Here is a 57,671-nt window from a genome sequence, read left to right on the forward strand (position 1 = left end):
GTATTAGGCACGCCGCCAGCGTTCATCCTGAGCCAGGATCAAACTCTCCAATAAAGTTAGTTTGTCTAGCATCTAAAATAAAAATTGACGTTTCACGTTGTTTGTTTCGTTCAGTTTTCAAAGAACTTGTCCATCGCTTCAGAAGCGACTTCATCATATTAACATCTTCATTTTTCGATGTCAACTAAGTTTTAAAATTTCTTTTTTGTCGTTTTCTGCGTTTCCGCATCAGCGACGTTTATTAATATACCATCATGGTTTTTAAATAACAAGTGTTTTTTTATAAAAAACAAAAAAATTATCTATCCTACTTTCTTCTATAGTAAGACCTTTTATTCTCTCTACTGAAAATAAGTATTTTGATTGTATACCAATACACTCTAATTAACCAAACTGCCTTTCATAATCCCTCCCACCTTTTCATTCTCTTCTACATTAAAGTCCACATTTAAAAAGAAAATAGCTTCGCCACTTCCTAATAATGCGAACATGTTGATTTGTTGGCAGATAGCCCCACACCCACCGAATTCGAGGTGAGAATTTTATCGTCCGACCAACGGCGGGATAGATAACGAAATTCCAACGAAACATCAACTTAAGATTATTGTTAGAATTTTTTTACATTTAATTAATGAAAAATATCCATTTTTTGTTATATAGTAAGAAAGGACGTACTCAACTACAAATAACCCAATGGAGGAATTACTTTATGGATAGGTTAACGAAGTTTTCATTAAAAAACCGCGCCGCTGTTATCATCATGGTTTTTCTCATTTCCATACTCGGTGTTTATTCCGGCTCTAAATTACCTATGGAATTTTTACCCAGCATCGATAATCCCGCAGTCACCGTTACAACCTTATCTCCAGGACTCGACGCCGAAGCAATGACAAAAGAAGTAACCGCTCCCCTTGAAAAACAATTTCGCAACTTAGAACACATTGACAATATCACCTCTTCTACTCACGAAGGATTATCACGCATCGATATCGCGTATACATCCAAAGCAAATATGAAAGATGCCACACGTGAAGTTGAGAAGGCCCTTACTACAATTAAATTACCTAAAGATGCAACGAAACCGATAGTTAGCCAATTAAATACTTCTATGATTCCACTCGCTCAAATTGCAATCCAAAAGCAAAACGGATTTTCAAAAGCAGATGAAAAACAAATCGAAAAAGAAATCGTACCACAACTCGAAAGCATTGATGGTGTTGCCAACGTTATGTTTTTCGGAAAATCAACTTCTGAATTATCTATTATACTAGATCCAAACCAATTAAAAGATAAAAACGTAACACCGGAACAAATATTAAAAGTTTTACAAGGAAAAGAAACTTCCACTCCAGCTGGAGCTGTTACCGTTAATAAAGAAGAATATAACCTTCGTGTCATCGGGGATATAAAAAATGTAGATGACATTAAAAACATCACCGTTGCACCTCAAGTAAAATTGCAAGATGTTGCTCAAATTGAACTTAAACAACACTACGATACAATCTCACATATAAATGGCGAAGAAGGCACTGGATTAATCATCATGAAAGAGCCAAGTAAAAATGCAGTTGCAATTGGAAAAGAAATCGATAAAAAAATTAAAGATATAAGTAAACAATATAAAGATCAATTTTCTATTAAACTTTTAGCGTCAACTCATGAACAAGTTGAAAATGCTGTTACTAGCATGGGAAAAGAAGTAATCCTTGGAGCAATTGCTGCAACTCTAATTATCTTAATCTTTTTACGTAACTTCCGAACGACACTCATTGCTGTTGTCAGTATTCCATTATCTATTTTATTAACACTCTTTTTACTACACCAATCTAACATCACACTTAATACTCTAACACTTGGTGGTTTAGCTGTTGCAGTTGGACGTCTCGTCGATGATAGCATCGTTGTCATTGAGAATATTTTCCGACGTTTACAAAAAGAATCTTTCTCTAAAGATATTATTCTCGATGCAACGAAAGAGGTCGCCGTCGCAATTACTTCTTCTACTTTAACAACGGTCGCTGTTTTTTTACCTATCGGCCTCGTATCAGGAGTAATCGGAAAATTAATGTTGCCTATGGTATTAGCAGTCGTATATTCTATACTATCATCCTTAATCGTTGCACTAACAGTTGTTCCACTTATGGCTTTTTTACTACTCAAAAAAACAAAACACAAAAAGCCAAGTTCTTCACCACGATATGTCGCTACATTAAAGTGGGCTCTTTCGCATAAATTCATTATTCTACTTACTTCTTTTTTATTATTCGCAGGATCGATCGCCGCCTATGTATTACTACCGAAAGCGAATATAAAATCTGAAGACGACACAATGTTATCTATTAATATGACTTTTCCGGCTGATTACGCTCCTGAAACACAAAAACAAAAAGCTTTTGATTTCGAAAAGAAGCTACTTTCTAATTCAGATGTAACGGATGTTATTTTACGAATGGGATCTAGCGCAGAAGATGCACAATGGGGGCAAACGACGAAAAATAATCTCGCAAGTATATTGGTAGTCTTTAAAAAAGGTTCTGATATTGATCAGTATATTAAAGAGTTAAAGAAAGAACATAAAACTTTTGAGCCCGCGGAACTTGATTATATAAAAATGAGTTATTCAAGCTCTGGCAGCGGCAATAATTTGCAATTCAACGTAACAGCCACTAACGAAACGAATTTAAAAGAGGCTGCTACTATCGTCGAAACAAAACTAAAAGATATGGATGATCTTTCTAAAGTAAAAACGAATTTAGAAGACTCTAAGAAAGAATGGCAAATCCATGTTGATCAAACAAAGGCCGAACAACTAGGATTAACACCAGAATTAGCAGCTCAACAAGTAGCATTCCTTATGAAGAAATCACCTATTGGTGAAGTTTCAATCAATAACGAAAAAACTACTATTATGATAGAACATAAAAAAGAAAGTATTACTAAACAAGAAGACATTTTAAACACAAACATACTATCACCTATTAATGGACCAATTCCTTTAAAAGACATTGCAACTATTTCAGAAAAGCAACTTCAAACAGAAATTTTCCATAAAGATGGAAAAGAAACGATTCAAATTACCGCAGAAGCTTCAAATGAAGATTTAAGCAAGGTAAGCACTGAAGTGAACAAAGCGATAGCCGACCTAGATTTACCTAGCGGAGCAAAAGTAAATATCGCAGGCGCCACTGAATCTATGCAAGAGAACTTCACAGATTTATTCAAGATTATGGGGATTGCAATCGGGATTGTATATTTAATTATGGTTATTACCTTCGGGCAGGCGCGTGCTCCTTTTGCAATCTTGTTCTCCTTGCCATTAGCTGCTGTCGGCGGTATTTTAGGATTAATCATTTCAGGAACACCAGTCGATGTAAATTCCTTAATCGGTGCATTAATGTTAATCGGGATTGTCGTTACAAACGCTATCGTATTAATAGAAAGAGTACAACAAAACCGGGAACATGGTATGGAAACGAGAGAAGCCTTACTCGAAGCAGGTTCCACTAGACTACGTCCAATTATTATGACAGCTATTACAACAATTGTTGCTATGCTCCCACTCCTATTTAGCCAATCACAAGCAGGAAGTATGGTATCAAAAAGCCTAGCCGTTGTTGTTATCGGTGGTTTGGCAGTCTCAACTGTTCTTACATTAGTAGTCGTTCCAGTTATGTATGAACTATTAGATAAAATCGGGAGAAAAAGGCGCTCTCGTAGAAAAATAAACACTTCTACAGAAACAACTGATATTTAAAAGAAAAAGCGTTATCTTCATTCCTGAAGATAATGCTTTTTCTCTACCTACTTATATAATTCATCATTTTTCCCGCATACCGCTCTAGAGCTTCACTAGAATCCACAATAATATATTCACTATTTAAAGGTCTTTTACTACCATTTAACCACTTTTTAAAAGCTACTTCCGACTCTACCTTTTCAATTTGACTGACCATACGCTTACGTGTTTGCAACCTATTATTAATCTCTTCCATATCATTCATATAACACTCAATATATTTATATTTCACACCATGTTTATTAGACAGTTTCATGCCCTTTTCAACCATCCCTTCATATAGACATGGACTATCCAATATCACACTATGCCCTTGTTCTAAATAAGAATCAATCAATGCCCATTCAACATCGTATGATACTCCTCCAACAATCGTCGATTCAATCCCTTTTATCTCTAATGATTGTAATAACGCTGATTTCAAAACGTCATGATCTACAATTACAGCACCTGTTAACTTCGCAATATACTTAGAAACTGTCGATTTTCCCGATCCTGGAAAACCTGACATTTGCAGAAAAAACAAATTAAACCCACTCCCTCATTTTCATCTTCTTATTCTAATATTCGCGAGCAGCAAGACCCCACTAATTAAAGTTTCACTTTATTTATATAACGAATTACAAATTCAACAATCGCTATACCTTTTCCTTCTATATTAAAACGCAAAAAGAACCCCCTACTTATAAGTAGAGAGTTCCCCTTTACAGCTTATGCAGCTTTTACCTTCTTCGTCGTTTTACTTTTTCTTTTCGCTCCTGTAAAACGTTTGTGCAATATAGATGCTACTAATCGTGAAATAACATTGAATAGTAATACCATAATAATTAATACAGCTGCAGATTTTGTCGCAATTAACTTCGCATCTGGGATAATCCCTTCAGAATTTAACTTCCAAATGTGAACCGCTAACGTTTCAGCTGGTCTAAATGGATTTAAAGGATGAGCAGGACTTGAGAAGTCCGCTGCTGAATTTAAAATTGGAGATGTTAAACCCGCTGTATAAATTAATGCCGCCGCTTCACCAAATATACGACCTGCCGCTAAAATAACACCTGTAATAATTTGCGGTAATGACGACGGGATAATAATACGAGTGATCGTTTGCCACTTTGTTGCACCTAACCCAAGGCTCGCCTCTTTCACATTAGCAGGAACTTCTGAAATCGCATTTTCACAAACACGTGTTAAACCTGGTAAGTTTAAAATCGTTAAAGCAAGGGCACCCCCCATTACTGTGTATCCCCATCCTGTCATTGTAACGAACACTAACAAACCGAATAAACCAACAACAATAGAAGGTAAAGATGCCATTGTCTCGATACATAAACGAACAAAGTTTAAAAAACGTCCTTGTTTTGCATACTCTGCTAAATATATTCCAGCACCTAATCCAAGTGGAATAGATATAATAAGCGTTATAACAAGCATATAGAATGAATTGAATAACTGCGGACCAATCCCACCACCAGCTCTTGTATTGCTTGGTTCTCCAAACAGGAAATTAGGATCCCAAAAACCCCATCCCTTTTGTAAAATCTCAAATACTAAGAACACTAGTAAAGCTACAACTAAAGCCGCAACCGCATAAAAGATACCTGTCCAAACTTTATTTACCGTCCTTGCATTCATTATTATCGCTCACCTCTTTGCCCAATTGCTCGAATAACTAAAATAAACAGGAATGATATAACAAGTAAAATCATTGCTAAAGTCCATAGCGCATTGTTCCAAGCAGTTCCGTTTAATGTATTTGTCATATCCATTGTCAAAATACCAGTTAACGTTGCTGTCGGGCTATATATTCCTTCTGGTAATTTAACCGTATTCCCAATTACCATTTGAACCGCTAACGCTTCACCAAAAGCACGCGCTAAACCTAAAACAACACCTGTTAAAATCCCTTTTTTAGCAGCAGGAACAATTACTCGGCTAATCGCTTGCCATTTCGTTGATCCTAAACCATAAGAAGCTTCTAAATAATCAAATGGAACAGAGCGTATCGCATCAGAAGCGATACTAGCAATAGTAGGTAAAATCATAATACTTAGGACAATAATACCTGCAATTAAACTAAACCCTACTCCCCCAAACGAATCACGTAATAGCGGTACTAAAATTGTAACCCCTAATAATCCGTATACAACTGAAGGAATACCAACTAATAATTCTAAAACAGGCTTCAATACTTTATTTCCAAACTTCGGCGAAATTAAATTCATGAATATAGCAAGAGCTATAGCAATTGGTGCACTAATAATAACCGCACCTAACGAAACCACCGTTGAACCTACAATGAAAATTACAGCCCCGAAAGTTCCCTCATCAGCATTTGGACTCCATTTTGTCGATGTTAACATCTCAGTAAACGAGATACCACTTTGCGTAAAAGATTGAATTCCTTTACCGCAAATAAACGCAATAATAGCTAATGTAACTAAAACAATAAAAATGCCACAAAACGTAACAAGTGATCTTCCTATATATTCACTTTTCACGTAATTAATTTGTTTTTTCCCCTTCATCACAGGACAGACCCCACTTCATAAATTGAAATGAACAGGACTGGCCTTGCAGCCAGCCCCATAAATTTTATTACTTATTTAATTTAGACATTGGAATATAACCCATATCTTCTACTTGCTTTTCAAAATCTTTACCTTTTACATAGTCAATGTAAGCTTTTGTTGCTTCTTTCGCTTCACCTTTCGTTACCATGTACTCGTAAGACCAGAATGGATATTTACCAGACGCAATGTTTTCAACTTTTGGTTCAGCACCATCAATTTTCACTGTTTGTAGCGCACCTTTTTTCTCGCCAACCATGTAAGACATTGCTAAATAACTTACTGAACCTGGAGTAGAATTAATCGCTTGCTCTACTGCACCGTTAGAATCTTGTGTAGTACCAGTTCCGTCATTAATTTTCGCATCTTTCATAATTGTTTTTTCAAATGTAGCACGTGTACCAGAAGAAGCTGGACGGTTAATTACGTTGATTTTTTCATCTTTCCCGCCTACCTCTTTCCAGTTTGTTACTTTTCCAGTGAAGATATCTTGTACTTGTTGTACTGTTAAATTATCAACTTTTACATCTTTATTTACGACAAGTGCGAATGCAATACCCGCTACCTTGTTATCTACTAATTCTTTCGCCTTATCAGCATCTTTTATTTTATCTGCAGATGGAACATCTGAGTTACCAATTTGGACTGCACCAGAAGCTACTTGGTTAATTCCAGTTCCACTACCGCCACCTTGCACTTGAATAGAAACGTTTGAATTTTTCTCCATAAATTTCTTTCCAGCTTCCTCTGCAAGAGGTTGAAGTGCTGTAGAACCTGCAGCTGCTATCGTACCTGACAATTCTTGTTTTGCATTATCGCTTCCTTTAGCATCTTTACCTGATGTCTCTTCTGCTTTTCCACATCCCACTAATGAACCCGCTACCACTAAAGCTGCTAAAGAAAATTTAATACCCTTTTTCATAACCATGTCTTGTACCCCCATTTGGATTATCACTTTTCACATTTATCTACTTCTTTCGAACACAAATTCATTGTAGGACAATAATATTATGTGAGTGTTAAGCAATTTTTAATTTTAAGTAAATGACGATAATAATCCTTAAAAACTAGGAATCCCAACATTTATAGTTAAAGAACCCAACAAAATCCACACTAATTAAGCTGTAATGTAAATTTACTCTTAACAATGTAAATTCAATGTAAATGTTTTTCACTCTTTTTCCCTTTGAGTTAAAGTTACATTTACAATTCCGCTGTATTTTGTTACTTTTACACACCTAATTTATGCACATCACACAGAATTTCAGTAATATTTTTTAGTACAACTAAATAAATTGGAACAATTCTAAAAATAAATGAATATTTTTAAAGTACCAATTGACAGCATCATCCAATGTAGTCTACTATATTACTAACAAAAAGTTTACCTAAGGAAACTTTTTAAACTTAAACTAACAATATAGAGATGAGGTAACTTTTATGGTATCGGCTAATATAAAACCACTTTCCGAATTTAAGACAGGAGAGTTTGTACAAATTGAGAAGATACAATTAGAAGGAACTATGAAACGACGTTTATTAGATTTAGGATTTATCCCTGGGGCAACAATTAAAGTATTACAACGCAGTCCACTTGGAGATCCGGTCGCTTATCAAGTAAGCAACACCACTATTGCACTACGTAAGGAAGAAAGCTCCCTTATTTTCGGGATATTAATAGGAGATGATTTCAGATGAGCAAACATCGCATTGCTTTAGCCGGCAACCCGAATACTGGGAAAAGTACATTATTTAATACTTTAACAGGCTTAAAACAACATACTGGAAACTGGACAGGAAAAACTGTTTTAAAAGCTGAAGGGGAATATGAACATAACGGTAGTAAATATACATTAATAGATTTACCTGGAACTTACTCACTATATTCAAATTCTGCGGATGAAGAAGTAGCAAGGGATTATATTATATTTGAAAAACCAGAAGTAACTGTAGTTGTTATCGATGCAACTGCTATGGAGCGAAATTTAAATTTAGCACTCCAAGTGATGGAAATGACGAGCAACGTAGTCATTTGTATTAACTTAATTGATGAAGCTGAGAAAAAAGGCATCGTTATTGACGAAAAGAAATTAGCAAAATCACTCGGTGTACCTGTAGTTAAAATTTCCGCTCGTAACCGAGTAGGCATCGGTCATTTACTAAATGTTATTGCTAAAGTAGCAAATAAAAAGCTAATTCCAACACCAATTAAAATTTCTTACAGCGAAAAAATCGAGAATATGATTCAGGAATTAGAACCACAAATTTATAAAGTGTTCGGTGATACGTATCCAGCACGCTGGATTGCGTTACGTATATTAGATGGAGATAAAAATTTCTTAACTACACTTCAAAAACACCATAATGAACCACTTGTAAGGGAGGTCGTAATGAATGGAATCTCACTCAGCCAGTAAAGCTCTTCCATTAGACTATATTATTCAACATGCACAAGCACTATCAAAAGAAGATATACGAGATGATATTGTCGGAGATATTTACCGTACATCTGCAAGCATATGTAAAGAATCTGTTCAATATACAAATACGGATAAATTGTATCGTTCTGAAAAACTAGATAAAATTTTCACATCTCCAATCTGGGGATTCCCAATTATGCTTGGTATTTTATCTATCATTTTTTATCTTACAATTGCAGGGGCTAACGTACCATCTGATATGATTGCTGAGTTCTTCGGATGGGCCGAAGGATATTTAACATCTTGGTTCCAAGCAGCACACGCACCTGAATGGTTACATGGCATTTTAATACTTGGTTTATTCCGTGGTATCGGTGCTGTTATTAGCGTTATGTTACCACCTATGGCCATCTTTTTCCCTATGTTTGCACTATTAGAAAACTACGGATACTTACCACGAGTTGCGTTTAATATGGACCGCTTATTCAAACGCTCTGGTGCACATGGTAAACAATCTTTAACAATGGCAATGGGCTTTGGTTGTAATGCAGCAGCCATTATGTCAACACGTATTATTGAATCACCACGTGAACGTATGCTTGCAATCTTAACAAACAACTTCGTTCCTTGTAACGGTCGCTGGCCTATGTTAATTTTAATGGCTTCATTATTTATGGCTGCCGGTTATACAGGTAGTATGCAAACATTGGTTACTGCTGGGGTTGTAGTTGGAATGGTTGTAATTGGTATCGTTATGACATTAACCGTTTCTTGGGTACTATCAAAAACAGCTTTAAAAGGCGTTCCAACTCACTACACACTCGAGTTACCGCCATACCGTAAGCCAAAGGTTTGGAATACAATTGTGCGTGCAACACTCGATAAATCCGTCTATGTTTTAAAACGAGCTGTTGTTGTAGCTGCTCCTGCGGCTGCATTAACTTGGTTACTTGCTAATATTTTCATCGGTGACACAAGCCTACTTATGTATTTTGTAAACTTCCTAGATCCATTCGCTAAAATGTTAGGACTTGACGGATTTATTCTAGCTGCGTTCATTCTTGGACTACCAGCGAACGAAATTGTTATCCCAATTTTATTAATGTCTTACTTATCAACCGGAGCTTTAACTGAAATAGATGATTTTAATCAAATTAAAAATCTATTCTTAGAAAATGGTTGGACTTGGTTAACGGCGTTAAACACAATGTTGTTCTCACTTCTTCATTTCCCATGTGGAACGACACTGGTTAACATATATAAAGAAACAAAAAGTGCAAAATGGACATTCTTATCGTTTGCAATCCCTACCGTTATCGCTATTGTTGTGACATTCCTCTCTACACAATTGGTACATTGGTTAGGGCTTGTATAAAAACAAAGCATACATAGAAGGTATCCCCCTTCACATATGCTTTGTGCGAAAGAAACCTGAAATTATTCAGGTTTCTTTTTTTGCACATCATTATTCCAAGGCTGCGCTCCATACGTTGTAATTTTTTTATGAATGTAGTATATAGCTCCCGGAAGAACTGCCATTAATATTGTGCAACTAATCCCTAATCCAGTAAACACCTTCCATCACCTTACTTCACTTTCTTTGGTAATGCTGAACCTGAATGTTCAATTGTTGGATCAACGTGAACATTAATTTCAGCATTACTAAAATAATTCTGGCCTTGATCCCAATTCTTACTAATTTTCTTCCACTCTTTATAATTATGCCTCTTATATACCTCTCCTAATTCCAATACGTCTACCTTATATTTTTTTTGAACAAGCTGTATAGACTTTTCAATACGCTTCTTCATTTCCTTTGAAATTTCTTTCTTTAAAAGCTTTTCATTCATCACTTGTTTCGGTTCATTAAAATGTAACTCAGCTAATATGCCTTCTGTGGACAAATGAATATCAAACTTCGGTTTTGTAGCATTTTCAGTAGACACTTGGATCTTTCGGCGCAACTTATGAATTTCATATGTAATGAGCTGATTCTTTTTACGAACAGTAAAGAAACCTCCAATTTTCTTACCTATTACATAGTTCATTCCTAATGTTTGTTCTCCACTCAAAGTTCCAACGCACTTATTATCCTTTCCACGGATTAATGCGGCTCCTTCCATTTGTACGCCTTGTTTAGTTAACCCTAAAAGAGGTAATGCAAAACTTCGATCTGCGATCATTTTTCCTTGTACTTCACCAATTCTCGCCGCCTCAATCATTTGAGCATTTTTCGGAGGATGTTCAGCTAACATATCAATGTACTGCGCCGGTAAGTTTTCAGGTTTTGCACTCTGTTTTAAAATAGATTCTGCATTTTTCTTGGAAACGAACAAACGAATATTTCTTCTCATTTCATGATCACGAAAATATACATCTAACGTATTTTGCAAAACATACGGATTCGCTAGTAATTCGTCCGAAAAAATAATGACTTGTATATGCGGAAAAAATAATGTTCGACTAATTTTTTTAGCAATTATTCTTATTTGCTCAAAGACGCTATCTGCTTTCGCACTTACGTTAATATAATTTTCACTATCTCCATCGCCCTGTCCACTTTGTTGCGCTAACTTACTGGGAAGTACCATCTGATACGTCCCTTTCATAATCGGATTTGATTTCTTTTTCTTCACAATATCGTAAGCTGCGCCTACTACAAATCCTCTTTCTTCTATTTCTTCTAGCTCAGAGCACCCACTTATAGATCCAGCTAAAACCATAACCATTATAATTTTAAGAAGGTGTTTCATTTCTACCATTCCTTCTTTTTATTTTATATACAATAAAAACTAGCAAAGGAGCTAATACGACAAACCCCATATCTATCCACGCTAAATACGTTCCGTAACTTGATAACGTATTTAAATTCCCCGGGAGCATATTCAGCATAAAAATCAGAGGTGCGCTTCCGAAAATAAAAATATGTTTCTTCACTTTCGGAAACATGGCACAAAACAATAAAGATGCGACGTCATAATACATGGCTGTAGTGTTATAAATAGTAATAATCCAAGTCGTAAAAAAAATTGCATCGAACCTTTCTAAAAAGCCTCCACCAATTTCAATTTCTTTCCCTAATTCAATTGTTGGGTATGTCAATCCACGAGTTGTCATATACGTAAAAACACTAATACACGTTACATAAATTAAAATGTATGAGAGCACATTTACTATCACTGCTTTCGCAACTGCCATTGGTGCCTTTTTCGCTGTCTTATCATTCAACAACACAGCATAAAACAGAGCTACCTCAAATCCAATAAATGTGAATATAGAATTTTTAACCCCAACAGCGTATTGACTTACTTCCGTTTGGAAAGCTGGAAACAAATTGTTTATTTCCATTAAATTTATATTTAATAAAGAAAGGAGCACTATTGCAATTAAAACAATAGGTAAGAACATAACATTTAATCGTAACAAAGCTGCTCTTGATCCTGCTATTCCATAGATAACAACTAATAAGAAGAAAAAAGATAGTAGCTGTACTGGTGTCTCACTAAATAAATACGTTTGCGAAATAATTGCAATCATTCGTGATTCATATGCTGTCAAAGCAGCAAACGTTAATACTAAAACCATACTAATCGTGTATGCTACCGGCTTTGTCAAATGCGCACTCGTATATTGAACAAAGTTCTGTTTTGGAAATAAAATAGCCACCCTCGTTACAAACCAGCCTAAAACTGCACATATCAATCCACCCAAAAGCAAAATAATCCAACCATCTGAAAATAAAGTTTGGTTAGCAATATCCCTTGGCATAGATAATGCGCCTATACCAATAATGGTCGATGATACCGCAAACCCAATTTCCCGAGATCCAATTTCTTCATCGCCATACTCAAATGGTTTCAATTATTCTCGCTCCTTTGGACGTACTGTAGAATCTTTTGTTTGTAAATATTCAGGTCTCTCTTTCAGCATTGATTTTGGCATGCGAATAAACTCTTCTTTCCAATCTTTATAAAATGCAGGAGCAATTGGAGTCGTATACGGTACACCAACACTTGTTAAATTTGTAATATGAATAGCAAGCGCAATAAGAGCTAGAATGATTCCATACAACCCAAAAGCAGTTGCTGCTAATACAAAGACGAAAAGTAAAATTCGAAACGTAATTGTGATGCTATACACTGGAAGTGAAAATGTAGCAATAGCTGTAACCGCAATAATAATAACTAAAAACGGATTTACAATTCCTGCGTTCACTGCTGCTTCTCCGATTACAAGACCACCTACAATCCCAATTGTTTGTCCCATCGGTTTCGGTAACCTAATTCCCGCTTCTCGTATTAATTCCATCGTTAATGCCATCATTAACGTTTCAATATAAGCAGGAAACGGAACACCTTCTCTTGCCCCGGCAATCGAATAAGCCAATTTAGAAGGAATAAGTCCTTGGTGATATGAGACGAGCGCTACATACATCGCTGGCATTAAAACTGCAACTATACCAGAACCCATTCGCAAAATTCTTAATAAGGTCCCTATTACCCAACGCTCATAATGATCTTCCACAGATTGAAAAATATCAACAAATACTAGCGGAGCTATAAGGGCAAACGGTGATCCATCCACCAAAATAGCTGCCTTTCCTTTCGCTAATGAGGCCACAATATTATCAGGCCTTTCCGTATTCAAAAACTGCGGAAACGGCGACAAATTATTATCTTGAATTAATTGCTCAATTGTACCCGTCTCAAAAACGACATCTGTCACTATGGATTGAAGACGCCGATCTAGCTCTTCTACAATGTAAGGATTAATAATGTCTTCTATATATACTAAAGTCACTTCTTTTTGGGATCTCTTCCCCATAATATAAGATTGAAATCTCAGCTTTGGGTCACGTAAACTACGGCGAATTAACATTTTATTCACGTTAATATCTTCATTTAATCCAATCCTCGGTCCACGTATTAAATCTTCTGTTACTGGTGGTTCTAAACTTCTTTTTTCCCAAGCTCTACTATTAATCACGATAGCTGTTTGAATATTATCAATTAATATAACTGTATCTCCCGCTAAAATCGCATTTATAATATCCGGAAATGTTGTCTTCTTACCGACTTCCGCAATAGAAATAAAACGATCCAATAACGTTTGAACGATAGCTGCTTCTTTTTGTACTTCTTCATATTGAAGTGTACGAACTACATATTTATAAACATTATCCTTATCTGTTAACCCACACAGAAAAATAACAGCACAACGTGTAAAACTGCCAGCAAGGGCAACTTCCCTAATTGTTAAATCATTCGGTGAACCTAACTCATCCCTAATTTTTTTCATAACTTCAAATAAGTTACCTTTTAGCTCTAACAAGTCCCCCACCTAACTTCCTTTTCAACAAGTTTTTAGTTAGATTCCGCTAATCGAAGAAAATATATACAAAAAAGAGCTATCTCTTTTCAAAGATAGCTCTAGCATTAGAATTACTTTTCTACTATTGTATTGTCTGTCTTTATAGACACATTTTTCGTGAACCCACTAACGATAAACATCACAATCATATTCATTAACAACGCGACTATACCTACATTTAAATCTTTTATATATTGAGGGAAACTCGGAAACATCGTAGCTATAGTTGAACCCGATAAAGTAATATACGCAACCACTAACAACCCAATCCCCATCCCTGCAATCGCTCCTTGCTTCGTAATAACCTGACGTGGAAACAGACTACATACAAGTGCAGGGAAAAGCTGTGTCACTATACTATATCCCATTAAAAGAAGTGCTCCTATCGTTTCTCCACCTTTAAAAGTAAACAAAACAGCTACAAGCGTTACTACAGGAACAAATAATTTCGCTGTTTTTGCCACTTGTCGATCCGAAGCAGATGGGACCATTGTTCGGTAAATATTTTTCGCTAATAATGTAGAAGCGGCCATGACAAGCATAGAACCTGGAACTAATGCCGTTAAAACTCCGGCACTACCAATAATCCCAATAAACCAAGGATCAAAAGTTTGAAGAGCCAGACGGAATAACGAAAGGTCTACATCCCCTCCCTTTAATCCAGGAACTTGTAAGATAGCTGCAAACCCTGCAAAGAACACGAAAAGTAAAACTAAAGAATACAGTGGCATAATGGCCGCATTTTTACGAAATACTTTTTCATTTTTTGCAGAGAAAGCAGAGGCGAATGTATGGGGCCACATATAGAAACCGAGAGCTGTTAATACAATAGTAGAAACAAACCAAGAAATGCTCATTCCTTCATCAGGTAAAGATAAAAACCCTGATTTTGCTGCTTCTACAGCTTCAAACATCGGCTGAAATCCTCCGTAATAATGGTACGGTAAATATATACCTAAAAACATAACGATAAACAGGATCATAATGTCCTTCAAAGCGGCCGTCCAAGCAGAGCCGTGTATACCTGAAACCATTACATATATCGTTATAACAATTGCGCCAATCCACACTGCTATAACTGGCGATACCCTTCCATAAGACGCTTCCGAAACGATAATTCCTAATCCTTTTAACTGTAAAACAAGGTATGGGATAATCGAAATAACCCCAATGATAGAAACGATAAGGCCAAGTGCCTGACTCTTATATTTCTTCACAAAAAAGTCTGGCTGTGAAACTAGATTATGCTCTTTTGCATACTTCCAAACTGGTGGTAATAAAAAATAAGATAAAATATAAGCTAATGCACCATAACCTAAAATATAAAAAGTAGGTGCTCCTTTACTATACGCCCATCCACTTCCACCTAAAAATGTGAATGTCGTATAAATTTCACCTGCCATAAGAAGAAAAACAAAAATAGTACCAAAGCCTCTTCCTCCAACTGACCATTGCTCTAAATTCATATCTTTTCCGTGTTGTGCCCGAATTCCTAAAAATAGTGCGAGAAACAAAAATAAAATAATGATAAGTAATGCGGTCATTTTACATCCCCCTTATTAGCAGGATCAAATACGTACACAATCCCCATACAAAGAGATGTAATAAGCACTGATAATAATACCCAAAATAATAAAAATGGCATCCCTAATATGTAAGGAGTAACTGAATTAGCAAATACGGGTCCAACAACTAAACAAAAAACTGGAATAAGCGCTAATACGTGTATTTTCTTCATCTCATTCTCCTTTACTTATGAAATTCATAATCGATGATACAAAGACTTGCACTCCAATCGGTAATGCATCTTCATCAATCGTAAAACGAGGGTGATGGTGAGGATATATAATTCCTTTCTCTTTATTTCCTGCACCGATAAAAAAGAATGTCCCCGGTGCTTTTTGTAAAAACGCTGAAAAATCTTCTCCAGCCATCGTCGGCTGTAAACGCGTAACTCGTTCCCTTCCATAAAGCTGTAATGCTGTTTGCTCAATAATCTCTGTAACTTCATAATCATTTACGACTGGACGATATCCATATTCATACGAAAACGTATATTTCGCTCCGTAAGCTTCCGTCACATGCTTTACAATCTGTTCAATTCTTTTCTCTGTTTCTTCTCGCAACTCATGTCTTAAACTCCGCACTGTCCCTTCAATCTGCGCTTGTTCTGGAATCACATTATGAGTTGTCCCAGCGTGAAATTGCGTAACAGATACTACAAGAGAATCTAACGGATTCGTGAGGCGAGATACAATTTGCTGAAGTTGCGAAACCACTTGTGTACCGATTGCAATACTATCAACTGTTTCATGAGGGATTCCAGCATGTCCACCTTTTCCTTCTATTATAATTTTAAAAACATCTGGAGCAGCCATTGCGGGACCATAAATTACACCTACTTTTCCAACCTCTAACGATGCCCAAAGGTGAGCACCAATAATATAATTGACCCCTTCCATTACACCCGCTGCAACCATTTCCTCTGCACCACCAGGAAAGTTTTCTTCAGCATGTTGGAATAGAAAACGAATCTCCCCTTTAATCTTCTCTCTTGCTTCTACTAACTTATGTACAACTCCAAGTAATATCGCTATATGTCCATCATGGCCACATGCATGCATTACACCCGGATATGTAGAAATAAAGTCAAACTCATTTTCTTCATGAATAGGAAGAGCATCCATGTCAGCTCGAACCGCAACTATTTTACCAGGCTGCTTTCCAATCAACCTTGCCATTACACTATATTTAGTAGGTCTTGATACTTCTAAACATGGAATTTCCCGAAGTATATCGAACACAAACTGCGATGTTTTCTCTTCTTGAAAAGATAACTCTGGATACTTATGAAAATGCCTTCTCCACTCAGCCAACTGATCCTTTGACAAAACAAGTTCTTTTGCAACATCCATTTCTCTTCTCCCCTTCTTCACCAAGTTAAATGTTATTATAACGTGAATTGTTAACTTTTAAAAGAATCTTCTGAATTTTCCGTTATAATCATTTAAAAATAAAAAGCCATCAAAAAGATGACTTTTTCATTATTATAAAATAGTAATTGCTTGTTTCCCCATTTGCTCCCACGCTTTCTCAAACTCTGCTCGTGGAACAGCGAAACGCGGATTGTTTTTTAGTGGATCATTTACATATACAAAGTTTTGATCGTATCCAACTACTACTACACTATGCTCAAAATATGTAATTTTCACTTCACCAGAACTTGTATTCCATGTTTCAAAACTACTTTCAGCTAGCGGCTGAAACGTTGTATTAATAATAACCCATACTGGAGAACCAGAACTAATTACCTTATATAGATCTTTCACGTCTCTATCTGTTAAATTAATTACTTTTTCAGAAACATATTTTTCTGCTAAATTAAAAATTGGTTTATTGTATACACCATATCCTGGTTCAGCTTTCGTATAAATATTTCCAACAAACCCCTCATAAGGATTTCCGCGCAAACCATTTTGTTCAAATGGAACTCGATGAATTTCACTAGCAAGTTGCATCTTATCTACTTGCACACCTTTATATTGGAGCAACATAGCTAAGCTTGTTACTTCACATCCACGAGGTAATTCTGGTAACTGCTTTATAAACGGAACATTTTCAATCATAGCCGCTTCTTTCATTTCAGATAGAAAGTCTAAGCGTAGCACTTGTGCCTTTTGTATAATCTTATCTTTCCCTATAAAAAACGCTGCAGCAAATATAATTCCAAAAACAAAAAGATATTTTAACTTTTTCATTTTAAACAAAACTCCATTAATTATTATTTTACAGACATACCTCCTACCATTGTACCTTTCTTCTTGCTAGTTTGCTAGAAAGATTCTGTGAATTATTGTTCACAACTACATCGTTATAAAATTCTAATTATTTTTAATAAAAAGAAAAAACAATATAATTTTCTGAATTTTTTTGCTAAAATCGAAATAATTAACATGGTGAAGATATCACCTTGTTAATAAAAACATTCTTAGGGTATTTAGTCATAGTTCGTTTTTTACATACTCCATTCATTTCATAGTAAATAAACCGAGTATGTGTCATATCCCCCACTAATGATTAAAAACTCAGAATGAAAACCAGTTAACACATATAAAAAATAACGGGGTGAGGGGCATATGAATCAACAAGTAGAACAAACAGATTTAAAACGTACAATGAAAAGTAGACACCTATTTATGATTGCACTTGGTGGTGTTATCGGAACTGGCCTATTTATGGGATCTGGTCAAATCGTCCATAACGCCGGCCCTGGTGGTGCTATTCTTGCATTTTTAGTCGGTGGATTTGTTATGTATTTAACGATGTTATGTCTTGGTGAATTATCTGTTGCTATGCCAGAAGCAGGTTCATTCCAAAGCTATGCAAGCAAATTTATTTCACCTGGTTTTGGTTTTGTTGTCGGTTGGATGTATTGGTTAAATTGGGCTGTTACAGTTGGAGTAGAGTTAACAACTGTAAGTATTTTAATGAAACGCTGGTTTCCAGATGTTTCTTCGTGGATTTGGTGTGTTACATTTGCAGCAGCACTCTTTCTTGTAAACGCTCTATCAGCAAAAGCATATGCAGAAGCAGAATTTTGGTTCGCTAGTGTAAAAGTCGCAACCATCGTTATTTTCATCGTACTCGGTGGTGCAGTTATGTTCGGTCTACTAGACTTTAACGGAAAACCAGCTCCAATGCTTCACAATTTCACTGAAAATGGCGGATTATTTCCGAATGGTACATTGGCTGTTCTTCTTACGATGATTACAGTGAATTATTCTTTCCAAGGAACAGAATTAATCGGAATCGCTTCAGGAGAAAGTGAGAATCCTGAAAAAACAATTCCAAAAGCAATCAAAAATACCATTTGGCGAACGCTATTCTTCTTCGTCCTAGCCATATCAGTTGTTGTAGGTTTACTCCCGTGGCAAGAGGCTAATCTAGTCGAAAGTCCATTTGTACTTGTATTTGATGTAGCTGGTATTCCATATGCAGCAGACATTATGAACTTTGTTATTATTACAGCTGTATTATCCGTAGCCAATTCTGGTCTATACGCAAATTCACGTATGCTTTGGGCGATGGCAAAACAAGGAATGGCAAGTCCAGCATTTACGAAGTTAACGAAAAAAGGTGTACCACTAAACGCATTGATTTTCAGTCTAATCTTTGCAAGTCTATCCCTATTAACAAGTATATTTGCAGCAGATACTGTCTTTTTAGTTTTAACATCTATCGCAGCAATGGCTGCCGTTGTCGTTTGGATGTCAATTGCGGCTTCACAGTTTTTCTTCCGTAGAAACTTCGTGAAAAACGGTGGTGACATCAATGATTTAAAATATCGCACACCACTTTATCCGCTCGTTCCAATCGTAGCATTCTCACTCAATTTCATTACATTTGTAAGTTTAGCTTTCATTCCAGATCAGAGAATCGCTCTTTATTGCGGTATTCCATTTATGGTTATTTGTTACATTTTATATCAAGTGAAATATAAAAAAATTGTCACATTTGAACAACAAATAAGTCTAAAAAAAGAAGTAAACTAAATATACAAAATATTCAGCTATCTTTCTTATCATAAGATAGCTTTTTTCTATTTCTTGGGTATCCTGGTATAACTTTATTTATCTTAAAATTTTCACAATCGCATTTTTCTCTGGAAAATAGTTTACAATGTAATCAAGTTACAAATGATATTCACCTTAAAAAGTGTGCATTTGTGTCTATTTTTTAACAATATCTCAAAAACTATTGCCTTCTATAAATTAATAGGTTTATATTGTTTTATTGGCATAGTTTCAATCCAAGGAGAAAGGAGATTTTCAATCGTGCAACTAAAGAAAGCGTTTTGGAAGTTGGCTTCGCTTCTTCCGTTATCATTACTTCTGTTCCTCGGTGGCTGTGATAAAAAACTCGCAGTATTAAATCCGCAAGGACCTGTTGCAAAAGCACAGTATGATTTAATTGTTTGGTCATTCTTGCTTATGTCATTAATTATCGCAATTGTATTCATCTTGTTTACAGTCATCTTGATTCGTTATCGTGAAAAACCAGAGAATATGGACTATGAGCCACCTGAACAACACGGTAACACATTATTAGAAATCATTTGGACGCTTGTTCCTGTTATTATCGTTATCGCATTATCGATTCCAACAGTAAAAGCAACTTATGCTTCGGAAGAGGTTCCGAAAGAGTCCAAACATATTAAACCAGTGGAGATTTATGTTACATCTGCAAACTGGAAATGGTTATTCAGTTACCCAGAGGAAAAAATTGAAACCGTTAACTATTTAAACATCCCAGCTGGTGTACCAATTCAATTCAAACTGACTTCTGTCGGCCCAATGAATGCTTTCTGGGTACCAGAACTTGGTGGTATGAAGTACACAATGGATGGCATGATTATGGACCTTTATTTACAAGCTGATAAGCCAGGTTCTTACCTAGGTCGTAGCGCGAACTTCTCTGGTGAAGGATTTACTCACATGGAGTTCGAAGTTGAAGCAAAAACTAAAGAGAAATATGACAAGTGGGTTAAAGAAGTACAACAAACTGCTCCTAAACTAACAGAAGATAAGTACAACGAAATTGTTAAACCTGGTGTAGTTGGTCGTATGACATTCTCTAGCCATCACTTAAGTTATGTAGATCCAAAATCACTTGAATATTGTGATTACAACTACTACAAAAACAAAAAATAATAGCTATAATTCCAACAGATTGGAGTGAACACAGTGAAGCTTGATGAATTCTTTGTCACAGGTGACCCGATTATTTACGGTGCAGACGCTTCTATCGTTCTTGTGACATTAGCAATCATTTTCGTACTAACAAAGTATAAAAAATGGAAATGGCTTTGGGACGAATGGTTAACAACTGTTGACCATAAAAAAATTGGGGCCATGTATATTATCTCTGCGGTTATTATGTTATTCCGTGGTGGTATGGACGGTTTAATGATCCGTGCACAGTTAACATTCCCAGAAACAACTTATTTAAACGCTGAACACTATAACGGAATCTTCACAACACACGGTACAGTTATGATTCTTTTCATGGCGATGCCATTCGTTATGGGATTAATGAACCTTGTAGTACCATTACAAATTGGTGCTCGTGACGTTGCATATCCGTTCTTAAATGCTTTAAGTTTCTGGTTATTCTTTGTCGGAGCAATGTTATTCAACATCGCTTTCGTAATTGGTGGTTCTCCAGACGCTGGGTGGACTTCTTACTTCCCAATGGCAGGTACAGAGTTTACTTCTGGTGTAGGAAATAACTACTATGCAATTGCATTACAGATTTCAGGTCTCGGTACGTTAATGACAGGTATTAACTTCCTTGTTACTATCTTAAAAATGCGTACACCTGGTATGACTTTAATGAGAATGCCAATGTTTACTTGGTCAATCTTAATTACAACAATTATCATTATTTTCGCTTTCCCAGTATTAACAGTTGCTCTTGCATTAATGACATTTGACCGTCTATTCGATGCTCACTTCTTTACGATGGCGAGCGGCGGTATGCCAATGTTATGGGCCAACCTATTCTGGGTATGGGGTCACCCTGAAGTATATATCGTTATTTTACCGGCATTCGGTATTTTCTCTGAAATCATTAGTACATTCTCACGTAAACGTCTATTCGGTTACAGTGCGATGGTATACTCAATGGTTGCAATTTCTTTACTAAGTTTCGTCGTATGGCTTCACCACTTCTTCACGATGGGTGCAGGTCCGGCGGTTAACTCATTCTTCTCGATTTCGACAATGGCGATTTCGATTCCAACCGGGGTTAAAATCTTTAACTGGTTGTTTACACTGTATAAAGGACGTATTCGTTTTACAGTTCCAATGCTTTGGTCATTGGCATTTATTCCAAACTTCGTAGTCGGTGGGGTTACAGGGGTTATGCTTGGTATGGCAGCAGCTGATTATCAGTACCATAACAGCTACTTCCTAATCGCTCACTTCCACTACGTATTAATCGCAGGTACAGTATTCGCTATGCTTGCTGGATTCACATTCTGGTATCCAAAAATGACTGGTCATATGTTAAATGAACGCCTAGGTAAATGGACATTCTGGATCTTTATGAGCGGATTCAACATCTGTTTCTTCCCAATGTACTTCTTAGGTTTAGACGGTATGACTCGTCGTATGTACACTTACTCTGAAAGCCTTGGATGGGGATGGCTAAACCAAATCGCATCTGTCGGTGCAGTAATGATGGGTATTGGTTTCGTACTTCTTTGTTACAACGTAATTTGGAGTGCTCGTCACGGTGAACGTGACACAACTGGAGATCCATGGGATGGCCGTACACTTGAATGGGCAACTCAATCTCCTGTACAACATTACAACTTCGCGAAACTTCCTGAAATCAAAGAAGCTGATGCTTTCTGGTACATGAAGAAACGCGGAGAAACAGTTACACCAGCAGCAGAAGATATCAAACCAATTCACATGCCAAGTAACTCTGGCGTGCCTATTATTGCGTCTTTATTCTTCGGTCTTGCAGGTTTCGCATTAGTATTTAGCTGGTTCTGGCTTGCAGCAATCGGCGGCGTTGGTATTTTAGCTTGCTTAATCTATCGTTCATTCGATTATGATGAAGGTTACTATATCAGTGTTGATGAAATTAAAAAATCAGAACATGTAGCATGAGAGGTGAAATGATATGGCGGCTTTAGATAAAAGCTTACCTTTGGAATATCAATCCGAACAAAGCAGATTGAATATCCTAGGATTCTGGATTTTTCTTGGGGCTGAAATTATGCTGTTCGCAACACTTTTCGCCTCTTATCTAGTACTCGCTGGTCGTACGGCAGATGGCCCAACACCAGCACAACTGTTTGAACTTAAAACGCTTTTAATTCAAACATTACTACTTTTAACAAGTAGTTTCACATGTGGTATCGTGATTCACGAAATGCGTAAGCACAACCAAAAAGCAATGCTTGGATGGTTCGTCCTTACATTACTTTTAGGTGCAGGCTTCCTATTCTTCGAGATTGAAGAGTTCATTATGTATATTGGTGAAGGCGCAACAATTCAAACAAGTGCTTTCCTATCTGGATTCTTCGTTCTTCTTGGAACACACGGAGCCCACGTAACAGGCGGTATCATTTGGGCAATTTGTGTTATTATCCAAATTTTAAAACGAGGTTTAACACCAGTTACAGCTCGTAAAGTATTCATTATCAGCTTATACTGGCATTTCCTTGATCTAGTTTGGGTCTTTATTTACACACTAGTTTACTTGAACGGGATGGTGGCGTAAATGGGTCAAAATAACAACCAAGCAAACGGGCATGCGCATAGCGGATTCCCTTGGTCACACGTTTTCGGATTTATTTTATCGCTTGCACTAACGTTTCTAGCTCTATACGTGGCACTTTATACAAGCCTGCCACTATCAACGATCTTAACTACCATTATCATAATGGCTGTTGCGCAAGCGTTGTTACAATTAATTATGTTCATGCATTTAAAAGAAGGAGAAGGAAGAGTTCAAATTCTTACTATGATCTACAGTTTCTTCGTTGCAACTGCAACAGTTGGTTTAACTGTATGGATCTTCTTCTCAATGTAATGTACATGAAAAAGACTGCTGAGATTGCTCAGCAGTCTTTTTTTATTCCCTCCACTATTACATCCACATTACGGAATTAACAACAGAATCATGAAAAATATACTTATTATGACAAATGTTAAGAAAACTCTTTCTTTATGAAATCGAATCCATATGCGTTGCTTTTCTACCTATTATATGGCTAAATAAGTACTATATTTATTTGAAGGGAGAGAACGCAATGGAACATCACACTTCTGTTCTATCACTTATGGTTGTCGTTGCAATCGCGTTTTTCGTTCCCCTTTTGTTACAACGCTTTAAATTAAAAGCACTTCCTGTCGTTGTTGCAGAAATCATCGCAGGAATCTTTGTAGGTAAAAGTGGGTTTAATATTATTGAGCCAGATATGTGGCTTCAAGTCTTATCGACACTAGGATTTATCTTTCTTATGTTTTTAAGCGGTTTAGAAATTGATTTTTCTATCTTTAAACAAAAAGGGAAAAAGAACACGACAAACGAACCAAACACATTCCAAGCAGCAAGTATTATCTTCTTATTTATTTTCATCTTATCTTATGCCCTATCACTACTATTCGTATGGCTAGGATTTGTAGATAATGCAATGTTTATGACTTTAATCATTTCAACAATCTCTTTAGGCGTTGTCGTACCAACATTAAAAGAGAATAACTTAGGAAAAACAGCAATTGGACAAATCATTTTATTAGTCGCTGTTATTGCGGATTTAGTTACAATGATTTTACTCGCTGTTTTCGTCGGATTAAATTCCGAAAGCGGCCAAAGCATGTGGCTCCTTCTTCTTCTATTCGGCGCTGGTATTGTTATTTACTTCGTTGCAAAACGTTTTAAAAACATTCCATACTTGGATAGCTTAAAAGCTGGAAGTGTACAAATTGATACACGAGCTGTTTTTGCACTCATCTTAATATTAGTTGGGTTATCTGAATCCGTTGGAGCTGAAAATATTTTAGGTGCCTTCTTAGCAGGTGTACTCGTATCATTATTATCACCAAATGAAGATATGGTTGAAAAACTGGATTCTATCGGATACGGTTTCTTCATTCCTATTTTCTTCGTAATGGTTGGTGTAAATTTAGAGGTTTGGTCTATTTTTAAAGAGCCTTCTAGTATGCTCATGATTCCAATTCTAATTGTAGGACTCTTTATCTCAAAACTGTTACCATCACTCGTTTTACGAAAATGGTATCCACGTAATATCGTACTGGGGAGTGCCATCTTATTAACATCGACACTTTCTTTAGTTATTGCAGCTGCACAAATTGGTGAAAAGTTAGGGATCATCAGTCCAAGTTTATCCGCTTCCCTTATTTTAAGCGCAGTTATTACTTGTATTTTTGCACCTATATTATTTAAAAAGATGTTCCCAAAAGTGGAAACACCAAAACCAAAAGTTTCTATTATTGGTGCGAGCAGAATTACCCTTCCGTTATCACTTGATTTAAAACGAGAAGATTATGACGTAACACTATATATGATGCGTCAAAACAAAATAAATGATCAGGAAGCGAAATCACATGACTTTCCTATCGTGAAATTAGATGACATCACAATTGCATCGTTAACTGAACAAACAGCCTTTCATGCAGACCGAGTTGTTGTTGCAACAAGTGATGATGAGCAAAACTTATTATTAGCAGAACACGCAAAAGAACTAGGTGTTGAACATGTTATTGCAAGTGTAGAAGATCCACTTCTACAAGAAAAAGCAACGCAAGAACATATCGCTGTCTTCTCAACAATTAACTCTACACGTATTCTATTACGTGCGCTAATTGATAAGCCGAGTCTCGTTCGCTTAATTACAACAGCAAACGAAACAGTCCGTGAAGTTGAACTACGGAGCAATAAATATAATGGTGTTGCACTTCGTCGCCTTCCGTTTTTAGGTGATGTACTAGTCATTCAAATTTATCGTGGGAATAAAGCATTAATCCCACATGGTGATACAAGACTACAACACGGTGATACATTACTTGTAACAGGCTCAAAAGAACATATCGATACACTAAAAAGCATATTAGAATAGAAAAATGCCCCTCACATAATTGAGGGGCATTTTTTTCCATTTCATATGGTAAAATGTTACTATCACATATTATGAGGATGGATTACATTATGTCTATTATAACTTTAGCTCTCTTATTATTAGCCGAAATACTCGTGGCCATTATTCTCATCGGTGTTAGCATTGAAATTTGTAGTTACGGATGGAAAAAGTCGAATGGAATAAAATACTCTTGCCTCTTACTTTCACTCCTTCTCGGAACCGCTAGCATACTCGGACTTTTCGCCGCACCTGCCTATTTCTTTATACAATTAACAGAAAAAGCGTTATAAGAAAGGATGTTACTATGCTTACCGTGAAAAATATTGATGGATCTGAAACTTACGTATTACGTCAAAAAATTTTGCGCCCGAGTCAAACATTAGCAGATTGTAAATACCCTTCCGACTATGAAACAGACAGCTTTCACCTAGGGGCATTTATAAATGATAAACTAATTAGTATCGCTTCCTTCTCAAAAGAAATATATCCTGACCTACCTACAGGTATTCATTATCGTCTACGAGGAATGGCCACATTACCTGAATTTCGAAACAACCACGCTGGAAGCTCCTTAATTCAGAAAGCAGAACAAATCTTACAAGAGCGTCAAGCAAATATATTATGGTGTAATGGCCGAATTACTGTGTCTGACTATTACAAGCGCTTAGGCTTCCAAGAACATGGTGAAATCTTTGAAATTGAACCAATTGGCCTTCATAAAGTACTGTATAAAAGAATATAAAAAAAGCTTTCCGCAATACGGGAAAGCTTTTCTTATATTTCAATCTTCACTTTTTATTTTTTTCATATATATGTATATAAACAGACTAGGAACTAAAAAACAAACTAACATAATAAGTCCTGTCATACTAATTTCTTTTATTGAAATATCTGGTGTTACAACGATACAAATAGCTAAAATCCCAATAACAATGCTCACCGGAACGAATAATAGCTTCATAAGATAACTGCGTGATACTCCGCCCGTATGCTCATACACTTCCACTGAATTTTTCAAGTTTAAAAAGTTAATAACTACGATCCCGCCCATAAACACCACTAATAAATCCGAAACACTTTCATATCCTGCATCTTGCAAAACGTAGCGATAAAAAACAATACCTAGTATGACAATATTTTGTAAGATGAAAACGAGTCTAATATGTTTTAGCCCCTCAATCATTAAGCGTTCATCTTTCACGATTCTCATCCCCTCACTCCTTTTCCTCCCAAAATAAATCATTCAAAGTTTTATCTACTGCATAACAAATTTTCAAACATAAATCTAAAGATGGGTTGTATTTCCCCTTCTCAATTAAACTAATCGTTTGCCTTGTAACGCCTACTTTTTCTGCTAATTGTTGCTGTGTTAAATCTAACTGAACACGCGCGACTTTTATTTTACTTACAGCCATCCATGTTCCCTCCTCTACCTTAGAGTAACATATATATTCCATTATGTAATTTATATTTTTCGTAACTACTTATAGTTTCACTTTATTATACACAAAAAAGGGGCCTCTCATAAAAAGCCCCCTCTCCTATATCTATATTATAAGAATAAATGACATCCAAATAAAATTGTAAATAAGTATAGTAACGGATGTACTTCCATCCCTTTCCCCTTCACAATTTTTAAGACTGGATACACTAAAAATCCAATTGCAATTCCATTCGCAATACTAGACGTTAACGGAATACCAACGAAAATTAAAAATGCTGGTAATGCATCTTCAAATTCATTCCAATTAATATCACGAATACTTTGTGCCATTAAACTACCTACAATAATTAATGAAGGAGCTGTAATAGCGGCTACGCTTGATAAAGAAGCAATAACAGGGCTAAAGAATGCCGTTATAATCGTTAGGCCGACTACTACAATACCTGTTAATCCCGTTTTACCACCTGCAGCAATACCAGCTGACGATTCAATCGTCGCTGCTGTTGGGCTTGTCCCAAAGATAGAGCCTGTAGTACCGCCAATTGCATCCGCAATAAATGCTTTACCAAAACGTTTCTCTGTATTATCTGTAATTAAACCTGCTTGTTTAATTAAACCGAGTAATGCTCCTGTTGTATCAAATAACAGTACAAGTAAAAATGAAAATACAACGCCATATAATCCGTATTCAATTACATCTGAAAAGGCGTTGATTGGATTTGAAACGATAATCCCCTCTGGTAAATGAGGCATCGCAACAATTTTATCCGTAAACTTCAGCTGCCCTGTAAAGAAGGCGATAATTCCTGTCACAATCATACTAATAAATAATGCACCGCTCACACGCAATGTCATTAATACCGCCGCTAAAATCAAACCAATTAAAGTTAAAATAACGGCTGGAGAATGGAAATCACCAATCGTAACTAAGTTAGATGGATGATCAACGATAATTCCAGATAGACGTAATCCAATAAAAGCAATAAATAACCCAATTCCACCTGCAATTGCATGTTTTAAACTATCAGGAATTGCGACAATAAGCTTTTGCCTAAATGAAGTGAAAGATAATAAAAGAAAAATGATACCTGTTACAAATACTGCTGAAAACGCAATGACATATGTAATCCCCTCTGCCTGTTGAACGACAGAATAAGCAAAATACGCATTCATTCCCATAGCTGGAGCAATAACAATTGGATAGTTAGCTAAAAACGCCATACATAGCGTCCCTACAACAGTCGCAATAATCGTTGCCGTAAAAGCTTGATCAAATGGTACACCTGCATCAGATAATATTTTCGGATTGATGACAAGAATATACGCAAATGTAAAAAAAGTTGTGATGCCAGCTAAAAGCTCTTGCTTCACAGAAGTGTTATATTTTTGTAATTGAAACATGGTTATGTACCCTTCCTACATCTAAATTATTATCACACATTCTTTTCTTACTAGTATGTGAGAAAAATATAATACTTAATCTTAACAATCAATAAAAAGAAGAGTCAATATATTCGCTAATAGTTCGAATTTTAAGTTTAAGTCTGACAAGCACAGATGTAGTACAGTTAATAATGATTATTTTTGTAGCATAACAGATAGAAATGTTTTATAATTTGAAATAGTTAAATATTTAGTAAACGCATTCAAATATCGTTCACTCTACAAGGGGGATTCTTCTTATGCAGCACACAAACAAATCTGGAACTTTAAACCGAGGTTTAAAAGAACGACATATTACTTTAATGTCACTCGGTTCAGCTATTGGCGTTGGACTATTTTTAGGATCTGCTTCTGCAATTAAACTAGCTGGCCCTTCTATTTTACTAGGCTATATGATTGCTGGACTCGTTATTTTTTTCATTATGCGAGCACTCGGAGAAATGGCAATTGAACAACCTGTTGCTGGCTCTTTTAGTAAATATGCATATGATTATCTTGGACCACTAGCTGGCTATATTACCGGTTGGAACTACTGGTTCTTATGGGTTGTTACTTGCATGGCTGAAATTACGGCTGCTGGCATTTACATGCAGTACTGGTTCCCAGATATTCCACGCTGGACTTGGGCTTTACTCGCTCTATTATTAATGAGTGCTTTCAACTTTTTATCTGTAAAAGTATTTGGAGAACTTGAATTTTGGTTTGCTCTTATTAAAATTGTCACAATTATCTGTATGATAGTAGTTGGGGCAGGTATTATTTTATTTGGCTTCGGAAACGGTGGTATCGCTACTGGCATTTCAAACCTTTGGTCACATGGTGGCTGGTTCCCAAATGGTTTTTCTGGGTTACTCCTCTCCATGCAAATGGTGCTATTCGCTTATTTAGGCGTTGAATTAATCGGCGTTACAGCGGGTGAAGCGCAAAACCCGAAAAAAACACTCGCAAAAGCAATCGATAACGTATTTTGGAGAATATTACTGTTCTACGTTGGGGCTCTATTCGTTATGATGGCAATTTATCCATGGAACGAACTTGGTGAGAAAGGAAGTCCATTTGTATTAACATTCCAGCAAATCGGTATCGCAAAAGCAGCAGGAATTATTAACTTTGTCGTATTAACAGCAGCTCTTTCTTCTTGTAATGGTGGTTTATTTAGTACAGGCCGTATGCTGTATACATTAGCTCAACAGAAAAAAGCTCCGGAAAGATTCGGTCGTTTAAATAAAAATGGCATTCCAAGCCAAGGAATTGTAGCAACAGCAATCGTTTTACTCGTTGGTGTTATATTAAACTATCTTGTGCCCGCAAAAGTATTTACATGGCTCACTAGTATTTCAACTTTCGGGGCAATTTGGACTTGGGGTATTATATTAGTCGCTCAAATTAAGTTCCGTAAAAGTTTACCTGCGCAAAACAAACAAAAGTTATCGTATAAAATGCCTTTATACCCATTAAGTTCATATTTCTCACTTGCTTTCCTTGCACTAGTCTTATGTATAATGGCGTATTCAGAAGATACAAGGATTGCATTAATTGTTGGACCAATTTGGCTTATCGGTTTAGCTGTCGTGTATTACATGAAAGGTTTTCATAAAATTGATGAAACACCTAATTCAAAAATTAGTTAAGCAAAACATCCCTTCCTTATTACTTGGAAGGGATATTTTTATGCCTATATAAATATTTCTCAACAAATTTCACGGTATTTTTACAAATTTTTAATATTTTTTATGTTTTCCGTCTTTATTTTTACAGAAAAATAAATTACATTATTAAAGCACATATATTTATTATTAGGGGGATTCTTCTATGAAGAATAAAAAATGGATTACATTTTCTTTAGCAACAGCAATTACACTAAGTATAGGGGCTTCGTTCATACCATCTACTTATGCAGAAAGCTCTATAGACCCAGCTCCTGAAATTGCTGCAAAAGTTGTAAATCAAAACAATGGGAAAAAAGTATTATTCGATAATACACACGGTCAAACTGCCGGGACTGCTGACTGGGTTATCGATGGTGGCTTTTCTGATTTCGGAAACGGCATTGCCCAAAACGGCTATCATGTAAAAGAACTTCGTAAATCAACACCGATTACATACGAAGATTTAAAAGACTACAATGTGTTTATCGTTCCAGAAGCAAATATTCCTTACAAAAAATCTGAACAAGATGCTATGTTACAATACGTGAAAAATGGCGGTAGTATTTTCTTCATTGCCGATCATTATAATGCAGATCGTAATAAAAATCGCTGGGACTCTTCTGAAGTATTTAACGGATATAGACGCGGTGCTTGGGATAATCCAGCAAAAGGAATGTCTACCGAAGAAGCAAATTCACAAGCTATGCAAGGAGTAGAAAGCTCTGATTGGCTATCTGACAACTTCGGTATTCGCTTCCGCTATAATGCAATCGGTGATGTTTCCGCTAAAAATATTGTATCACCTGAACAATCATTCGGAATTACAGAAGGGGTTTCATCTGTAGCAATGCATGCTGGTTCTACTTTAGCAATTACAAATCCAAAACTAGCAAAAGGACTTGTTTATCTTCCAGAGAACCCATCAAAATGGAATAACGCTGTCGATAGCGGTGTGTATAACGGCGGTGGTGTTGCAGAGGGCCCTTATGCTGCGATCGCAAAAGTAGGACTTGGAAAAGCTGCCTTTATTGGAGACTCTTCTCCTGTTGAAGATGCTACGCCAAAATACGTTCGTGAAGACTCTGGCCAAACAAAGAAAACTTACGATGGATATAAAGAAGAAAACGATGCGATCTTACTAGAAAATATCGTAAAGTGGCTATCGAATAAAGAAACATTTACAAGTTTAGACCAAGTAAATGGTTTACAACTTGATTTACCTACCACTTTACAAACATTTGAACAACCAAGCTTATCAACCGAACCACAACCTGAACCTTGGAGTGCGCCAAATGCAGGTTATCAATGGTTTAATACAAATACTTTTAAACCTGGTTCATATGGCTATAACGGTGCAGTAACAGCAAATGACTACGTAGTTACACACCCTAGCACTCTACCAAACAATGAAGTGTTCCAAATCAAAATTCAAGTAAATAACTTATTACCAAATACAACATACACTAATTACTCTTTAGGTATATTCACTACTGGTGGTACACAAGTAGCAAAAGTTCAAAATACAAACGGCACTTGGCCATCTACTTTCGGATATAGTAGTGCATTTTCTTTCACAACAAATAGCTTAGGTTCTGCTGAAAAAATTGTGAACGTACAAATCGATCCAAATACTACTGGACAAGCAACACTTCGTCTACGCCAAAATACAACAGCGAAATATAATGAAGCTGTAACGATTAATAAGAAATAATGAAAAAGGCAATCCAGATATGGATTGCCTTTTTCATTATTTCTCTTCTTTTGAGAAAAACATTCTTGAAATAACGATACCTATACTACCTACTATTAAGAATAACACCGCCCTGATCATCATTGAAACTTCTGGTAAGTCTAGAAGGAATAGCTTTCCTATCGTTACGACTAACACGACTAAGCCTGCATACAATATTTCATTCATATTTTTATTCCGTCCAAACCAAACTGCAAATAATGCATATACCATCCATAATAACGATACAGATACATTTATTATGCTTCCATCTGTGGACAAAACTTCACCGATTCTAGTAATTGTAATAAATACAATCACCATAAACCAATAGAGTGCTATAGAATACACATACTTGCCAAAGCTTGCTAATACTTCTTTCGCTTGTCTCATGCAATAATAGAACGTTCCTATTAAAATAAGATGAGCAACAAAGCCTGCCGAAATAAATTGATCAAACGGGCTAAAAATCGTCTGTATCATTCCAATTGCATAAACCGTCGCACTAACATACAATTTTATCTGTTGTTTTCCTTTAATAGAAGTAAACATACCAAGGAAACCTTGTAATAATAGTACAATCGCTGCATTCACTAAACTATACTCATATAAAATCGCTAAACTAAATGCTCCCATTGCGAAACCAAATAAAAGATTTGTAAATGTAGAATTTCTATTATTCCTATATTCAAACACAAACATAACAGCGTGCACGAGTGCACTTATCATTAATCCCCATGTTGTAAATTCAGGTATTTTTGAAATGGCTATTATAAAGAAGGCTGCATTTGCACTAAATATCGCCAAGCGTGGCTCTACTATAAAACTTCTCTCTGTAAACACATGCCAAAATAATAGTAAGTGAATCAAACCATAAACTACTGTTAACTGGACTTGCAAATCCTCTACTAACATTGACATAACAGCAAAAAAGACAAAAAGAACAATAGCAGCAACAACATAAGAAATCATATATAAATACTGATAACGATTTTTCAACGCATACCATAATAAGCTGAGCGTTAGTATCATCTCATATCCAAAGAAAATATACGGATTAGGAGTCGTACTATTTAATAAGAATGGCACGAAGAAAGCTCCTACCGCTACGAATATAGTAAGATATTCCGATTGATACCTCTTCGCTATATAAATACCTAAAATGACCCATGCAATATTACATACAAACGCAACACTCGCTGGAATAAATCCATATAAATAATGTGCCGCAAATGTCGTTAAAACTATACCCGTAATACTTCCTCCTGCTAGTACTAACCCTAATGCTTGCCGCTCGCGTTTAATTTGAATATCCCCTATATAATAAAAACCGATTGAGAGGACAATACCAAACACAATTCGTATTGCTGGTGTTAATAATCCTGCATCTACCCCTGCTTTAAATAACCAAATTACTCCAAGCAACATAATACCGACAAATATGCGTGGTAACCACGTTTGGCAAAACTTAATAATATTAAATGGTTCCGGCTTAAAAGCAGATATATCCACTTGTTTTACCTCACGTTCTTGCACAGGCTCTTTTATTGTAGCTACTTCTACTTTTTGTCTTTCCTCCATCACCGTATCAATATATTCTTTCTTTTCCTTACTAACATGTTGCTGAGCATTTTCTACTTCTATTTCTCTTTGTTTTGCTTTCAATTCAAAAAGTGCTTCTTGAATCGTTTCAATTGCCGTTTCAAGTGCTTCTATTTTCTTATTTAAATCTTCCTTCATACGCTCCCCCCTCATCATCCGTTCGAAACCTATATATTACCAATTATCTTTATCATACTCTTAGTCTATTCATTTTCAATACTATTTTTCCAAAAAAAGAAAGGTGTTTTCCGAAATAGGAAAACACCTTTTTACTCATTTCTTCTTATTTAAAACACTACTCACGATAACACCAATACAAGCACCTATAATAGCTGGAACAATCCACCCAACACCTTCTGTATAAAACGGAATGTATTTTAATACTGATGTCCACTGACTCATCATTACATTTTTATTGAAAATATCGATTGCACTAAATACCGCTACAATCACAATTGTAACTGGATATATGCATACATACTTCCCAATATACTTATGGAATAGCCCTAAAATAATAAGCGTTAATGCAACTGGATAAATAAATCCAAGAATTGGTACCGATACCTTTAAAATTTGTGTTAATCCTAAATTAGCTAAAATCATACTAACAAAACTTAAGATAAATGCCCAAACTTTATAAGCTACTTTTGGAAATGCACTTGCGAAAAATTGACTACAAGATGTAACAAGTCCGATTGAAACACATAAACACGCAATCGTAAAAATAAGACCTAATAAAACGACTCCGCCTTGTCCAAATAATGTAGTCATCACTTGTGCTAACACTTGCGCGCCATTATCAAATATCCCCAATGACCCACTCATTGAACCGACATATCCAAGTATGACATAAATAATAGATAATAATAGTCCTGCACCAATTCCTGCAATACTCATATATTTCGCTAAACCTTTATCATCTTCAATACCTTTTGCACGAAGAGCATTTGCAATCACAATCCCAAAAATTAAAGCTGCTAATGCATCCATCGTTAAATATCCATCTAAAAACCCTTGGAACATAGGCGCTTGTCCATAGTTTCCAGCAGCCTCTTTCACACTACCTACTGATGTAAACATGCTTTTTATAAAGATAAGAGCAATCATACCTAATAATAACGGTGTTAAAACTTTTCCGAACAACCCCATTAATTTAGACGGTGATAAACTTAACCAGTACACAATACTAAAGAAAATAACTGTGTAACATAATAAGATTATGCTACCTGCTTCCGGGAATAACTGACCCGGTCCCATCTCAAAAGCGAGACTTCCTGCACGCGGAATGCCAAGGCCTGGTCCAATAAATAAATACACGATACACGGAAAAATAATGGCGAATGAAGAATGAACTCTACCCGCTAGCGTTTGAAAACTTCCTGCTTTCGCAATCGCAATAACTCCTAATATAGGAAGACCTGTTGCTGATATAATAAACCCTACTAATGAAATCCACACATGTTCTCCTGCTTCATACCCAAGGAAAGGTGGGAATATAAGATTCCCCGCTCCAAAGAACATCGAGAATAACATAAGACTAATAAGTAAAATTTCTTTTTTCTGTAACAATTTCATTTCTTTCTCCTTCTTTAATTTCATCTTTTATGAAATCAATTTCATATATAAAAAAGTGCAATAAACCGCTTCTTTACAAAGAAAACATAGTCCATAGTCTAACATAAAAGAAACACTCATTCTATAGCTATATCCCTTTTCCAATTTCTTCTGAAAAATCAACCTTTATTGACTTATAATAGTTAATAAGGTAAAATATTAAATGTACAAAATTATTAACTTTGTTTTTGTTTGTGTCAGGAGGAAAATAACATGGAATCAGCGATACAACTAGAAAAAGAACAACAAAGAAAAAAGAAACATCCTCCAGGTTTATACTTACTCTTCTTTACAGAAATGTGGGAAAGATTTAGTTACTATGGATTACGAGGATTATTAACATTATATTTAACGACAGCTTTAGTAAGCGGTGGTCTTGGGTTTAGTCCCGCATGGGCACTCTCTATTTACGGATTTTACACTGGAGCCTGTTATTTCACACCAATGATTGGTGGATACTTAACAGACCGTTTTCTAGGTAGACGAAAAGCGATTACAATTGGTGGTATAACAATGGCAATCGGTAACCTTACACTATTTGCCTTACAAAACCAAGTCGGCCTATACCTCGGATTAGCGCTTATTATTATTGGTAACGGATTCTTCAAACCGAACATCTCTACACTAGTTGGGGAATTATATGAAGAGAACGATCCAAAACGTGATAGTGCATTTACCATTTTCTATATGGGTATTAACGTCGGATCATTTTTAGCTCCACTCGTTTGCGGATTTTTATCAGAAAATTTATTCAAAACAACGGTTGATGGCGTTGTACATTACGGATTCCGTTACGGATTCTTAGCCGCTTCAATCGGAATGATCATTGGACAAATTTTATTTACAACACTATCCAATCGCTTCCTTGGTGATATCGGTAAAAAACCAACTCGCGATTTACAAACAACAGATGGACAACCATCAGTAGGAGATACACCGTTAACAAAAAAAGAAAAACAACGTACTGCAGTTATCGTCATTTTAACATGCTTCGTTGTCTTCTTCTGGGCTGGCTTTGAACAAGCTGGTAGTTCATTAACATTATATACAAACAAATTTGTAGACCGCTCTGTGTTCGGATGGGAAGTTCCAACATCTTGGTTCCAATCGGTCAATCCATTATTTATTATTTTACTTGCTCCAGTCATCTCAGCATTATGGGCAAAACTTGCAACTCGCAAGCGTGGGGATTTAAAAATCCCAACTAAAATGGGACTTGGTATGATCTTGCTCGGTATCGGTTATATCATTCTCGTTATTGCTACATTAAAAACAGGTAGTGATGAACATAACATTACAGAAAAAGCAAACTTACTATTTATCGTCTTTACGTATCTTTTCCATACGTTAGGTGAGCTATTCTTATCACCTGTTGGACTATCAATGGTTAGTGCGCTTGCCCCAGTAAAACTTGCTTCTTTATTAATGGGAGTATGGTTAGCAAGCTCAGGAATCGCTAACATTTTAGGTGGACAACTTGCAAGCTTCACAACTTCACTTGGATATGCTGAAGTATTTACAGTAATTGGCGCTGTAGCAATTGTATTAGGCTGTGTTTTATTACTAATTTCTAAGAAGTTAGTGAAATGGATGGATTAAAAAAAGATGAGGGATTTCCCTCATCTTTTTTATTTCTTCGCCTTCGTTCCTACTAAATCACCAGCAACAACGTAACGTTTAGAATTATCTTTCACTGATACACATGTAATTAGCGTTATCTCGTCTTTCCCATGATCTTCAACAACTTCCCACTTATCAGGAGTTACTTCAGATACACCAGTAACCGCATATTCATATTCGTTTTCATTATCATACAAATAAATTTTATCGCCTTTTTTTAGAGAAGCTATATCACTAAATAAAACACCTTTTTTAGACATGTTATGTCCTGCTAATGCATAATTCCCTTTTCCCATTACTTGATTTTCTTTTACTGTTGCTGCACCTGATAATAAGTTTTTCTCAGTAGAAGACTTTAAAACAGGAAGTTCTAATGAAACACTTGGAATCGAAATACGACCAATTACTTGTTTCTTATCTAAAGATGCGTTCGCTACTTCTGCCAAATCTGGTTGGTTAATTTTCGAAGCATCTACAAATTCCGTCTCATGTTTTTCATAATCCATCTTTTGGACAGCCTGTACATTTTCAGTCTGTTTCTTTTCAGCTTGATATCCATCATAAAATGGCTTGCCGATTAATACACCACCTACAACAAATAGGAGGATTGCTACTATACTATAAATTCTTTGCTTATTCATATACAATTCCTTTCCCTTACAAAATCTTACTCTATATAAAATGATAAGATAATATTGCTATATGTACAAGTATAAGCTAAAAAGAAACCTTCTTGCATAGGCAAGAAGGTTTCTTTTCAGACCAACTTATTTCTGTACAATGATACATAAAAAACTGTCATTTGAACAAAAAGCATAAAAAACAAAATATATAACGGATATCCAGGAATATATAAATTAGCTACAGGAGAAAGCGTTAAACATCCAATAGCAATAACTACCCCATACCAGAATGAAATAAATGTTGTTCGGCATGCCTTTTGCGTGATTTCTTTTTCCCGCTCATCTTCTTGTGGAAATAGTAATGGGTACATCCAATAAGAAAGGGCTTTATGTTTCTTCTTTTGAACTTTATAAAAAATCGTCGTTATAATAGCTACAATAATTAATAATCCTAACGGTATCATATTGATTGTTACTTCAAATGGCAATTTCTTAGTTTCAATAATATTTGCCAGCTCTATCCAAGCATAATAGAGTTCAATAAATGCCCAACAAGCAATCATAAACCTCAGCACATTTAAAATATACGAAACCGCAATTTTATTCATCCTCTTCCCCCTCCTTATTTAAAACAAACACATCTTCCATCTTGAGCTCGAATACATCGCAAATCGTAAGTGCTAATAACAAAGAAGGAACATAATCCCCTTTTTCAATTGCCGCGATTGTTTGTCTCGTCACTCCAACCTTTTCTGCTAATACACTTTGCGAAAAATTAAACCGAGCTCTTAATTCCTTCACTCTATTTAAAATGGTCAAATTTACCACCTCTCACCACCATTGTATGCTATCCTTAACAAAATGTAAACTCAACTTAACATTATTTTTACAAAAAAATCCAACTTCACGTATTGTAAAGTTGGATTACATGTTAGTTTAAAATTGTAAGCTTAACATTTTTTCTGCCCCATTTACTAGATGAAGCTTTATCTGGCATTAAAACATCAATTTTGTGACCTTTAATCGCGCCACCAGTATCTGCTGCAATTGCTTCTCCGTATCCTTCAACATATACGCGAGAACCTAATGGGATAACAGATGGGTCCACTGCAATTAATTTCATTCCTGGGTTTGCAGTTAGATTATAGCCTCCCCATGCAGAATATACTTGTTGTCCTGGCCCATAGCCATTTTCACCTGGATCTGCTGTATAAGCTGTTGCATGTACATAGATTTCTCTTCCACCAGCAGTTGGCTTAGAAGGTTGTGCAGGTTCTACCTTCGAATTATTATTAGCTACAGGTTCAGCTGGTTTATTAGCTTTTTCTTTTTCTTGCTTTTTATTTTCAGCAACTTCCGCTTGTGCCTTAGCTAAAGCTTCTTGCTCTGCCTTTGCAGCTGCCTCCGCTTTTGCACGCTCTTCTGCTGCAATTCTCGCTGCTTCTTGTTCACGAGCAATTGTTTCTTGTACTGCTTTCATGTTTGATTCGATTTTAGCTTTTTCTTCTGCTGCTAAATTAAGTTGGCTTGCAACCTGATTATATTTAGCTTGAACTGTTTGTAAGTTAGCTTGACGCTTTTTCAAGTTATCTTGCAGTTCAGCTTGTGCTTTTGCTAATTTTTGTTTGTCTACTACTAAAGATGCTTCTTTCTCGTCAATTGTTTTCTTATCTTCTTCAATTTGACGAAGATCTTGTTCTTGTAGACGTAGAATTTCTTTATCAGCTTCTAGAATAGTAGAAACTGCGTTCATACGTTGTAAGAAGTCTGCAAAGTTCTTTGACTCTACTACAACTTCTACTACTAAACTTGTATTTGAACTGTTTTGAACAGAAACCATACGTTTTCTCATAATATCCTTACGAGCAAGGACTTTATCCTCTAAAACGACAATTTCGTTCTTTTTTTGTTCAATCTGCTTATGTGTTTCATCAATTTTACGTTGAATAGCAGCTTGATCCTCTTTATTTTTTGCAATTGTATTATTTAAATTATGTAGTTCGTTTTCGATACCTTGAATTTCTTTACTAACAGCTTGCTTCTCTTGCTCTTTCTTTTGCATTTCTGCATCGTTTTGCTGCAATTGCTGTTGCATGTTGTTAAGTTTCTCGTCGTTTGACTCTGCTTTAACAGCGACTGTACTAGAAAGACCTATAATTCCTGCTAATACTAGACTACTGATTCGCTTAAAATAGTTCATAATCCGACTCCCTTCTTATACAGTTATACATGATTTATTTTACAGTTTGTTTACAATACCATTAAATACAGTTTATTTTTCATGACGAAAAAAAGGGAATTATGCATAAAATGTAATAGATTCTTAAATATTTAACAATTCCTATATTTAAAAATTATAAAAGATGCTAAAATCCAAATATAGAGAAAATATAACTTCTAAAGGCGGTTGAAATAAATATATGTTTACTCAAAAGAAATCACTCCAACATAAAATTGATCAATTAGAAAGTCGTATACAAGAACTAGAAGCAGAATTAAAACAAAAGGATATCGAACAACAAGAGACTATTTCTTCTATCCACGATCGTGTACAAAGCGTTGTTCAAGAGCAGCAACTTGTAAATAACCAGCACAATACACTTCAAAGTTTAGTTCAACAATTAAGCTCATGTTTCGAAAATGTTTCAACACGTACTACACATTCCAATGAATTGAATAACGAAATGCTACAAAAAGAACAAAGCTTAATTCAATCTATTGAAGAAATTATTGATTGTTCTAACGAAGGAAAAGAATCTGTTCATCGTTTACTTATTGTAATTAATAAATTAGGTGAACAATCCCAGCGCACGTCTAATAGTATGAATCATTTAAGTGAACGCTCAAAAGAAATTGAGCAAATTGTAGAAGTCATCCAAAACATTGCAGCACAAACAAATTTACTTGCTTTAAATGCAAGTATTGAAGCTGCTCGTGCTGGAGAGCACGGTAAAGGATTCGCTGTCGTTGCCAATGAAGTAAGAAAACTAGCAGAAAGTACCGCTGAAAGTACAAAAAACATCGGCAACTTAACGAAAAAAATTCAAGAAGAAATTGAAAAAGCATACGATAATACAAAAGATAATTTGCATTTAGTCGATGAAGGTGTAGAAATGAGTGCCGATACAAACGCTAGAATCGAAAATATTTTAATTATGATTCAAACGTTACAAAACGGTGCTACAAATGTTATTAAAGCTATTGAAAACCAAAAGACTTGTAATGATGATATATTACGAGAATTCGCTAATACACAACAAATGTTCCAAAAGTTAAATACTACTATTATGAATCACATTCATGATGCTGAGAAAGTCGATGTTCAATTAACAAAAAGTCTTGAAGAAACAGTAGTTTCTCATTAATAGTAAAAATCCCTTATACTGTTATAAGGGATTTTTATTATATTTCGAATATTTATTTCTTCTCAATATTGAGCCGTATCTTTGTTATAATGGACAAGTTGTTTCTTTCAACTATTAAACAAGGAGGTTATTATGGAACAATTTTACTACATTTTAAAATATTTAATTCTTGGTCTGTTCCAAGGACTAACAGAACCGATTCCGATTTCTTCAAGCGGTCACCTCGTTTTGGCACAGCATTTGCTAGGACTAAAAATAGAGGGGTTTAGCTTTGAACTACTTGTTAATTCAGCTTCATTATTAGCTGTATTACTTATTTATAGAAATGATTTAATTCGTCTAACAAAGAATGGTCTATCTTATATATTTACAAGAGCAGAAGATGCAAAATCAGATTTCTTCTTTATTATTTACCTTGTCATTGCGACCATTCCAGCAGGTGTTATTGGTGTTTTATTTAAAGATTACATTGATCAGTACTTAAAAGGTGTGAAAATGGTTGGGATTTCCCTTCTTATTACCGCTGTCGGCCTTTGGATTATTAGAAACTTGCGTGGACGTAAAAATGATGGCGATCTTTCTATGAAAGATGCAATTATCGTCGGATTAGCACAAGCTTGCGCACTAATTCCTGGAATAAGCCGATCAGGTGCAACAATCGTAGCTGCGATGTTACTTGGTATGAAACAGGAAACGGCTCTTCGTTTCTCATTCTTACTATATATCCCTGTTAGCTTAGGTGGTTTATTACTAAGTATTACAGACATTGCAAAAGATCCAAATCTAGATACATTATTCGTACCCTATATCGTTGCATTTATCGCAACATTTATCATGACGTATATTTCATTAAAATGGTTTATGAACATTATGGCAAAAGGAAATTTAAAATATTTCTCTTTCTATTGCATTATCGTAGGTGTACTTACTCTTATTTTCTTATAAGGTGAAACTTACAAATAAAAAAGCGAGTCATTCTATTACACTAGGATGACTCGCTTTTTTATATCTTTATAATGATAAAGCCCCTCTTACTTTTTTTTGTACAGTAAGAGGGGCTCTTTTATGCATATACTTTCTTTTCTTGACAATACAAACGAATAACATGTTTATTTTGTTGAAATACATCATGCGTTAGGCGGATAATAATAAAATTTCGTTTTATTTGATCATCATGAACAAAAATCTGTTCTCCCTCTTGAAAACGCCATGCACTTTCAAAAGTTGTAATATGATCCCCACTTACAGAAAAAAGCTCATATCGCATATTTTGTACCCTCTCTCAACTTATAATAATCATAATATCATTATATTAAATTTAGTATAACTTAATTCCGTTGAAATTTGTAATTTTTTCTATTTCGAAATATTTTAATTTTGTTTTAAGGTTCTTTTAACGTTATAATGATAAACGAATTTTCATTGAAAGGAGCTTCATTTTGACTGCATATATATTTCCAATAAAAACAGCATTTATTTTATTTCCTATTTTAGCAATGTTCCTCTTAATACCTTTTTTAATATTTAACTACCGAAAGTACGGTTATTTAAATAAATGGCGTTCATTTATTTTGTACTCATTATTACTTTACTTATTAAATGCCTATTTTCTTGTGATTTTGCCGTTACCACAAACATATGATACTTGTAGCCTACAACCGGCTAATACGCAGCACATGCAACTATCACCATTTTATTTCATACAAGAAATTAGTAATCATACTTCGGCAATTTTAACGAAACCAGCTACTTATTTCTACCTATTAAAAGAATCTGCGTTTTTACAAGTAGCATTTAACGTTCTATTAACCGTTCCATTCGGTATTTACTTACGTTATTATTTCCGACGTAGTTTCTTACAAACAATTTGTATTTCTTTTTGTCTTTCACTCTTTTTCGAGCTAACACAAGTGACTGGACTATACGGTATATACAATTGTGCGTACCGCTTATTTGATATAGACGATCTGTTTTTAAATACATTAGGCGGCGTAATCGGCTTTATCATTGCACCAATATTTACGTACTTCCTTCCGAAAGCAAACGAATTAGATAGTCATATTAATTTGGAAACGAAACCAGTCGGATTCGTTCGTCGCCTTATCGCGATGCAAATTGATTGGATTTTCTTATCCATCGTTGTACCTGTCATTAAAAACAAAGGAAATTCTTTCTTTGTTTCTAATATTCAATCTTACACGAACATATATGAACTCATTTTCATAACGTGTTCGATCTTTATTTACTTTATTATCATTCCATACTTTACGAATGGAAAGACAATTGGTAAAGCGTTGCTTCGTATTTACGTGAAAGGAAAATCAGATCGTATTACGTTGAAGGAACTATTCATCCGTTATGGTATATTCTATTTCGTTTTAGGTGGAATCAATTATATTCTTTCTAGTAGCTCTATCTTAAATCTTAAAGAACCTTTAGTATTAGTAGTTATATTATTATTCCAACTCGTAATTAACGGTCTATTTATTATTCATGTTTTATTACATGTATTTAGTCGTGATAAGTTACTATTTTACGAGCGAATTAGTCAAACAAGAAATGCGATCGTACTAAAAAAAGCTGACAAGTAATACTTTGTCAGCTTTTTTTCATAATCGTAAATAACTTTTCTGTGTAAGGGTTTGAAAACATTTCTGCTTCATCTAATAATTTCCTCACCTTTAGAAACGAATGCAATTCTGGATATATATTTTGTAATTTTTCATACGTTAACGTATGCATTTTCCCCCAATGCGGGCGTCCTTCATACTTTAGAAAAATTTTCTCCACCTCACCAAAATAAGCAGCATACTTCATACCTTTATACATATGAACAGCTATATACGCAGAATCTCTTCCATACGCTGGACTGAGCCATATGTCATCCCTTTTCACATAACGGCATTCAATTGGGAAGTGTACTTTATACTTTTTCTTTTCAATAAGGTTTGAAATTTCTTCTACAACGGCCTGCATATACTTTGCAGGAACACTATACTCCATTTCATAAAATGGAACCGCACGCGATGTAGCAAATACTTCATAACTCGGACCAATTATTTTTGTATTCGGTACAGCTTTAGCCGATAATCGACTTACTCCTTTACTTATAGAAGGAAACCATTTACATCCTTTAGATAACAAAGAGAACATCTTATTTTCAAGTAACTCTACCTTTAGTTTATGCCATTTCAAATCACTTTTTTTACCCGTTGTTTCGTTTGTAATTTTCACTTGCACTTCATCTGAATAAGGAAAAACAAAAAATTCAAAATGGCGATTCTTCTTATATTCTTCTAGCTTGTTCATTACAGTAGATAAGGACTGTTTTTCACTTTTATAAACGAGTGAATAAGCTGGAATAACCTTCAATTTTATTTTTACAATGATACCTAACATTCCAAGAGACAACTGAAAAGCTCTCCAATATTGTACATTCTCCGTTTGTGAACAAACTATACTCTCACCTGTAGATAAAACTGCGGTAATCTCTATAACTTGTGTTGATAAACTTCCAAAGGTAATTCCCGTCCCATGAGTCCCTGTACTAATCGCTCCTGCAATAGATTGCGAATCAATATCCCCTAAATTTTCTTGCGCATAACCTTTTTCCTCAAGTAACTTCCCTAGCTCATGTAACTTTGTTCCTGCCCATACTTCGGCAACCATCTTCTCCGCATCAACATTCACAATACCCTTCAATTCATCTAAAGAGACTAAAATTTCTTCCGTCTGCACAAGAGGGGTAAACGAGTGTCCTGAACCGACAACGCGAATTTTCTTCCCTTCTTTTCGTGCAAGCTCTACAACTTCTACTACATCTTGTATACTTTCTGGATACATCGTATAATGCGGTGTTCCTTCTACATTCCCTGTCCAATTTCTCCATTTTTGTCCCTTTATAGAAAGCATTGGCCATCCCCCCGATATGTTGAATACTCCCCAACAATCTCTCCCTCTTTCACACGATATAAAAACGGAAACCGCTCACATAACTCTCCAGCTTTACTATGGCGAAACAAGATAGAATCTCCTATTTCTATTCGTTCCTCACCGTTGTAGAAAATCGGTGTTTGCACTTCACCAGCACCTTCTAAAGCTAATAGTTTGGCACCATTTGGCCTCCAAATCTCAGGTTCTTTATCCTTCCCAATTGCGCCTGAGGCAATATATCCACCACCTAGACAAGTGTAAATTGTTGGAGCTGGTTTACGCACAACTGGTAAAGCAAATCCGACAGCTGGCTGAAGTTGTACTTCTTTATAATAATCAAACAGCTTCGGGGCATAGAAAGCAGAACCTATTGTAATCTCTGAAACTGAATGATCTTGCTCAGTTGTTTTTATACTTCCTGTGCCTCCTCCATTTACAAACCTTAGTTCAATACCTAGATTTTGTATTTCTTTTACGATATGTCCTCTTCTTCCTTTAACTTCTAACACTGATTTCTTCTTTAAATATGAAATCACTTTACTTTTTACTCGTTGATTCGGTATGTGATCTCCTACCCCAGCAATTTGGGCTTCATATCCCATTACACCATCTAGTATTAAAAATGATGATTTTTTCAACCTTTTTACTATTTTCAAAGCACCTTGCACATCTCTTACCGGTGATCTTTTGACCCCAAAATGAAAATTTAAAAAACGACTACTCATATCAATATCTAAGCAAACACGAAAACATCCTTTAGACTTCTCAGCAATTTTTTCTAAATAAACAATATGATCTTCACAATCCACCATACAAGTTATAATGAGCCCTTGCTTTGTTAGCAAACTTATTTCATGTAACGCTCTATCATCATAAGCAGGATATCCGAGCAATAAATCATTGAATCCTTGTTCAATTAAAAACAAAACTTCCCTAGGTGAAAAACACATAATACCTTGAAAACGATCATTTGCAGCTAAAATCTTTTGCATAACCGGAACAGAACGTAACGATTTACTCGCTATACGAATCTTCTTATTTCCACTTAATTCTATAATCAATTGAATATTTCTATCTAAAGCTACTTCATCCAAAAATGCACAAGGTAATGGAACTTCTTTAAAAATTCCTCGATCCACATTTTTCTCTCCTCTTCTCTATATGTCTTATACATATTGGAAAGAAAGTTGGAATCTCCTCTACAAAATAAAAAAGTTTCTTCCTATTTAAGAAGAAACTTTTTTAGAACTACTTCATAGAAATAGTTGCTGCTACTGGATAATGATCAGAATAATCATCATACGTATATTTTTTGAGCCATGATGTAACAGTCCACTGTGGAGATTTTGGTTGTAATACTTTATTCTCTATAAATGATGGATTCGCATGGTCCTTACTTGCAATAATATAATCTAAATACTCAGCAGGACTATCAGGGAAATTATATTTTGCAATACTGTTTGTCGTTGCATCCCAAGTTGCTGTATGTCCCGTATAAGATGGAATTGACGCATGCAATGTTTTAAACATGGATGCGTACTCTGAGTCACTATTGTTCTCTGCATTTATTTTATTCACGTTCATATCACCACCAAATAGAACGTACTCGTCATTTGGTATATTCTTATTTTTAATAAAATCTTGAATTTCTTTTAGCTGGTTTGTACGTACAGATGCAGGTGAAGTTTTTCCACACATACTATCTTCAGCCTGCAAGTGTGTCCCAATCACATGAACGAAACGATCATTTTTCTTAATTTTCGTGTATACAAACCCTTTATTTGATAAATTATCTGGCCCGCATCCTTTTGCAAATACATATTGAATCTTTTCAACGATCGGCCATTTACTCACGATTGCAACGCCTCCATCTTCAGGCGTTGAAGATGAATAGCTACCTAACGTTTTATCCCATTCATTTCCATTACTACGACCTAATACTGCTGTTTGATTTGGATATTCTTTCTTCAAATTCCCTAACAAACGATCTGATGCGCTATTATCAAATACTTCATTTAATATAACTACATCCTGATTCTTAATATAATCTGCCACCCCAATTAAATCGGCACGCTGACTTTGTCCCCAGTTCGGATATAAGTTAGTTGATAGCATATACACGTTGTGCGTCATCACTTTCAAAGTGTTGTTTTGATCTGTAGACGTGTCTGCTTGCACTGAAGATCCTCCGTATAAAACTCCTAAACCAATCCCAAAGCTAAGTACACCTTTTAGCAATTTACCTTTCACGTTCCATACCTCCATTTGTATAGTAATAAAAAGGTCAAATACTCTATTGTGAGATTTGACCTTTTTTAAATACTTAACGATCTCCGTACGTATCAAACCAAAGCTGAATGTATCCAGCAGTAACACGTTGTGCATCCATTAATCGCTTACCTGTCATTGGCGTAACTTCAGCGCGCCATTTATCTGCATATTCTTGTGACACAGCTGCTTTTACGAACCAATCTTTCGTATTATCATTTACAATTCCAGAGTAATCTTGTTTCGCTACTACTGCCGCTCCATGAATCCACTCTTCTGGATTTGTACCTTTCCAGTTCCAATATCCATTTCCATCCGTTACTTTATAATTATCTTTTATCGTATCTACAAAGTTTTCATATTTAGAATGGAATCCTTGTGGATATGAAAGATTTGTAAAGTTTGCCGCATGCATCGGTTGGTTTACATCTCCTAAATAATGAAGAGATAATCCTAAATAGAAGAATGCTTGTTTCATATCTTTATTTTTGTATGATTCACCAGCTAATTTAAAATATTTAGCGCCAGTTTCTTTTGCCTGCTTTGCAAATGGAATATATGTTTTTCCATTGTCTGGATCATAGAAATGTGAAGCAAATGTGCTATTATCATAATAAGGATTTTCATAGTCAGCAGCATAAATACCGTTCTCTAACTCCGTACGCCATTCATTTAATTGTGCAACTCGATCTTGTTTTACAAGTGTTGTATTGCGAGACATAATATCAATCGCACGGTTTACAATCCATAAATGAGAATTTACACCTTCTTTATGTTTATCTTCAGCAGACCAGCGGTGAACTATTTTTATTTTACTTCCCCCATCATTTTCATGAGCAAATGCAACGCTTTGTAAAGGAGCTACTAATGTAATAGCTGCTGCTAAAGCAAGTACTTTCTTTTTCATCTGAAATCCTCCATTTTATAATCGAATTATTGTAAACTTTTTGTTAGGATCCTATGATGTCGTCCGGTTAACCTATGACTAGAATATCCCACCTTTCATGAAATTTCTATCACTAAATTAAAATATGCAAATGTTCATATCATTATAACTTTATACATAGTGAATATAATGAATGAATGCACTTTCATTTTAATAAACTATTATTAAGGCTTATCTAAACTAATGTAAAAAAAGAGTAAAGCATACACATGCTTTACTCTTTTTTTCTATTCGATAATATACTTGGCAGTTGGACATTAACTGCCAACTTATGTATAAATCCAAACACTAATCCAATTCCAATAAATATGTATAAGATTGTAAATATCTTTCCAAAATCAGTTTGCGGACTAAAATTCGCATCACCAACAGTCGTCAACGTGACCACACTAAAATATAAAGCGTCGAGAGGACGTAATCCTTCAACTGTACTATAAAAAATTGTACCAGACGTTAATGTTAAAAATGTTAATACGAATAATACTTGAAATTCTTTATCTTTCCACGCTCGTAAACAAGCTTTTAGCATCCGTTTCAATGTCAACATAAATGAAAGCATTAGACTTCCCCTTCCAAACAAAATACCTGTAGTTACAGGAAAGTCTATCACCTTTCTGTACAGAAAAAAAGTAGCCCTCTTCTATTTCTAGAAAAGAGCTACTTTTTACTATTCTATATTATTTAGGTGAAACAAGAATTTTCACTTGTGTTTTATCTTTTACAAGTGCTTCAAATCCTTCTTCAACAACTTGATCCACTGTGATTTTTTTCGTAATTAATTTCTCTGCTTGAATTTGGCCAGAGCTAATTAATTTAATAACAGCTGGGAAGATATGACGATATCCTAAAATACCAACCACTTCTTTTTCTTTTAGTACAAGATTGTTTGGAGTAATTGTTGCGTCTTTTTCCCATACACTAACAATTACAGTTTGTCCTTCGAAGCTTGTACTTTCAATTGCTTGACGAAGTACTACTTCAACACCTGTTACTTCAAAGCTCACATTTACACCTAAACCATTTGTTAAGTTACGAATTTCTGCTAATACATCTTGAGTAGCTGGATTTAATACGTAATCCGCACCTGCTAATTTTGCTAACTCTTGACGTTCTTTAGAAAGCTCGACTGCAATAACAGGAGTTGCTCCTGCTGCTTTAGCTGCTTGGATAACAAGAAGTCCAATTGGACCACAACCAAATACTGCTACAGCTTCCCCTTCTTTTAATTTACTTTGACGTACTGCATGAACTGCTACAGCTGCTGGTTCTACAAGTGCACCTTGTTCATATGTCATTTCATCTGGAATATGGTGAACCATATCTTCTGGTACTACTGTATATTCAGAGAAACCGCCGCCTTCTCCGCCAAGACCGTGGAAAACAAGTTGTTCACAAACATTGTAATGTCCATGTTTACAAGCTTCACATTTACCACAAGAATAAATTGGTTCTACAACGACGCGGTCTCCTACTTTATGAGATGTAACGCCTTCACCGATTTCAACTACCTCACCGCTAAACTCATGACCTAAAATAACCGGTGCTTTTACATGTGTTAATGGATGCTCTTCTGTTGGAATAAAAATAGGTCCTGCTAAATATTCATGCAGGTCTGTCCCGCAGATACCACACCATTTAACTTTAATCTTAACTGCTCCTGGTTTTACAGTTGGTTCTGGTACTTCTTCTACTCTTACATCACGTTGATTATGCCAAAGTAATGCTTTCATTTTATACATCCCTCTCTATGTATATACTTAACCTGGTGAAGTTTACAAATCTATTATAATACTTCTATCCATATATTTCAAAAAAACAATCTCATTTCCACTAAATTTTAACAAATAACGTTCAATATTTTGTCACTTTGTACTTTTTTCCACATCTGTTAACTCAATTTCATTGCGGTTGAAATTAGCATTATGCCATAATAGCATAGGAGAGGTGAATATCGCTTGAAATATTTTATTTACTTTATTGTTATCGTAGCGTTTCTAGATACATTTTCACAATTACCTATTATGAGTACGTTCGCTCAAAGTCTTGGAGGATCCCCTCTTATTATTGGGCTAGTTGTCGGCATGTACTCATTTGCTAATATGATTGGTAATATTATTGCTGGCGCTGCTGTCGATAAATTTGGTGCAAAAAAAATACTTTATATAAGCATGGGACTCACGAGTTTCATAGTCTTGTTATACACCGTTGTTCAAAGTGGTGAACAACTATTAGTTGTGCGCTTTATGCATGGGTTTAGTGACGGATTTTTAATTCCTGCTGCCTTTACGTTTTTATCAAAACAAACAAATTCAGCAAGACAAGGTAAGGCAATGGCCCTATCTGGTGCTGCTGTTGGAACAGCGGCAATTGTAGGACCTGCCTTCAGCGGGATTATGAAAGCAACTGCTGGTATAGAGTGGGTGTTCATTACCATTTCTATTTTAATGGTTCTTGGTACAATCGTATCTCTCTTCTTCTTACCAAATAACGTATCAAGAAAAGATACTTCAAGAACACAAATGATGAACAAAGAAGATATGTTTGAACTATTGAAATCAGAACCGTTATTACAGGCATATATTGGTGCTTTCACACTCATGTTTTCACAAGGAATTGTCACTTATATGTTACCAGTGAAAGTTGAGGCATTAGCACTTAAAGCATCTACAACAGGCATGATGTTAAGTGTATTCGGTATTACCGCTATCCTCTTCTTCTTACTACCAACAAATCGTATTTACGATCGATTTAATCGTTCAAAACTAATGCTAATTGGTATTGCAGTAATGGCATTAGCATTATCTTTACTTGGATTATTTGCAACAAAAGGCATGCTCTTTATCGTTATGATGATTTATGGCATTGGATTCGCTATCCTTTTCCCATCGATAAATGCATTACTTGTTGAAAATACGACAGATGATAAACGCGGAAAAGCATTTGGATTGTTTTATGCTTTCTTCTCATTAGGAGTTGTTGCTGGATCCTTTACAGTTGGAGCAATCGGGGCATCCCCTAGCGCCAGCTTCGTTATTGGAACTGCATTCTTATTAACATTTGCCGGAATGATTTATGTCAGAAGCAAAATAAAAAACAAAGGCAAAGTAAAAAAGACAATGATGGGTTAATTCCATCGTTGTCTTTTTTTGCCGAATATATTACTTTTGTGTGTAGCTAAGTAACAATGTAAATAAATTGAATGGTAAAGGCAATACTACATTTCTTCTTTTACAAAAAAAGTGTATCAATACCAACGATACTTCGACAATTTCCTCGGAAATATTTCCTTTCCCTGCATAATTTGATACACTACATATAAACAGACACTTGTATTACATAAGCTAAAATAATAACTTACTGTACAAATTCAAAAGCACATTCTTCATATGAAGAATGTGCTTTTCTGTTATTAACGTTTAATCCAAACAGCGCCTGCTGATTTATCCTCTGCCTGTCCAACAACTTGGAATTTAAGTCCAAGATTCGGAACTTTTCTTCCTGCGTCTGCAATTTGTTTGTTACTATATACTTTTGAGTCATCAAAAGTTGTAACACCTTGTAATCCAGAATAGTTAAACTGTCCACGTGTTAATGAATTTACACTCCATGCTGGTGTTTGATCAAATGAAAATGCAGCGTCTGCAATTTGCATTCCAGTATTACCGTAAGTTGGTTTTCCATTTAAATTTCCCACAAGCGCCTCTGGATGTGAATCTACAACACCAAGGAATCCTTCACCTGGATGTACCCCAACCCAGTTATCTTTAAAGCTATCATCTGCATACCAAACGACAAGACCTGTATTATACACTGGGCCTTTTCCTGCTTTTAATCCATTATCTGATCCCGCATAGTTTCTCCACTCTAAGTAGTAATAATGAGCTTTTTTCTCTGTCCCATCAGAAACAACAAAACCATTTACATTCATTTTAGCTGTTCCTTCTGCATCATCAGAAAATACTACTTGTCCATCAACTGTTACATTTACATTGTCCATCGCAAAACCTTTATACGTTACAGCTGGATCTGTAATATAGTCGAATTGTAGTTTCACTTTTTTCCCTTTAAATTGACTTAAATCATATGATTTATCTATCCATTTCCCATCTGTTGTATCTTTATCTCCTTGGACTGCTTTTTCTCCAAGTCTATCAATTAATGTTTTCGTTCCATCTTCTGTTACTGCATGTACTTCGACAAAATCGCACTCTGCTTCTAACTCATAATTTGCTTTATAATCGAATTTTGCATTTGTTCCTTTTGTTAAATCAAAGAATGGTGTTTCTAGTGTTGTATGCATATCATCTCCTCTTGTACTGTAATATGCATGCTTTCCAAACTCCGGCTTAATCGTTTCAACACTTTTACCTGGTAAGTTAACACGTACAACGCCTGGACGATTGGACTTCGTAACACTTTGATCGATATATGTAGGAACTCCTACACCACGTTTAATGTTATCGTAATCTACTTCCAAAATTCTTGCCCAGTTGCCACCCATATTCTTTTGTAAGAAATCTTTATTTTGTGGTGAGAAACTAGTTGGCTCTGTTCCTGCAATTTTCCCTGTCCAACTTCCCCCACTCATGAGTGACCAAGCTTCGACGGGTGAACCCGTTCCAGTATATTTCGTATCATATTCATCTGGTAAGCCAAGGTCATGTCCAAATTCATGCGCAAATACGCCTACTGCTCCATCTTCTGGTTCAATTGTGTAATCATGTGCTGCTACTTTGCCACCAAAGTAATCTACCTTTGATTTTGTCCCTTCAATTGCTACTGGATCTATTGCTAATTTTGAACGATGTGACCAAATGGCATCATCGCCTAATTTACCACCACCAGCTTCTTGACCAACACCTGCATGGATTACCATTAAATGATCAATTACACCGTCAGGCTCATTTTGATTCCCATCACCATTTGTATCATATCTATCAAACTGATCAAATTGAGATAAATCTAACCCTTTCTCAGCAGCTGCATGTAAAGCTTCTTTCACTAAATCACGTGCGCCTTTTGGTCCTTTATTATCGTGACCACTACTACCATCAGCACCGTAGTCAGATGCTTTTCCTGGAACAGTTAGCCACTCCGTTACATATCCATCTGTCGTATAACTACCACCAGACTGCTCTTCGTAATATTGTTTAAATGTTTTTACTTTCGAACCATCAAATAACGTGTATGGTTCATTACCAAATAACATCTTTTGATAATGCTCTCTACTAAAGTCATTCGAATACATATACCCTGGCGTTTGATCAATATTATTATGTTTATAATCACTAAATTCAACGAGTAATACTAATACCTTATCTGTTCGAACAGATCCCTTATACGGCGCTTGCTTTGCTTTAGATGTTGGAACTTGCCCATTCAATTGTTTTTTATTTGGTTCAGGCTTTTGCTCAGGGCTAACATTTTTTTCAGGTTTCTTTACTTTCTCCTTTTCTTCCATTTTTTTCTCTTTTACTTTTTTCACGAAATCAGATGCCTCTTTAGCAGTATCGGTTGGAAGAATTTCTTTATTTGCCTGATCCCCTTGTTTCTTTTCAATATATTTCTCTACAGCTTTTTTCGTCTCTTCTTTAGAAGATGCTGGATTAATTGTTCCTCTTTCTTTCAGAGCTTCCGCTAAACGATCTTCTTGAATTAAATTGTAATCAATTGGTGTTGTAGACACATTTATTTTCTCTTGTGCTGGCGTTTCTGCGTATGCTAATGGAGCACTCATTACAGATGTGCATCCGATAATTGCCGCAATTGCTAATGACGATAACACTTTAAATGGCGCTTTTCTTCTCATTCTATTTCTCTCCTTTTATAAAACTTAAAATTCAGATAAATAAGTGCATTTAAATCAAGTGCTCTACTTTCTTCCCTCCCTATATAAAAAGGCACAATCCTATAAACGTTAAGCTTTCTGTTATAGAATCATGCCCTCCAGTTTTCTGGTGAGAACTTCTACCGTTTTATGTCGAAATATGAAACATAAAAAGTGATTTGATATATATTAAATAGCTTATATAACAAATTTAAAAGACAATATGCAAAATTGCATGAAAATTCTTTTAAATAAAAAAGAATCCTAGTCAATTAAACTAGGATTCTTGATTTTCTATTATTTCTCTTGTGTTTTTTCCCAATCAGCTAAGAATTTCTCAATTCCTTGATCTGTTAATGGGTGCTTCACTAATGAAGCAATTACGTTTGCTGGGATTGTTGCAATATGTGCACCGTTTAATGCTGCGTCAGTTACGTGAACACTGTGACGTACAGATGCTGCGATAATTTCTGTTTCGATACCGTGAATTGCAAAGATTTCTGCGATTTGGCGAATTAAGTCCATACCGTTATGACCGATATCATCTAAGCGACCTAAGAATGGTGAAACGTATGTTGCACCAGCACGAGCTGCAAGTAATGCTTGAACTGCTGAGAACACTAATGTAACGTTTGTACGAATTCCTAAGTCAGAGAACGCTTTTACTGCTTTTAAACCTTCTGTTGTCATTGGAACTTTTACAACAACGTTTGGAGCAATTTTCGCTAACTCTTTTCCTTCTTCGATCATTTTATCTGCTTCTAAACTAATTACTTCTGCACTTACAGGTCCTTCTACGACGTTGCAAATTTCACGAATGCGCTCGTGGAAATCTACACCTTCTTTTGCTACAAGTGATGGATTTGTCGTTACTCCAGCTAATACGCCTAATGCATTTGCCTCTTTAATTTCGTTAATGTTTGCTGTATCAATAAAGAATTTCATTTGTTATTCTTCCTTCCTAATTTTCATTTTATATTTATTTATTTTTCTTAATAAGCTCTAATTCAATCGGAATAGATTTGTCCACTTTTTTACCTTGTGTGATCTCTTTTGCTGTTTGCATCGCCTTCTCTCCGATTAATTCCGGTTTTTGAGCGACTGTTGCAGCCATACGCCCATCTTTAACCGCTTTTACAGCATCTTCTGTTGCATCAAATCCAACAACGACTACATCTGTTTTGCCAGCAGACTTCAATGCTTCAAGTGCACCTAATGCCATCTCGTCGTTATGCGCAAACACGGCTTTAATATCACCATTTGCTTGCAAAATGTTTTCCATAACAGATAATCCTTTTGCTCTATCAAAATCAGCCGCTTGTTTAGCAACTACTTTTAAAGACTTATCGGCTACGTTATGGAATCCTTTCCCACGTTCACGAGCAGCAGAGGATCCAGGGATTCCTTCTAACTCAGCAACGTTTGCTCCTTCGCCGACTAATTCACGAATGTAATCACTAGCCATTTGACCACCTTCGATGTTATTAGATGCAATGTGGGAAACAACCTTACCTGAATTTGCAACGCGGTCTACTGTAATAACAGGAACGTTCGCTGCATTTGCCGCACTTACCGCTGAAGCAACAGCATCTGAATCGGTTGGATTAATAACAACTACATCGACACCTTTTTGAATTAAATCTTCAACATCGTTCGTTTGCTTTGCTGCATCATTTTGCGCATCAACAGCGATCAATTCAATGCCGCTATCTTTCGCTTTCTTTTCTGCACCCTTTTTCAAAGTTACAAAAAATGGATTGTTTAAAGTTGAAACAGAGAATCCAACTTTAATAGTTTTATTTCGACCTTTATCGCTAGAATCCTTTGCCCATTCTGGGGGTTCCATTGAACAACCAGCAGTAATGACCATAATACATGCAACGAGTATAAGTAACCATTTCTTCATGAACTGTCCCTCCATTACGCTTCTTTTCGGCGATCAATTAATACAGCTAGTAAGATTACAAGTCCTTTTACAACTTGTTGGAAGAAAGAAGATACACCTAATAAATTTAAACCGTTATTTAGTACACCGATAATAAGCACACCGATGAATGTACCAACGATCCATCCTCTTCCCCCAGAAAGACTTGTTCCACCTAATACAACTGCTGCAATTGCATCTAATTCGTAAGAAGTACCTGCAGTCGGCTGTGCAGAATCTAATCGTGATGTTAAGACAATACCTGCAAGCGCTGCCAAAATTCCGGAAAGACCGTAAATCATTACTTTAATTCTCGTAACATTAATACCTGATAGTGCTGCTGCTTCTTCATTTCCACCAATTGCAAATGTACGGCGACCAAATGTCGTTTTCTTCAAAATGAAGTACAGTACTGCAAAAGCGATCATCATTGTAACAGCTGGTACCGGAATACCGAGAAAATAACCGCGACCAAACATTTGGAACATTAAATGATCACCAAGTCCAGTGATCGGACGTCCGTCCATATAAACAAGCGTCAACCCGCGAAAAATAGTCATTGTTGCTAAAGTCGCAATAAATGGAGCTACTTTTCCCTTCGCTATGATGATACCGTTTACAATTCCCATTACAAGACCAGCTAATAATCCAACTGCCATCGCAAGGAACGGGTCCATGCCACTTGCCATCATTCCAGCAACAAGTGCACTTGATAATGCTAAAATAGAACCTACCGATAAGTCAATACCCCCTGTTAAAATTACAAAGGTCATTCCGAATGCAATAAGCGCATTAATCGATACTTGACGCAGTATATTAAATAAATTTGGAATTTCAATAAACGCTGGATTTAAAGCCGTAATTACTACAATAATTAGCGCTAGTCCAATTAAAGACCCAAGTTGTTGTAATACATTCCCCTTCTTAGCCATCCTTACTCTCCCCCTGTAGCTAGTGCCATAATAGACTCTTGTGATGCCTCATCTTTCTCTAAAATGCCGCCGACTTTTCCTTCATGAATGACAAGAACGCGATCACTCATCCCTAAAACTTCTGGAAGCTCAGATGATACCATAATAACGGCATCTCCTTGCTCGGTAAGCTTATTCATAATAGAATAAATTTCTTTTTTCGCTCCAACATCAACACCCCTTGTTGGCTCATCTAAAATGAGTAACTGCGGGTGGATACCTAGCCATTTCGCAATAACAACTTTTTGCTGATTTCCACCAGAAAGAGATTTCACCGCTTGTTCTCCACTAGATGCTTTCACATTAAGAAGTTTCATCATGTCCGCCGTAAACTGTTGTTCTAGCTCGTTGCTTAGAACACTTCCCTTTGAAAGACTTTCTAAATTCGGTAAAGCTAAATTTTCTCGAATTGAAAAATCTAACACTAATCCTTCAGACTTTCTATCTTCTGTAATGAAAGCAATTCTTTGTCTAATTGCATCTATTGGACTATCAATCTTTACTTCTTGTCCATTTATAAAAATTTGTCCAGAGTCTAAAGGTTCATAACCAAATATCGCTTTCATAATATCAGTGCGACCAGCCCCCATCAAACCAGCTACACCAAGGATCTCACCTTTCCTCACTTGAAACGAAACATTTTCAAATTTCCCTTTCTTCGTTCCGTTACGCATTTCAAAAATGATATCACCAATTTGACTATTTCGTTCTGGATAACGTTCACCAATGCTGCGCCCCACCATCATGCTCACTACTTCATCAAATGATGTTTCCGGAATGGATCTCTTGCCGACGTATTCCCCATCACGTAAAATTGTAATGGTATCACATATTGAAAAAATTTCTTCCATTCGATGTGAGATATAAACGAACGAAACACCTT

At 35.7% G+C, this 57,671-nt stretch carries 53 protein-coding genes (1 of these 53 running past the window's edge); 19 read left to right on the plus strand and 34 right to left on the minus strand.

What is annotated here, in order from left to right; all coding sequences use genetic code 11:
* Positions 1-22: 22 nt before the first annotated feature.
* A complete protein-coding gene (locus tag ACTFRS_RS23730) occupies positions 23-157 on the minus strand; it encodes a hypothetical protein (protein ID WP_254916515.1) in 135 nt (44 codons plus the stop codon).
* Between the two features lie 552 nt (positions 158-709).
* On the opposite strand from ACTFRS_RS23730, the gene ACTFRS_RS23735 reads away from it, so the two are divergent.
* On the plus strand, positions 710-3,754 hold the full coding sequence (locus ACTFRS_RS23735; protein ID WP_139869426.1) for an efflux RND transporter permease subunit: 3,045 nt from the start codon (positions 710-712) through the stop codon (positions 3,752-3,754).
* A gap of 43 nt (positions 3,755-3,797) precedes the next feature.
* Here the strand turns inward: ACTFRS_RS23735 and ACTFRS_RS23740 are convergent, their stop codons facing one another.
* The 4 genes from ACTFRS_RS23740 to ACTFRS_RS23755 form a co-directional block, all read right to left on the minus strand.
* Positions 3,798-4,322, minus strand: coding sequence for an AAA family ATPase (locus ACTFRS_RS23740; protein WP_139869425.1), 525 nt, complete (start codon positions 4,320-4,322; stop codon positions 3,798-3,800).
* Positions 4,323-4,507: 185 nt separating this feature from the next.
* Positions 4,508-5,428 carry a phosphate ABC transporter permease PstA gene (pstA, locus tag ACTFRS_RS23745; RefSeq protein ID WP_000994138.1) on the minus strand — a complete coding sequence of 307 codons (921 nt, stop codon included), beginning with the start codon at positions 5,426-5,428 and terminating at the stop codon, positions 4,508-4,510.
* A 2-nt stretch (positions 5,429-5,430) separates the two neighbouring features.
* Complete coding sequence (pstC, locus tag ACTFRS_RS23750; RefSeq protein WP_011040013.1) at positions 5,431-6,321, minus strand: phosphate ABC transporter permease subunit PstC; 891 nt, start codon at positions 6,319-6,321, stop codon at positions 5,431-5,433.
* Positions 6,322-6,391: 70 nt separating this feature from the next.
* Positions 6,392-7,291: a phosphate ABC transporter substrate-binding protein PstS gene (locus tag ACTFRS_RS23755; protein ID WP_000245119.1), complete on the minus strand. Its 900-nt coding sequence runs from the start codon at positions 7,289-7,291 to the stop codon at positions 6,392-6,394.
* A 512-nt stretch (positions 7,292-7,803) separates the two neighbouring features.
* Here ACTFRS_RS23755 and ACTFRS_RS23760 point away from each other — a divergent pair.
* Genes ACTFRS_RS23760 through ACTFRS_RS23770 form a run of 3 tightly spaced genes read left to right on the plus strand, consistent with a single transcriptional unit; the run spans position 7,804 to position 10,158 of the window.
* Positions 7,804-8,061: a FeoA family protein gene (locus ACTFRS_RS23760; RefSeq protein ID WP_000252983.1), complete on the plus strand. Its 258-nt coding sequence runs from the start codon at positions 7,804-7,806 to the stop codon at positions 8,059-8,061.
* The gene (locus tag ACTFRS_RS23765; RefSeq protein ID WP_000033852.1) at positions 8,058-8,780 is read left to right on the plus strand and encodes a FeoB small GTPase domain-containing protein; all 723 of its coding nucleotides are present in this window, start codon (positions 8,058-8,060) and stop codon (positions 8,778-8,780) included. The genes ACTFRS_RS23760 and ACTFRS_RS23765 overlap by 4 nt, the downstream gene beginning before the upstream one ends.
* Positions 8,758-10,158, plus strand: coding sequence for a nucleoside recognition domain-containing protein (locus ACTFRS_RS23770; protein WP_000443586.1), 1,401 nt, complete (start codon positions 8,758-8,760; stop codon positions 10,156-10,158). The genes ACTFRS_RS23765 and ACTFRS_RS23770 overlap by 23 nt, the downstream gene beginning before the upstream one ends.
* 62 nt (positions 10,159-10,220) lie before the next feature.
* On the opposite strand, the gene ACTFRS_RS23775 is transcribed toward ACTFRS_RS23770, so the two are convergent.
* The 8 genes from ACTFRS_RS23775 to ACTFRS_RS23810 all read right to left on the minus strand — a co-directional run bounded on the left by ACTFRS_RS23775 (position 10,221) and on the right by ACTFRS_RS23810 (position 17,911).
* Positions 10,221-10,358, minus strand: a complete 138-nt coding sequence (locus ACTFRS_RS23775) for a hypothetical protein (RefSeq protein ID WP_000493992.1) — start codon at positions 10,356-10,358, stop codon at positions 10,221-10,223.
* A gap of 11 nt (positions 10,359-10,369) precedes the next feature.
* Positions 10,370-11,536 (minus strand): spore germination protein GerLC, encoded by a 1,167-nt coding sequence (gerLC, locus tag ACTFRS_RS23780; protein WP_242269665.1) that lies wholly within the window; start codon positions 11,534-11,536, stop codon positions 10,370-10,372.
* On the minus strand, positions 11,520-12,644 hold the full coding sequence (gerLB, locus tag ACTFRS_RS23785) for a spore germination protein GerLB (RefSeq protein ID WP_000801997.1): 1,125 nt from the start codon (positions 12,642-12,644) through the stop codon (positions 11,520-11,522). The genes gerLC and gerLB overlap by 17 nt, the downstream gene beginning before the upstream one ends.
* Positions 12,645-14,123 carry a spore germination protein GerLA gene (gene gerLA, locus ACTFRS_RS23790; protein ID WP_011040012.1) on the minus strand — a complete coding sequence of 493 codons (1,479 nt, stop codon included), beginning with the start codon at positions 14,121-14,123 and terminating at the stop codon, positions 12,645-12,647. It lies immediately after the preceding gene.
* 101 nt (positions 14,124-14,224) lie between these two features.
* Positions 14,225-15,697, minus strand: a complete 1,473-nt coding sequence (locus ACTFRS_RS23795) for a sodium:solute symporter family protein (protein ID WP_439195510.1) — start codon at positions 15,695-15,697, stop codon at positions 14,225-14,227.
* Entirely contained in the window at positions 15,694-15,891 is a 198-nt protein-coding gene (locus ACTFRS_RS23800; protein WP_000719859.1) for a DUF3311 domain-containing protein, read from the minus strand. Before ACTFRS_RS23800 ends, ACTFRS_RS23795 begins: the two co-directional genes overlap by 4 nt.
* Position 15,892: 1 nt before the next feature.
* Entirely contained in the window at positions 15,893-17,068 is a 1,176-nt protein-coding gene (locus ACTFRS_RS23805) for an amidohydrolase (RefSeq protein WP_439195512.1), read from the minus strand.
* Positions 17,069-17,200: 132 nt separating this feature from the next.
* Positions 17,201-17,911 carry a C39 family peptidase gene (locus tag ACTFRS_RS23810; protein WP_000734471.1) on the minus strand — a complete coding sequence of 237 codons (711 nt, stop codon included), beginning with the start codon at positions 17,909-17,911 and terminating at the stop codon, positions 17,201-17,203.
* Positions 17,912-18,289: 378 nt separating this feature from the next.
* On the opposite strand from ACTFRS_RS23810, the gene ACTFRS_RS23815 reads away from it, so the two are divergent.
* From ACTFRS_RS23815 to ACTFRS_RS23850, 8 genes are all read left to right on the plus strand, one after another.
* Positions 18,290-19,705, plus strand: coding sequence for an amino acid permease (locus ACTFRS_RS23815; RefSeq protein WP_439195514.1), 1,416 nt, complete (start codon positions 18,290-18,292; stop codon positions 19,703-19,705).
* Positions 19,706-19,987: 282 nt separating this feature from the next.
* Positions 19,988-20,863 carry a cytochrome aa3 quinol oxidase subunit II gene (locus ACTFRS_RS23820; RefSeq protein WP_001176167.1) on the plus strand — a complete coding sequence of 292 codons (876 nt, stop codon included), beginning with the start codon at positions 19,988-19,990 and terminating at the stop codon, positions 20,861-20,863.
* Between the two features lie 33 nt (positions 20,864-20,896).
* Positions 20,897-22,831, plus strand: a complete 1,935-nt coding sequence (gene qoxB / locus ACTFRS_RS23825) for a cytochrome aa3 quinol oxidase subunit I (protein WP_139869421.1) — start codon at positions 20,897-20,899, stop codon at positions 22,829-22,831.
* A gap of 13 nt (positions 22,832-22,844) precedes the next feature.
* On the plus strand, positions 22,845-23,447 hold the full coding sequence (qoxC, locus tag ACTFRS_RS23830; RefSeq protein ID WP_000729317.1) for a cytochrome aa3 quinol oxidase subunit III: 603 nt from the start codon (positions 22,845-22,847) through the stop codon (positions 23,445-23,447).
* A complete protein-coding gene (gene qoxD / locus ACTFRS_RS23835) occupies positions 23,448-23,759 on the plus strand; it encodes a cytochrome aa3 quinol oxidase subunit IV (RefSeq protein ID WP_139869420.1) in 312 nt (103 codons plus the stop codon).
* 220 nt (positions 23,760-23,979) lie between these two features.
* Positions 23,980-25,809, plus strand: a complete 1,830-nt coding sequence (locus ACTFRS_RS23840) for a monovalent cation:proton antiporter family protein (RefSeq protein ID WP_139869419.1) — start codon at positions 23,980-23,982, stop codon at positions 25,807-25,809.
* Positions 25,810-25,862: 53 nt separating this feature from the next.
* Positions 25,863-26,120 carry a DUF4022 family protein gene (locus ACTFRS_RS23845; protein WP_003296716.1) on the plus strand — a complete coding sequence of 86 codons (258 nt, stop codon included), beginning with the start codon at positions 25,863-25,865 and terminating at the stop codon, positions 26,118-26,120.
* A 14-nt stretch (positions 26,121-26,134) separates the two neighbouring features.
* A complete protein-coding gene (locus ACTFRS_RS23850; protein ID WP_062821498.1) occupies positions 26,135-26,572 on the plus strand; it encodes a GNAT family N-acetyltransferase in 438 nt (145 codons plus the stop codon).
* Between the two features lie 39 nt (positions 26,573-26,611).
* On the opposite strand, the gene ACTFRS_RS23855 is transcribed toward ACTFRS_RS23850, so the two are convergent.
* From ACTFRS_RS23855 to ACTFRS_RS23865, 3 genes are all read right to left on the minus strand, one after another.
* A complete protein-coding gene (locus tag ACTFRS_RS23855; protein WP_439195519.1) occupies positions 26,612-27,040 on the minus strand; it encodes a hypothetical protein in 429 nt (142 codons plus the stop codon).
* A gap of 4 nt (positions 27,041-27,044) precedes the next feature.
* A complete protein-coding gene (locus ACTFRS_RS23860; RefSeq protein WP_000301182.1) occupies positions 27,045-27,245 on the minus strand; it encodes a helix-turn-helix transcriptional regulator in 201 nt (66 codons plus the stop codon).
* Between the two features lie 137 nt (positions 27,246-27,382).
* Positions 27,383-28,675: an NCS2 family permease gene (locus tag ACTFRS_RS23865; RefSeq protein ID WP_000487209.1), complete on the minus strand. Its 1,293-nt coding sequence runs from the start codon at positions 28,673-28,675 to the stop codon at positions 27,383-27,385.
* Between the two features lie 281 nt (positions 28,676-28,956).
* On the opposite strand from ACTFRS_RS23865, the gene ACTFRS_RS23870 reads away from it, so the two are divergent.
* Complete coding sequence (locus tag ACTFRS_RS23870; RefSeq protein WP_070805244.1) at positions 28,957-30,348, plus strand: amino acid permease; 1,392 nt, start codon at positions 28,957-28,959, stop codon at positions 30,346-30,348.
* A gap of 181 nt (positions 30,349-30,529) precedes the next feature.
* Positions 30,530-32,077, plus strand: coding sequence for a DNA-binding protein (locus tag ACTFRS_RS23875; protein ID WP_439195522.1), 1,548 nt, complete (start codon positions 30,530-30,532; stop codon positions 32,075-32,077).
* A 36-nt stretch (positions 32,078-32,113) separates the two neighbouring features.
* Here the strand turns inward: ACTFRS_RS23875 and ACTFRS_RS23880 are convergent, their stop codons facing one another.
* Positions 32,114-33,835: a DUF2339 domain-containing protein gene (locus tag ACTFRS_RS23880; protein WP_439195523.1), complete on the minus strand. Its 1,722-nt coding sequence runs from the start codon at positions 33,833-33,835 to the stop codon at positions 32,114-32,116.
* A 135-nt stretch (positions 33,836-33,970) separates the two neighbouring features.
* Positions 33,971-35,272: a branched-chain amino acid transport system II carrier protein BrnQ1 gene (gene brnQ1, locus ACTFRS_RS23885; RefSeq protein ID WP_439195525.1), complete on the minus strand. Its 1,302-nt coding sequence runs from the start codon at positions 35,270-35,272 to the stop codon at positions 33,971-33,973.
* 252 nt (positions 35,273-35,524) lie between these two features.
* Here brnQ1 and ACTFRS_RS23890 point away from each other — a divergent pair, with 252 nt between their 5' ends.
* On the plus strand, positions 35,525-36,910 hold the full coding sequence (locus ACTFRS_RS23890; RefSeq protein ID WP_000443133.1) for a peptide MFS transporter: 1,386 nt from the start codon (positions 35,525-35,527) through the stop codon (positions 36,908-36,910).
* Positions 36,911-36,939: 29 nt separating this feature from the next.
* Here the strand turns inward: ACTFRS_RS23890 and ACTFRS_RS23895 are convergent, their stop codons facing one another.
* The 4 genes from ACTFRS_RS23895 to ACTFRS_RS23910 all read right to left on the minus strand — a co-directional run bounded on the left by ACTFRS_RS23895 (position 36,940) and on the right by ACTFRS_RS23910 (position 39,754).
* Entirely contained in the window at positions 36,940-37,572 is a 633-nt protein-coding gene (locus ACTFRS_RS23895) for a class A sortase (RefSeq protein ID WP_001041721.1), read from the minus strand.
* A gap of 116 nt (positions 37,573-37,688) precedes the next feature.
* Complete coding sequence (locus ACTFRS_RS23900; protein WP_139869415.1) at positions 37,689-38,162, minus strand: DUF2178 domain-containing protein; 474 nt, start codon at positions 38,160-38,162, stop codon at positions 37,689-37,691.
* Complete coding sequence (locus ACTFRS_RS23905) at positions 38,155-38,373, minus strand: helix-turn-helix transcriptional regulator (protein WP_000154009.1); 219 nt, start codon at positions 38,371-38,373, stop codon at positions 38,155-38,157. Before ACTFRS_RS23905 ends, ACTFRS_RS23900 begins: the two co-directional genes overlap by 8 nt.
* Before the next feature lie 112 nt (positions 38,374-38,485).
* Positions 38,486-39,754, minus strand: a complete 1,269-nt coding sequence (locus ACTFRS_RS23910; RefSeq protein WP_242293918.1) for a 3D domain-containing protein — start codon at positions 39,752-39,754, stop codon at positions 38,486-38,488.
* 484 nt (positions 39,755-40,238) lie between these two features.
* Here ACTFRS_RS23910 and ACTFRS_RS23915 point away from each other — a divergent pair, with 484 nt between their 5' ends.
* Both ACTFRS_RS23915 and ACTFRS_RS23920 read left to right on the plus strand, forming a co-directional pair.
* Complete coding sequence (locus ACTFRS_RS23915) at positions 40,239-40,919, plus strand: methyl-accepting chemotaxis protein (RefSeq protein WP_372465543.1); 681 nt, start codon at positions 40,239-40,241, stop codon at positions 40,917-40,919.
* Between the two features lie 132 nt (positions 40,920-41,051).
* Complete coding sequence (locus ACTFRS_RS23920; protein WP_000434782.1) at positions 41,052-41,864, plus strand: undecaprenyl-diphosphate phosphatase; 813 nt, start codon at positions 41,052-41,054, stop codon at positions 41,862-41,864.
* A gap of 118 nt (positions 41,865-41,982) precedes the next feature.
* Here the strand turns inward: ACTFRS_RS23920 and ACTFRS_RS23925 are convergent, their stop codons facing one another.
* The gene (locus ACTFRS_RS23925) at positions 41,983-42,186 is read right to left on the minus strand and encodes a hypothetical protein (RefSeq protein ID WP_001268330.1); all 204 of its coding nucleotides are present in this window, start codon (positions 42,184-42,186) and stop codon (positions 41,983-41,985) included.
* Between the two features lie 172 nt (positions 42,187-42,358).
* Between ACTFRS_RS23925 and ACTFRS_RS23930 the strand changes: the two genes are divergently transcribed.
* Positions 42,359-43,510, plus strand: a complete 1,152-nt coding sequence (locus ACTFRS_RS23930) for a VanZ family protein (protein WP_000127968.1) — start codon at positions 42,359-42,361, stop codon at positions 43,508-43,510.
* Positions 43,511-43,517: 7 nt separating this feature from the next.
* Here the strand turns inward: ACTFRS_RS23930 and ACTFRS_RS23935 are convergent, their stop codons facing one another.
* The 6 genes from ACTFRS_RS23935 to bdhA form a co-directional block, all read right to left on the minus strand.
* The gene (locus ACTFRS_RS23935) at positions 43,518-44,831 is read right to left on the minus strand and encodes a D-arabinono-1,4-lactone oxidase (RefSeq protein WP_431084911.1); all 1,314 of its coding nucleotides are present in this window, start codon (positions 44,829-44,831) and stop codon (positions 43,518-43,520) included.
* Positions 44,819-45,991: an amino acid deaminase/aldolase gene (locus tag ACTFRS_RS23940; RefSeq protein WP_439195528.1), complete on the minus strand. Its 1,173-nt coding sequence runs from the start codon at positions 45,989-45,991 to the stop codon at positions 44,819-44,821. The genes ACTFRS_RS23935 and ACTFRS_RS23940 overlap by 13 nt, the downstream gene beginning before the upstream one ends.
* A 109-nt stretch (positions 45,992-46,100) precedes the next feature.
* Positions 46,101-47,117: a sphingomyelinase C gene (sph, locus tag ACTFRS_RS23945; protein WP_242293921.1), complete on the minus strand. Its 1,017-nt coding sequence runs from the start codon at positions 47,115-47,117 to the stop codon at positions 46,101-46,103.
* A gap of 58 nt (positions 47,118-47,175) precedes the next feature.
* On the minus strand, positions 47,176-48,027 hold the full coding sequence (cerA, locus tag ACTFRS_RS23950) for a phospholipase CerA (RefSeq protein ID WP_000731010.1): 852 nt from the start codon (positions 48,025-48,027) through the stop codon (positions 47,176-47,178).
* A 253-nt stretch (positions 48,028-48,280) separates the two neighbouring features.
* Positions 48,281-48,625, minus strand: coding sequence for a potassium channel family protein (locus tag ACTFRS_RS23955; RefSeq protein ID WP_000948234.1), 345 nt, complete (start codon positions 48,623-48,625; stop codon positions 48,281-48,283).
* A gap of 118 nt (positions 48,626-48,743) precedes the next feature.
* Positions 48,744-49,796, minus strand: coding sequence for a (R,R)-butanediol dehydrogenase (gene bdhA / locus ACTFRS_RS23960; protein ID WP_000645822.1), 1,053 nt, complete (start codon positions 49,794-49,796; stop codon positions 48,744-48,746).
* 225 nt (positions 49,797-50,021) lie between these two features.
* On the opposite strand from bdhA, the gene ACTFRS_RS23965 reads away from it, so the two are divergent.
* Positions 50,022-51,194, plus strand: coding sequence for an MFS transporter (locus tag ACTFRS_RS23965; protein ID WP_139869410.1), 1,173 nt, complete (start codon positions 50,022-50,024; stop codon positions 51,192-51,194).
* Between the two features lie 281 nt (positions 51,195-51,475).
* Here the strand turns inward: ACTFRS_RS23965 and inhA2 are convergent, their stop codons facing one another.
* The 5 genes from inhA2 to rbsA form a co-directional block, all read right to left on the minus strand.
* Positions 51,476-53,875, minus strand: a complete 2,400-nt coding sequence (gene inhA2 / locus ACTFRS_RS23970; protein ID WP_139869409.1) for a M6 family metalloprotease immune inhibitor InhA2 — start codon at positions 53,873-53,875, stop codon at positions 51,476-51,478.
* Positions 53,876-54,190: 315 nt separating this feature from the next.
* The gene (gene fsa, locus ACTFRS_RS23975) at positions 54,191-54,838 is read right to left on the minus strand and encodes a fructose-6-phosphate aldolase (RefSeq protein WP_000667661.1); all 648 of its coding nucleotides are present in this window, start codon (positions 54,836-54,838) and stop codon (positions 54,191-54,193) included.
* Between the two features lie 34 nt (positions 54,839-54,872).
* Positions 54,873-55,799, minus strand: a complete 927-nt coding sequence (gene rbsB, locus ACTFRS_RS23980; protein ID WP_097950469.1) for a ribose ABC transporter substrate-binding protein RbsB — start codon at positions 55,797-55,799, stop codon at positions 54,873-54,875.
* Between the two features lie 14 nt (positions 55,800-55,813).
* Positions 55,814-56,749 (minus strand): ABC transporter permease subunit, encoded by a 936-nt coding sequence (locus tag ACTFRS_RS23985; RefSeq protein WP_001074633.1) that lies wholly within the window; start codon positions 56,747-56,749, stop codon positions 55,814-55,816.
* 2 nt (positions 56,750-56,751) lie between these two features.
* Positions 56,752-57,671: the 3' portion of a ribose ABC transporter ATP-binding protein RbsA gene (gene rbsA / locus ACTFRS_RS23990; RefSeq protein WP_431084914.1), read on the minus strand. 565 nt of this gene lie beyond the right edge of the window; only the last 920 of its 1,485 coding nucleotides appear in the window; the start codon falls outside the window, past its right edge — the gene reads right to left on this strand; its stop codon occupies positions 56,752-56,754.

It is taken from the genome of Bacillus cereus group sp. MYBK139-1, from assembly GCF_051916915.1.
Taxonomy (GTDB): Bacteria; Bacillota; Bacilli; order Bacillales; family Bacillaceae_G; genus Bacillus_A; species Bacillus_A pacificus.

Bases quoted from the DNA above. Each gene is read 5' to 3' on its own strand.
- ACTFRS_RS23920 (WP_000434782.1), top strand. From the start codon at position 41,052: ATGGAACAATTTTACTACATTTTAAAATATTTAATTCTTGGTCTGTTC.
- ACTFRS_RS23870 (WP_070805244.1), top strand. From the start codon at position 28,957: ATGCAGCACACAAACAAATCTGGAACTTTAAACCGAGGTTTAAAAGAA.
- ACTFRS_RS23900 (WP_139869415.1), bottom strand. From the start codon at position 38,162: ATGAATAAAATTGCGGTTTCGTATATTTTAAATGTGCTGAGGTTTATG.
- ACTFRS_RS23915 (WP_372465543.1), top strand. From the start codon at position 40,239: ATGCTACAAAAAGAACAAAGCTTAATTCAATCTATTGAAGAAATTATT.
- qoxC (WP_000729317.1), top strand. From the start codon at position 22,845: ATGGCGGCTTTAGATAAAAGCTTACCTTTGGAATATCAATCCGAACAA.
- ACTFRS_RS23845 (WP_003296716.1), top strand. From the start codon at position 25,863: ATGTTACTATCACATATTATGAGGATGGATTACATTATGTCTATTATA.
- ACTFRS_RS23935 (WP_431084911.1), bottom strand. From the start codon at position 44,831: ATGCTTTCTATAAAGGGACAAAAATGGAGAAATTGGACAGGGAATGTA.
- ACTFRS_RS23860 (WP_000301182.1), bottom strand. From the start codon at position 27,245: ATGGCTGTAAGTAAAATAAAAGTCGCGCGTGTTCAGTTAGATTTAACA.
- ACTFRS_RS23765 (WP_000033852.1), top strand. From the start codon at position 8,058: ATGAGCAAACATCGCATTGCTTTAGCCGGCAACCCGAATACTGGGAAA.
- ACTFRS_RS23895 (WP_001041721.1), bottom strand. From the start codon at position 37,572: ATGAATAAGCAAAGAATTTATAGTATAGTAGCAATCCTCCTATTTGTT.
- ACTFRS_RS23840 (WP_139869419.1), top strand. From the start codon at position 23,980: ATGGAACATCACACTTCTGTTCTATCACTTATGGTTGTCGTTGCAATC.
- ACTFRS_RS23955 (WP_000948234.1), bottom strand. From the start codon at position 48,625: ATGCTTTCATTTATGTTGACATTGAAACGGATGCTAAAAGCTTGTTTA.
- qoxD (WP_139869420.1), top strand. From the start codon at position 23,448: ATGGGTCAAAATAACAACCAAGCAAACGGGCATGCGCATAGCGGATTC.
- pstC (WP_011040013.1), bottom strand. From the start codon at position 6,321: ATGAAGGGGAAAAAACAAATTAATTACGTGAAAAGTGAATATATAGGA.
- bdhA (WP_000645822.1), bottom strand. From the start codon at position 49,796: ATGAAAGCATTACTTTGGCATAATCAACGTGATGTAAGAGTAGAAGAA.
- ACTFRS_RS23770 (WP_000443586.1), top strand. From the start codon at position 8,758: ATGGAATCTCACTCAGCCAGTAAAGCTCTTCCATTAGACTATATTATT.
- ACTFRS_RS23850 (WP_062821498.1), top strand. From the start codon at position 26,135: ATGCTTACCGTGAAAAATATTGATGGATCTGAAACTTACGTATTACGT.
- brnQ1 (WP_439195525.1), bottom strand. From the start codon at position 35,272: ATGAAATTGTTACAGAAAAAAGAAATTTTACTTATTAGTCTTATGTTA.
- ACTFRS_RS23800 (WP_000719859.1), bottom strand. From the start codon at position 15,891: ATGAAGAAAATACACGTATTAGCGCTTATTCCAGTTTTTTGTTTAGTT.
- sph (WP_242293921.1), bottom strand. From the start codon at position 47,117: ATGGAGGTATGGAACGTGAAAGGTAAATTGCTAAAAGGTGTACTTAGC.
- ACTFRS_RS23815 (WP_439195514.1), top strand. From the start codon at position 18,290: ATGAATCAACAAGTAGAACAAACAGATTTAAAACGTACAATGAAAAGT.
- gerLC (WP_242269665.1), bottom strand. From the start codon at position 11,536: ATGAAACACCTTCTTAAAATTATAATGGTTATGGTTTTAGCTGGATCT.
- pstA (WP_000994138.1), bottom strand. From the start codon at position 5,428: ATGAATGCAAGGACGGTAAATAAAGTTTGGACAGGTATCTTTTATGCG.
- ACTFRS_RS23795 (WP_439195510.1), bottom strand. From the start codon at position 15,697: ATGACCGCATTACTTATCATTATTTTATTTTTGTTTCTCGCACTATTT.
- rbsB (WP_097950469.1), bottom strand. From the start codon at position 55,799: ATGAAGAAATGGTTACTTATACTCGTTGCATGTATTATGGTCATTACT.
- ACTFRS_RS23875 (WP_439195522.1), top strand. From the start codon at position 30,530: ATGAAGAATAAAAAATGGATTACATTTTCTTTAGCAACAGCAATTACA.
- ACTFRS_RS23760 (WP_000252983.1), top strand. From the start codon at position 7,804: ATGGTATCGGCTAATATAAAACCACTTTCCGAATTTAAGACAGGAGAG.
- ACTFRS_RS23755 (WP_000245119.1), bottom strand. From the start codon at position 7,291: ATGGTTATGAAAAAGGGTATTAAATTTTCTTTAGCAGCTTTAGTGGTA.
- ACTFRS_RS23910 (WP_242293918.1), bottom strand. From the start codon at position 39,754: ATGAACTATTTTAAGCGAATCAGTAGTCTAGTATTAGCAGGAATTATA.
- fsa (WP_000667661.1), bottom strand. From the start codon at position 54,838: ATGAAATTCTTTATTGATACAGCAAACATTAACGAAATTAAAGAGGCA.
- ACTFRS_RS23925 (WP_001268330.1), bottom strand. From the start codon at position 42,186: ATGCGATATGAGCTTTTTTCTGTAAGTGGGGATCATATTACAACTTTT.
- ACTFRS_RS23880 (WP_439195523.1), bottom strand. From the start codon at position 33,835: ATGAAGGAAGATTTAAATAAGAAAATAGAAGCACTTGAAACGGCAATT.
- inhA2 (WP_139869409.1), bottom strand. From the start codon at position 53,875: ATGAGAAGAAAAGCGCCATTTAAAGTGTTATCGTCATTAGCAATTGCG.
- ACTFRS_RS23805 (WP_439195512.1), bottom strand. From the start codon at position 17,068: ATGGATGTTGCAAAAGAACTTGTTTTGTCAAAGGATCAGTTGGCTGAG.
- ACTFRS_RS23730 (WP_254916515.1), bottom strand. From the start codon at position 157: ATGATGAAGTCGCTTCTGAAGCGATGGACAAGTTCTTTGAAAACTGAA.
- ACTFRS_RS23865 (WP_000487209.1), bottom strand. From the start codon at position 28,675: ATGTTTCAATTACAAAAATATAACACTTCTGTGAAGCAAGAGCTTTTA.
- ACTFRS_RS23890 (WP_000443133.1), top strand. From the start codon at position 35,525: ATGGAATCAGCGATACAACTAGAAAAAGAACAACAAAGAAAAAAGAAA.
- ACTFRS_RS23855 (WP_439195519.1), bottom strand. From the start codon at position 27,040: ATGAGAATCGTGAAAGATGAACGCTTAATGATTGAGGGGCTAAAACAT.
- ACTFRS_RS23985 (WP_001074633.1), bottom strand. From the start codon at position 56,749: ATGGCTAAGAAGGGGAATGTATTACAACAACTTGGGTCTTTAATTGGA.
- ACTFRS_RS23810 (WP_000734471.1), bottom strand. From the start codon at position 17,911: ATGAAAAAGTTAAAATATCTTTTTGTTTTTGGAATTATATTTGCTGCA.
- cerA (WP_000731010.1), bottom strand. From the start codon at position 48,027: ATGAAAAAGAAAGTACTTGCTTTAGCAGCAGCTATTACATTAGTAGCT.
- ACTFRS_RS23735 (WP_139869426.1), top strand. From the start codon at position 710: ATGGATAGGTTAACGAAGTTTTCATTAAAAAACCGCGCCGCTGTTATC.